Genomic DNA, 57,671 nt, shown 5'->3' on the forward strand with positions numbered 1-57,671 from the left:
TACTGGAATATTGATTAAAAAGTCTACCTGCAGTGGTTTCTTACAAACATGTAAATCAAGATCTCTCACTTTTTTGACGATAGAAGTATCCTCTTTCAAATCATAAAGAGGTACATTATACTTCTTGGCAATCTCTTCGTAACCGCACACTTTAAAAGCGCGTTTGGTATTATCTCCAACCCAAGATCCTTCCATAATACTAATATTCTTACACCCATGATTTTGCAAATACTGAATGACACCTTCGACGATGGAAGGAGAGGTTGTAGCTCCTTCTTTTGCTGGTTTAGCGACTACAAGATTTGGTTTTATGCCAATCTGCATATCCACATTCAGTTCTTTGATCAATTCAATTTTCTCGAGTATCTCATAAGTCATTTTACGGGAATCACTACCATAAATAACGTGTATTTCATTTTTATTCATTGTTATCCCCTTTTTTCTACTTTTAATATCCTTACATTTATTAGTGTTCCAGTGTTGCGGTGATCGTACCACTTGTGTTAAAAAAATAGGTTTGTATTTTTTAACAATAACCTATTTTCTTTGATTTATTCTTTTTGTAAAAAAGCACGCTCGATATTTTTAAGATGTGTAAGCATCTCATGAGTCGCCATTTTATGATCGCGACTCTTAATCGCATTAAAAATTGTCTCATGTTCTCTGTGATATTTTTCACCACGACCAATCACTTCTAAACTTCGTTCTTTCATGATGATCCATAACTGCTGACTCATTTGCTCGGTAATTTCAAGCATTGTCCGATATAAAATTTGATTATTGGCCCCGCGTGCAAATGCTAAATGTACATTTCGATCTAGATCAAATGCATGCCGTCCTTCTATTTCATTTTCTTTTAACGCTTCTAGAGCTTTTTCCATGTCTTGTATTTGTAGTTCTGTCGCTCTTTTGGCTGCAAGACTGACCAATTCAACTTCAATGACTCTTCGAGCTTCTAATAATTCAAAAGGATTAATTAAATCCTCATTATTTTTCGGAATGGTTGTTAAATGAGAAATGGCATCTTGTTTTACAAAAGTCCCTATACCATGCCTGACTTCTAACAGCCCAATGGCTTCTAAAACACTTAGTGCTTCCCGTAAGGATTGACGGCCTATATTGAGAGCTGAGGATAAACTTCGCTCTGAAGGAAGTCTCTCGCCTGGCTTTAATTCCCCTTGTTCAATGAGTTTACTAATCTGCTCTACAATCTCAGCATAGGTTTTGGTTTGCTTTACGGCTTGAAATTTCAGCACGATTCCCCCTTATTAAAAAAATCATACGGTAACACGGTCATCGTACCACTGATGTATATTTATTATTCGCAGTAAACTTCAAAATTCCTGCATGGGAACAATTTTTTTTCAGTATCGGAAAATATATTCTGCTCTTGGTCTTCATAAGAACGTTAACTCTTAGGGCAAGCCACGTTTTCATCATCCTTATCCTTCATTTCTTCAAATTCTCCCATGACAAAAAAAGTCCCTCGACTTGTCGCGAGCAAGTTATTTTCCCCATCTATAATTTTCCCCTCGGCAACCATTGTATTTTTCCCATTATGTATGACGTTACCAATTCCGATAATGGCAGCTTGAGGTGCTGCCGCTTTAATAAAATTGATATTCATTTCTAAGGTGACTACTTTTTTGCCAAGTGTCGCACATGCCACCCCCATAATTGTATCAGCTAATGAAGCTAATGCACCACCATGGGCAATCTGATACAAATTCGTATGTTTATTCTCAATGATTGGCATACTCAGTTCAGTATACCCTGCATCTAATTTTACAATGCTCATATCCAATAACTTTACATATGGATTTTGTTCATAAATAACTGATAAATGCTTCGTCAACCATTCTACCTTATTTTCCACTTATAAAATCCCCCTAATTGCAAATAACACTTCTACATCTTATTGACTTACAACTCGAACAAAATTTACTGCAAAACTTTCTTTGATGGCAGGCAAAAAACGACTCATAATAATCGACCGATACATTTCTTTTTTTGTAATCATCAATACTTGATCATTTACCTTTCGTACAGAAAGGAGGGAATTAATGTACTTTTCAAACTCATCCTTTCCTATCACGACCTGCAAGGTCACTAAGGCAGAAGACAGCTCAGGTGCTTCTTTCTCAATACGCTCCATTAGTGGAGTAAAAGGGACTGTATACCTTGTTGCTACCAATGACATGTGCCATCCTCCTTAGAGATTATCTGTATATAATGATTATACTTGAGGGATTGTCTTTAGGCAAAAATTAAAATAAGAGAAACAGGGCCGTACTGGTCCTGCTTCTCTTATTCTTATACAATACCAAGCCACTTCCAATAGGTAGCTCCAAGGAACAAAATCGCAAGATAACCGATAATTGTCAAGGGAATACCCGTTTTGATAAAATCTCGTACTTCAAAAGTCTCTGTCCCATACGCAATCATATTTTGTGGTGCATTCACTGGAAGAATAAAACCAAAACTGACCACATATTGAAGTACCATAGTCATTCCAATCACGTTAATTCCCTCAGTTTGTACCCCTTGAAGAATACTAATGAGAATAGGAATCATAGCGGCAGCCAATGCAGTTGCACTTGCAAATCCTAAGTGAATAACAATGAGGAAGGCCGACAAGATTGCAAGAATGGTCAGAGCTGGCAAAGTTTGGAGTCCGAATGTAGTAACAATAATTTTAGATAACCATACTGCTGCTTTAGTTGATAAAATAGCCGATCCTAAACTAATTCCAACACCAAATAAGATCAGAGTACCCCAAGGAATTTTCGCTTGTGCATCCTTCCAAGTCATAACTCCGATACCTGGTAGCAATAGTAAGGAAATTGCAGCAATGGTTGTGGAAGACGTATCAAATGGATGAACAATTTTTTCTGTAGCCCAAAAGAAAAGGAGCACAAGAGAAATCGACAATAATTTCTTTTCGTCAGAACGCATGGGACCAAGGTCGGCCATCGCTTTAGCAATCGCCTCTTTTCCTCCAGCTATTTCATCGACCTCAGGTGGCATTAATTTTAGCAACAAATAATATAAAACAATGGACATGATGACAGCATAAGGAGCCGCCGCAATAAACCAATCCATCCATGTAATCGTTTTACCTAACATCTTTTCAATAAAACCAAGGGCGATCATATTTTGTGCGGCAGCTGTTTTGATACCGACATTCCATATGCTATCAGCCTGGGCAGTCGCAATCATCATAATCGCTGCAAAACGACTTTTCTTTTGAACGCCGAAAGCAGCGATAATTCCCATTACGATCGGTACCATACAAGATACCCGCGCCGTAGTACTTGGAACAAAAAAGCTTAAGATAAAGCCCACCAAAATAACTCCTGCAAGAACCCGATTTGTACGGGCACCGACTTTAGATAATACAACAAGAGCAATTCGTTTATCAAGTCCAGTATGAGTCATAGCCGCTGCTAAAAATAAAGCTCCACCGACTAATGCTAATGCCGTATTACTAAATCCACCAAGAGCAATGGTTAAAGCTTTCGATGTTCCAAGAAGTTCTGTAGGCTTAGCTACATCTGGCGAAATCCCAAGGAGAAAAGCAATCAATGTCATAATTACAGCAGCACTCACAGGGTAGGAGATTGCTTCCGTCATCCAAACGATGACGGAAAACACCAGAATACCTAACATCCGATGACCAGCGATCGGTAGTCCTTCAGGGGTTGGAATCGCGATAATCGCCAAAAGAACAAGTAAAGCACCAATAAGTCCATAGCGTTTTACAAAAGGCTCTCTAGTGGTTAACGAAACAACCTTCTCCACGTGTCATCTCCCCTTTATTTTGTGATCAATGACATTCCAGCCTCAAGAGCACGTTTATTAACCTCTTCTGTTCCAGCTGGTACACGAGCAAGAACGGCTTTTGTAATCGCTTCAACACTAACAACTTTTGTTAAAGCAACAATTGCACCAAGGGCTACGATATTAGCAAACAATGCTTTTCCTAGCTCTTTTTGAGCAATTTCTGTAATTGGGAAATGATGTACATTCGTAAATTTTTCAGGTACATCCTTTACAAAAGTAGTATCGATGATCAGTATTTTATCCGTTGCCAAATCTCCTGAGTATTTAACCAACGCTTCCTGAGTCATGGCCAATACTAGGTTTGGCTTTGTGACTTTAGGAAAATGAATGACATTTTCGGAAATTAGGACTTCGGATTTACTGGAACCACCTCTAGCCTCTGGACCATAGGATTGAGACTGAATAGCCAATTTACCATCTAAAAGAGCTGCTTCAGCCAAGATAATACCACCTAAAATAAGTCCCTGTCCGCCAGATCCGGAAAGACGCATTTCAAACATATTATTTGCCTCCTTTCTGGGCTTTGGCAATGATTGTATCATATTGCTCTGTATACTCCGGTGCCTCTTCTTGATGAAGTACACCAATCAGGAATTTTCCAGCTTTTTGTTCAGGAGTTAAGCGTGCAGCAGCTTCTACTGTTACTGCATGATCTCTTTGAGATTTAAGCATATCTGATGCACGACCCATTTTATTTTGACGTCCATAGGAAGTCGGACATTGAGTCATGGCTTCAACGAGTGAAAAACCTTTATGTGCAATGCCTTTTGCAATGACATCTGTTAAGAGTTGAGTATGGAAAGCAGTGGAACGAGCGACGAAAGTTGCTCCAGCACCTTTTGCAAGTTCGGTGATATCAAAATTGCGTTCCATTGTACCAAAAGGCGCAGTAGATGCTTTATGGTCTACTGGTGTAAGAGGAGAATACTGACCGCCAGTCATTCCATAAATATTGTTATTATATAAAATCATTGTTAAATTGATATTTCGTCTAGCAGCATGGATAAAATGATTACCTCCGATAGCAGTTGCATCACCATCACCAGTAATAACAATGACGTTGAGCTCTGGATCAGCAAGCTTAATACCTGTAGCAACAGGCAGTGCACGGCCATGAGCAGAATGAACAGTATCAAAATTCAGGTAACCAGAAGCTCGTGAAGAGCAACCAATACCAGAAACAATAACAGTTTTATCATGATCAAGTTGTAATTTATCAATGGCTTTTACGATTGACATCGTAACAACACCATGACCACAACCTGGACACCAGATATGAGGTAATTTAGTCGAACGATAATATTTTTCAATTAGTTTTTGCATGGTTCTGTGACCTCCACATTGATAATAGCCTCTAGCATTTCATCTGGTGTGATGGCATCATTGTTATATTTAGCGAGAAGCTGTACGGGAACCTTGCCTTCTACCACTCTTTTCACTTCGCCTACTAATTGACCACAGTTCATCTCAGCAACAATGATGTGCTTGACTTTTGTAGCAAGTTTGGCAATTTGTTCATCAGCAAAAGGCCAAATAGTAATTGGACGGAACATACCAACCTTGATGCCTTGGGCGCGAGCCATATCAATCGCAGCATACGCTGTACGAGCAGTTCCGCCATAAGCGACTACTGCAATATCAGCATCTTCTAGGCGATATTCTTCATACATCATAATATCATCCAAATGATCTGTAATTTTAGCATTTAAACGATCCATTAATGTTTGTGTTGTATTTGAAGATCCATTAGGAAAACCAGTTTCATCATGAACAAGACCAGTTACATGCCAATGATATCCGGTACCAAAAGTAGCCATCGGCGGAACACCATCTTCATCTGCCTTATAAGGTTTATACTCTTCCTTAGGAACTGTAGGCAGCTTGCGCTGTGGCTGAACAATTTCATCATAAGAATCAGGTAATTCGATACGTTCACGCATATGCCCGATAATTTCATCCATCAACAAAATAACTGGCATACGATATTTTTCTGACAGCTCATAAGCTTTGATGGTGAGAGAGAAACATTCTGGAACACTCGCTGGCGTTAAGGCAATAATCGGATGGTCACCATGAGTTCCCCAACGAGCTTGCATGACATCACCTTGAGAAGGTGAAGTTGGTTGCCCAGTACTTGGACCTACACGTTGAACAGTTGCTAATACTAATGGAATTTCAGTAATCACAGCATAACCTAGTAGTTCTTGTTTCAAAGAAAAACCAGGACCACTTGTAGCTGTCATTACTTTTTTACCAGTTAGGGATGCACCAATAATCGCGCCAATCCCTGCAATTTCGTCTTCCATCTGAATGAATTTACCACCGATTTGTGGTAAGCGTTTTGCCATAAATTCAGCAATTTCTGTAGATGGGGTGATTGGATAACCACCAAAGAATTTCACGCCTGCCGCAATAGCACCTTCGGCGCAAGCTTGATTACCTTGCATGAGTAGAACTCTTGACACGTAAACTTCACTCCTTTATTTTTCCACAAATATAGCATAATCAGGACAACGCATTTCACACTGTCCACATTTTATACATGCAGATTCATTAACCACTGTTATTTTGCCAACTTCATCGAGAGCTAAGACTTTTTTTGGACAGAAGTCAACACAAACACTACAGCCCTTACACTGTTTTACTTTTATGATAAGACTCATACTTTCACCTCCGATAATCATAAGTTGTTGGTAATTTGTAATTATTAAATTTAATAATATGTACTATTATGATACTTTTACTCGAAAAAGGCTACTAAAATCATGAAAAATGTAAAAATAACCTTCTAAGAGTGTATGATTATACTAATAAATAAGGACTTACATGATCGAATTATGGTAAATCTCAATTATTATTTTAGTCTTTAACTAAAATTCCTGCAAAGATTTGACGCAATAAAACTGCCATTTCTTCTCGACTAATTGGTACAGGATTTCCTACAGTGGGTCCTTTTAAGGAATTGTCAACCAATTGTTCAAAATCCCTCTCAAATTGTTCTGCTGTAATCCCTGCTTCCTGTAGACTAACGGGTATATTTAATAATTTTTTCAACTCAACAATTGAAGAAATGAAATCGACTTTACCGACTTTACGAGCTAGATCATTCAGTCGCGTCAGCATTCTCTGATCATGTTCTACATCAAACTGCAATGCATAAGGTAACACAATCGCATTAAGTAATCCATGACCCATATTATATTTACCACCTAAGGCATGAGCAATACCATGCACCATACCAAGACCAGAATTAGCAAAGGCAATACCTGCTAAGCATTGATAAGAATGTACTTTCTCGCGGCTTTCCACTGTATTGTCCCTATAAGAGACAGGTAAATATTCAAAAATCCCTTCAATCGCTCCCACTGCTAACGCTGTAGTAAATTCATCTGCATTTTTATTAAGATAGCATTCCACAGCATGAGTCATAGCATCCATACCCGTTTCTGCTACAAATTTTGAGGGCATTGACATAGTAATTAGCGGATCAAGTATGGCAATATCAGGAATAAAATAATTTGTTTTTAAGCCAATTTTTAAATCTTGTTCTTTAAAGGTAACAACAGCCGATTTCGTGACCTCACTTCCTGTTCCAGAAGTAGAAGGAATTGCCACGAGCGTTACACCACGTCGTTTTGTTGGCAACTCAATATCCTGAATGGTATCAAATGTGATTTCTGGATATTCATATAGCAGTGTCATAATCTTCGTTGCATCAAGGGCTGAGCCACCACCTACAGCTACAACTAAATCTGGAGTAAACTCCCGCATTTTTGCTAAACCATCCAATACAGTCTCTACATCAGGATTGCTTGCAATTCCAGAATAAATAAAAATTTCGCTCTTGGTGGCAGCAAGATTTTCTTGAATTTTTTCAATTGTACCATTTCTGAACATAGATGAACCACCAGTAGCAATAAAAACTCGGGTAGCAGGAATTTCCTTTAAAACGTCTAGAGAATTGCTCCCTGTATGGATATACTGGGCACCCAAAATAAGCTGTTTCAAACGAATAGCCTCCTTCATTTTTCTCAATACCTTTATTATTATAACATTATCCTCTTCTTTATGTTTACTCAAAGCATTTTTTACTTAGGATTCACAAATCTTTTTTACGTAGAAGAAAGATGCCTTTTTTGATATAAAGGCATCTTCATTATACATACTTTTTCTTGCTATATTTTATAATTTTTACATTTTTAAAAATCTAACGTCATATACTTCACTTTAACGCTTTGAATAGCAACAAGATCCTGCTCAAGTTCTTGCAAAATACTCTTCTCACAACAAAGCTGCAACAAAATAAGACCACTGGGTGAGCAAGAATCGATAGCCGCATCATGTAATCCCAGTCTTACTCGAATATGACAGCCATACTTAGTGAGTACATTTTGCACCTGAATAGCGGTTTCAACTCGTTGTTCCTGTAAAATGGCCATAATGATGGAATCATTGTTCATTCACAATCACCTCATCCTTTATTTTTTAAAATATACTGCCTTATACTTTCCATATCATGACCATAAATCCTGCTTTTTATAATTATTAATGAATAAGACTATACAATATCTTCAATTATATGATCTTTACTCCTGGAGGCCAATGTATTGCATTGCCACTAACTGCAAGGGCCGCCTCAGCAATCCCCTCACTCATAGTCGGATGGGCATGGATGGTTGTAATGAGTTCATCAACAGTTGCCTCCAAATTCATTGCCAAGGCTACTTCTGCAATCAAATCAGTGGCTCTTGGTCCAAAGATATGTCCACCCAAAATTTCTCCACTTTTTTTGTCTGCAATCAGTTTTATCAAACCGGATTCACAACCTTCAATTAAAGACTTTCCATTTGCCATTAATGGAAATAGACCTATTTTATAGGCAATTCCTTGTGCCGAAGCTTCTTTTTCCGTAAGTCCCACACCAGCTGCTTCTGGAATGGTATAAATACAAGAAGGAATTATCTTGGGGTTGTAGAAGGGACGATGGCCTAATGCATATTCAACAGCTGCAATACCTTGGGCAGATGCTGCATGTGCCAGCATCATCTGAGCATTGCAGTCGCCGATTGCATAAATATGGGGTATATTCGTCGCAAAATATTCATTAACAACGATTTTTCCACGCTCTGTTTGGATTCCCACTTTTTCCAGACCCATATTATTAGTATTAGCTTTTCGCCCTGTAGCCATTAAAATATATTCCCCTGCCACTTCATGGCTTTTATGAGCAGTTTGTACGACTGCACTTAAGCCTTCAGAAGTCGGTAGAATTTCTTTTAGCCCTGCTTCCATCATAAAATCCACTTTGTACTCCGTTAACTTTTCCCGTATCCTTTTGGCAATTTGACTATCCATCATAGGTAATATTTGGGGTAGCATCTCTACGATTGTGACTTTCGTACCAAAAGAACTATATAACGAAGCAAATTCCATGCCAATGACACCCCCGCCAATAATGACCAAGGACTTTGGTACTTTGGGTAAACTTAAGGCTGCCGTGCTATCAATTACACCATTACAGGTTGCACCTGGTACAGGTATTTTGCTTGGAACAGAACCTGAAGCTAATATAATAATGTCAGCTTCAAGGGTCACACTCTTATCCCCTTCGACTTGAATCTTATGGGCATCTTGCAATATTGCCCGCCCATTATGAATTTGAACGCCATGGGCTTTCAACAATCCCTTTACGCCCTGAACCAAGCGTTTTACAATGGTAACCTTATTAGCCATAAGAGCTGGCCAATCCAAGGAAATATTATCTACATGCAATCCTTTGTGTGATTCTTCCTGCACAGCGTGATATAGCTTAGCAGTATGAAGAAGAGCTTTGGTGGGAATACAACCCACATTTAAGCATGTCCCCCCCAATGTTTCTTTTTCTATGATATGCACTTCAGCTCCAAGTTGCGCTGCACGAATAGCTGCCACATAGCCCCCAGGACCACCGCCAACAATAATTATTCTTTTTTTCATTTTTTCTCTCCGTTTGCATTTTTTTAAACTTACCATTAGTTAAAAAAATCGTCACCGCTTTTAAAATTAAGACCGGGATGAATATCAAAACGAACTACCCCTACACTTGCCTTGTGTTGGACAGCCTTACTTACTGCGGCCGTTCCTATACTACCAAAACCGCCGCACAATTCAAGAGATGTGATTCCTTGTTCCACCAGTTCTTTTGCCACCTTTTCAGCTTCATCATAGCTTTTGACTCCTACAACTGTTAAATGGACTGCAGGAGTTTCCACGATAGCACGATTTTGGGTAGGATCAGCCTCTGGGGCTATGAATAAAAATGCAGCTTGTAGAATCATAAAACTAACCTCCCAGTCTTATTTCTTTATGAACTGTGAAAAGTCTTAAAAAATAATTGCTCAGCATGATAGGAGCTACGAACCATTGGACCCGAAACAACTTGATTAAAACCAATCTCATATGCCTTATCTTCCCACATTTGAAACGTAGCCGGGTGGATATATTCCATGATAGGATGATGCCCGGCAGAAGGGCGAAGATACTGTCCAATGGTCAGGATCTGGCAACCTACTGCCTTAATATCAAGCATGGTTTGCAGTACTTCCTCATGCCGTTCTCCTAAGCCAAGCATGATACCAGCTTTGGCAATATTTTTATGATTGGTACTAACCCTTTGTAATAATTGCAAAGATCGGTCATAAATAGCTTCAGGTCGTACCGTTTTATATAAACGAGGAACTGTTTCTATATTATGACTAATCACATCTGGCTTTGCATCAATAATCAGTTGGATAGATTCTTGATGTCCCAAAAGATCAGGAATCAGAACCTCAATTCTAGCTTCCGGCAATACCTGGCGAATTTCCTGAATGGTGGTAACAAAATGTTCTGCACCACCATCGGGCAAATCATCACGAGTCACAGACGTTACGACTACATAGTTAAGGCCCAATTGTCTAGCTGTCAAAGCCACTGCCTTAGGCTCCTCTATATCCACGGGCAAGGGCAATTGCCCATGCTCCACGGCACAAAATCGACAATTACGAGTGCATAGATTCCCCAAAATCATAAAAGTGCACGTCTTTTGCGAAAAACATTCTCCTATATTCGGGCAATTTGCACTTTCACATACCGTATGTAAATTGCCCGCATTCAGCATAGACTGTATCTGGGCAAGATCATCTTGATTGGGTGCTGGTACAACTAACCACGCTGGTCTCTGCATAGCCACAGACCATCTCCTTTATTCTATCTACACTCACTAGCTCTGTTTCGATCTCAAATAATTCTTCAAATTCTTTGCGCAATTGACTGCGTACTGCTTTACTATCTACCGTGTCCAAGATCTGAGCCATAGAGGTTACTCCTAAAGAGGTAATACCGCAAGGTACGATAAAGGAAAAGTGCATAAGGTTGGGGCAAACATTTAATGAAACGCCATGCATGGTAACCCATTTCCGGATGGCAATCCCAAGCGCCCCAATCTTACGGTCCTCTACCCATACACCTGGATATTCCTGTTTTCGCACTGCCAGAATATCAAAATAAATTAGCGTCCTAATGAGTAGCTCTTCCATTTTCCTAGAAAAAGCATGAACATCTTTATTGGCTCCTGTTAAAGCAATGATAGGATAACAGATTATTTGTCCTGGGCCATGATAGGTAATATCGCCACCCCGATTGGACTCAAATATTTTAATATGATGTTCATCTAATACCTCTTGATCTACTAAAAGGTGATTTAAACTATCTTTATTTCTTCCTATGGTAAAGCAAGGTTGATGTTCAAGAAGAAGTAATATATCCGGAATGACTCCTTGTTGCCTCGCCCTATTTAGGGTCATTTGTAAATCAAAGATTTCATCATAATTACAAACTTGAAGTTCTACACAGTACCCTTTGCGTACCATCATCCTGCATCCTCCCTCAATTGGTTGAATGACTAAATCAAAGCTTGGTAGGGCTTTTTAATTAGCTTTAGCAATAAACCTAAAAATTCGGCAGCAGGTGCTCCATCAATGATACGGTGATCGAAGGATAAGGAAAGTCCAATCATTGGTCTAATCACAATTTCTCCATTTTCTACTACAGGTGTATCTACCGTTCTTCCCACTCCGAGAATTGCTGCTTCTGGCTGATTGATAATGGGCGTAAACCAATCTACCGATTGATACGTACCAATATTTGTAACCGTAAAGGTTCCGCCCCGCATTTCATTCATACTCAGCTTATTGTCTCTTGCCCTTAGGGATAATTCTTTAATTTCCCGACTAACTTGCGAGATGGTTTTTATATCTGCATTCTTCACGACTGGTACGACCAATCCTTGGTTAATGGCAACAGCCACGCCAATATGAACATCTTTATAAGTTCTAATATTTTTATCAACCAATGCACTATTAATATGAGGAGATCTTTTCAATGCCACGGCAACGATTTTTACCAGCATATCTGTTATGGTGATCTTGGCTTCTGCCTCTTCATTAATTGTTTTACGTAAAGCTAACAAGGCTGATAGATCCGCGCTAACATGATAGTTTACTTTCGGTGCAACGGACCAGCTGTGGGACATATTATCACCGACAGCTTTTCTCATGCCTGCATACGGAGTTAGAGTGAATGAATCTTGCTCCAGCATAGTATCAGGTTCAGGTACTTCAATCTTCTGCTCTAGCCTTACCTGTTTTGAAGCGCCACCGTCAGCAATGAATTTAATTAAATCATCCCTAATAATACGCCCAGATGGACCCGTACCCACGATCTGAGTAAAGTCTATATTGTTTTCTTTGGCTAACTTGCGTGCTAAAGGGGAAGCTTTTACTCTATTTCCGGTAACTTCATTTGTGGTACCTAAATTTCTTGCCTCAGTAATCGATATCTCTGGAGGAGATGTAGCTATTGTCCCAGCTTTTGCATTTGCTTGAACGGCCTCACCTTGCATACCAATGATACCAAGCAAAGCACCGATAGGAAGTTCTTCCTCCTCTTGAGCAACGATTTTCAATAATACACCATCAGCAGGAGCATCAATGGTATTGGTAAGCTTATCTGTCATTACCTCAAGCACGATGTCGCCCTTACTTACTGCATCACCTTCTTGCTTCAACCACTTCACAATCGTCCCTGTTACCATTGACAGGCCCATTTTAGGCATAGTAATTTCTACTGCCATGTGTTTGCACTCCTTTATCCTTAAAAGTTTCATTAAAAAATAATTTGGTATTCAGTCACTCACCAAAATTGATTACTTTTAAAATAAGCTCTTTACTGCGGCAATAATTTTTACTTCATTTGGCAAATAAACAGCCTCCAGTTTCGCATTAAAAGGAACAGGAATGTCCGGCGCCGTTACTCGCACAATAGGGGCATCTAGTAAATCAAAACCTTCTTCCGCTATAATAGCTGCAATTTCTCCTGCAAATCCACTGGTACGAACGGCTTCATTCACCACGACGAGCCTGTTTGTCTTAGTAATAGACTGTAAAATACATTCTTTATCCAAAGGAACCAACGTGCGTAAATCAATCACCTCTACACTAATTCCCTCTTTTTCCAACACTTTCGCCGCTGCTAATGCCTTGTGAACCATCCATGACCAAGCGACAATAGTCACATCGGTTCCTTCTCTTTTTATTTTCGCTTTGCCCAAGGGAATAACATATTCTCCTTCAGGCACATCACCGCTTATGGAATACAACTGCTTATGTTCAATAAACATGACTGGATTATCATCGCGAATAGCTGCTGCCATTAATCCTTTTGCTTCAGCTGGAGTAGAAGGCATAACGGTTTTAATCCCTGGTATATGGGTAAACCATGCTTCTATGCATTGGGAGTGCTGAGCAGAAGCAGTCATACCACCACCGCAAGGGGTGCGTACCACCATAGGAACTTTGGCTTTACCACCAAACATATAGCGCATTTTTGCAGCCTGATTAAATAATTCATCCATACATACACCCATAAAGTCTACAAACATAATCTCAACGATAGGGCGCAATCCAGCTGCCGCTGCACCAACAGCATGACCTACAATTGCCGTTTCACTAATCGGCGTATCCAGTACCCGGCCTGGAAATTCATCATATAATCCAGTGGTAACACCAAAACATCCGCCAAATTTCCCTACATCTTCACCAGCAATGTACACGTCCGGATTCTTTTGCATTTCCACTCTCATACCATCTCGAATGGCTTCCGCATATGTCATTTTTTTCATTATTTTCATCCTTCCTTTACGCTAAATATGGTATTACTTCTAAACACAGTATACGTTCAGGGAGCATACACATCTGCCATAACATCCTCTGGATCTGGTTCTGGACTTTGTTTGGCGAATTCAACCGCTGCATCAATTTGAGCCTGTATTTGAGTCTGTATTGCTTCTAAATCGCTTTCTTTGGCAAATTTTAATTCTTTTAATTTTTCCTCCAGTCTCACTATAGGATCTTTCCCCATCCACTCTTCTTGCTCCGCTACATCTTTATACAAACCAGCATCTCCTTGAAAATGTCCATAATGTCTCCATGTTTTACATTCCAATAAAGTAGGTCCTTCACCCCTTCTTGCACGATCGATTGCTTCTTTTGCCACTTCATAAACAGTAGCAACATCATTACCATCTATGGTGACCCCAGGGATGCCATAAGCAGTGGCCCGCTGAGAAACATCAACAATATTCATATGATCTTTCTGGTTCATGGAAATACCAAATTTATTATTTTCGCAGATAAAAATCACTGGCAATTTCCAAACAGATGCCAAATTTAAGGCTTCATGAAAAGTACCCCGATTGGAAGCTGCATCACCAAAGAAACATACGGCAACTGCATCCGTCTTTTTATACTTATTGGCAAATGCTGCACCAACAGCAATGGGCTGTCCTGCACCAACAATACCATTTGCTCCCAAAATACCTAAATCTACATCCGCAATATGCATAGATCCGCCTCTACCTTTACAATAGCCTGTCGTCTTAGCAAATAATTCAGCCATCATCTTATCCACTTCTCCCCCCTTGGCAATCAAATGCCCATGGCCTCGATGAGTACTGGTGATATAATCTTTATTTGTCAGGCTAGCGCAAACGCCTGTAGCTACAGCCTCTTCTCCACTATATAGGTGAACAAAGCCTGGAAGCTTGCCTGCCGCAAATAATTCTGCTGCCTTATCTTCAAACTTACGGATCGTCAACATTGTTTTATAAAAAGCCAGTAATTTTTCTTTCGTAACCTCGCTCATATCATAACCCTCCCAAATTTTTTCGACTTTTCCTATTGTTCAGACATTTCTTATGAAATCTCTACTATAAAAACCGATAAAGTAATGAAAATATCTCCTCTCCTTCCTGCAAAGCAATTGAGTACTATAGCTTACTTTAATAATTTTGCAATTTTCATGCCAATTCTTTATAGACAAAAAAACCACCTAATTATGGTGGTTTTCTTATATTTCATATAAAATTGATTGTAGCGTGAACGTTGTAACAGTGTATTATGCCGCTACACTTCGCTACACTATGAAACTTCTTCAGCTAAAGCTACATTTGCCCTTTGCAAAAAATAGTTAACTATTACGCTTATCCTCTCAATTTCTCTTAGAGTCATTTATTTTAATATTGTATCGCATACAATTGCATTTTTCGATAAACCGTAGTACGAGCTACACCCATTCGCTTGGCTATATGACTAATATTCCCGTTACATTCGCGAAGCAATGTTATGAGTTCTTCTCGTTCCGTTTTTTCATTCTGCTGCTTTCGCTGTTCCTTAAATGATTCTCTTCTTATCGGTACCTCTTCATAATTTGTGTGAAAATGGTACAGTTCAGCAGGTAAATGGGTTAGAGATACTGTATTTCCTTCGACTAGATGAATAATTCTTTCCGCTACATTATGGAGTTCACGTACATTGCCCGGCCAGCTATATTTTTTTAAGCAAAGTACTACTTCAGGTTCTAAGTAAAATTCCCAATCTCTGTTTTTGCTTAGACTCTGCAAAAAAGAAGTGATTAATAAAATAATATCTTCGCCCCGCTCACGAAGAGGAGGACTTGTAAGGGAGATAACATTGAGACGATAATAAAGGTCTTGCCGAAAGGTGCCTTGTTTCACTTCTTTTAGCAAATTCTTATTAGTAGCACAGATAATCCGTACATCCGTGGCAATTACTTTATCGCTGCCAATACGATTTATCTTTTTTTCTTGTAGCACTCGCAGCAAGGTAACCTGTTGTTCCAAGGGCATATCACCAATTTCATCCAGGAATAAGGTACCACCTGCCGCTAACTCAAACTTTCCTGGACGTCCCCCTCGCTTGGCACCCGTAAAAGCCCCTTCCACATATCCAAAGAGTTCGCTACCGATTAATTCTCGAGGTATTGCACCACAATTTACAGCAATAAAGGGCCCATTATTTCTAGCACTTTGGTTATGGATGGCTTGAGCAAATAATTCTTTCCCAGTTCCGCTCTCACCTTGTAAAAGTACATTTGAACTACTGCCTGCCGCTAACATCGCACTTCTCACAGTTTCTCTCATAACAGGACTTTTACCAATAATATCACTAAATTTAAAATTTGCCTGATGTCCACCGCAACTAGTTACCGACTCTTTTACTTGTTGTATTGGACGCAAAATCACTACACCACCATTCACACCTCCGTATTCATCAGAGACAAATTCGCCTGAGGCCATACAATGGCTTATTCCATTTTGTGTAGGTACCAACAATTTAATATCCGAATATAATTGAGGATTATCTAACATTGTCCTGATGCTAGGCGATACTTCCTTAAAAACAGTGTCAATAGAATGACCAATAATATCTTGGCTATTTTTATTAAGCAACCGTTGCGTAATGGCATTCACTTCTCTTATTATACCTAACTTATCAATAAATAGAACACCTTCAGACATCGTATTAAAGACACTTTCTAGATGCCTCTTCATTAACATTATCTCACTATGCTTTTGCTGCATTTTCAATTGCATAGAAATGGCTTCTGCTGCCGCGATTACCATACCCAAAGTATGAGAATTCTTATCTTGCACAGGTCCCGAGACATCTAATACAGCTACTATTTCTCCTCTTTTATCAAAAATAGGCGCCGCCGAGCAAGTCCAACAATGATGCGGCTGAGAAAAATGCTCGCACCCCGAGACTTGTGCCGGTTTTCCTGTGGCTAGCGTGAATCCTATCGCATTCGTACCGACTCTGGTTTCTGACCAATTTGCTCCAAATACAAAATTAAGATATTCTGCGCTTTTTAAACGTTCTTTGTCACCAAAAGATTCTAATATATACCCTTGAATATCTGCAAGTACAACAATAAATCCAGTATTAGAAAAGCTTTTATATAGATTTTTCATAAAGGGATTCGCAATACGAATGATTATCTCATTTTTGTCTACCAGTTCTTTAAGTTCATTACATCCTAACTCAATGTGCCCTCGGCCTTCTGTGGGATTCATGTCCCTATTAGCACATTTTATCCATGATTCAGCAACCAAAGGTGAAACAATTCCTGATAGGATTTTCCCAGAATGAATAAAACTATTCCAAGCCAAACCCATATTGTGACTAAAAGATTTACCAAGAGCATTCATATCCACGAGCTTCTCCCTCCAAATAGTACGTAAGGATTCTTTCAATTATTTCGAGCTTTAATCTTAATAATCAGCAATATAATATAGTGATTAAACGAGTAAATAATACCATATATAAAATTATATGTAATATTGTATCAATTCATTACTTTTCACCTATATTCCTGCAATTCTCAATTTTTCTCTCCATCAATCGTTAAGACAACTGAGCAATCTACATGATTAACTAGTAGCTTGATTTTGTAGCCTTACCTTGCATAATACTGACACCTGAGCTTGCTCCAATGCGACTCGCACCTGCTGCTACCATCATCTCTAAATCTTCCTTATCTTTTATTCCGCCAGAAGCTTTAACCCCCATTTGATCACCGACGGTCTTTCTCATCAGAGAAATATCTTCTTTTGTAGCACCTCCTGTAGAAAAGCCTGTGGAAGTTTTAACAAAATCCGCTCCTGCTCTAAGAGCCAACATGCACGCTCTAATTTTTTCTTCATCAGTGAGTAGACAAGTCTCTATGATGACTTTCACTAATGCTTTACCGTAGGCAACATCAACAACTTTGCGAATGTCGTCTTCTACAGCCGCATCTTCACCGGCTTTTAACCGACCGATGGCAATCACCATATCAACTTCTGTTGCACCATTTTTAATGGCATCTTGGGTTTCAAAAACCTTAACGGCTGTTGTTGTAGCTCCTAGAGGAAATCCAATAACAGTACAAACCTTTATATCCGTTTCTGCAAGTTCTTGCGCTGCAAAAGATACCCAAGTTGGCTGTATACATACTGAGGCAAAACCATATTCCTTAGCTTCAATAATCAAACGACTAATTTGTTCTCTCGTTGCATCAGGTTTTAAAAGAGTATGATCGATCAATTTAGCTATATTCATTGCCTTATCTCCTTATTGTTTATGTAATTTTTTTATATTGTCCATTTTTCTTCGGCTAATCATCTATGCTTGCTCTAGAAGTCTAAACTTAATCGAAAATTTTGTTCCCCTAGAACTTGTTTCCATATCTAACTGTGCTTTATGCCGCTCTGCAATTTTATAACAAATTGGTATGCCGATTCCCGTGCCGTGATCTTTTGTCGTAACAAAAGGCGTTCCAAGTTTATCAATCACTTCTTGGGGAATACCTTCTCCGTTATCTTGAATGTCTAAGACAACACGTTGGCCATCCATATAAGTCTTTATCGATACGATACCCTTATATTTTATAGCTTCTAGTGCATTCCTAACTAGGTTAAGAATATATTGCTTAATTTCATTTTCATCAATTAATATATTAGGAATTTCACCAAGTTCGAGTGTAATATTTTTTCCTGCACCAACTGCATCCGCTTGTATCAAAGGATATATCTGGGAAATAATGATATTAAGATTGTTCAGTTTTAAATCTACTTTCTTATTTTTAGCTAATGATAAAAACTCTGTAATAATTAAATTACTCCGATCTAATTCCTGTATCATGACTATAAAACTTTCCTTATAGTCTGAGAATTCCTTTTTAAGAGTAAAATATTGTAAATATCCTCGTACTGTCGTTAAAGGATTTCTAATTTCATGTCCAATACTTGCAGCCATCTCACCAATAAGATTAAGTCTCTCTAGCTTATTGATCGCATTTTCTATTTTTTGTTTTTCTATTTGTGCAAGATAGTCCCTTGATCGATCATATTCCTTTGTATAATAATTTATTATGATCATAATAAATGTTGCATTCGCAAGCATCGTGCATAATAATCCAAAAGAAACATCAATGTATCGATCGACATCGTTGGTATAGTAAGTAATCCATGATGGATTTTTGTATTCAACGATCACAAGAATTAACGTTATAATTACCAAACAACCAAGTAATACTAATCTTTTGAAACCACGCAGTAAAGCAGCAATCATCGAAGCAAAAATCAAAATGTATAAGGAGGCACCGCCTAATATTCCTCCATTAAAAATCCAGATCGATGGAGTGAGAATAAATACACACATGAAGATCAAAATAAGAACTGGTATTGAATATTGTTTCTTTATAATTGATATATAATAGAGAATTCCTAAAACTATGCCATTGAGCAAAATAATCATTGTAATTACAGTGCTCAAATTCATAAAATAATTCATAAGACCACTGGAAATAGACAATAAGATGCCAATCAATAATACGATATTAAAAATTCTATGTTCTGCCGAAAATAGAGACTCATCTCCAATTAATTTATATAATAGCATTTGCATCTTTGCACCTACTTATATTAATTGCTCCATCTCTCTACTAAAATAATAATCAATTACTTAATTAATTACATATAAAATATAAAAGTCCTTTATCTTTTATAATATTCTATCATTTCGACTTATTACTATTCTTTTTACAATAAAAATCATTCTTTATTGTCGAATTTTACTATTTTTATAAAAAAGAATTGATTTGTGCCAAATCTTCAGATGCAGGCAGAAGTCTTAGTCGTTCTTACGTGAAACCCTAGAAAGTGCTATACTTTCTGATTACGTAAATAAAAGAGATGGGCTGCCGCACTAAGAAATTAGTGTGACGACCCATCTCTTTTATTTTTTATTTACTAATGACATCAACACCCATATATGAGCGTAATACTTCAGGTACAATGACTGAGCCATCAGGCTGCTGATAGTTTTCTAAAATAGCTGCGACGGTGCGTCCAATAGCAAGTCCTGAGCCATTTAATGTATGTACAAATTCAGGTTTCGCCTTTGGTTCCCGACGGAACTTAATGTCAGCGCGACGAGCTTGAAAATCTTCAAAGTTAGAGCATGAAGAAATCTCTCTATACGTATTAAAACTTGGTAACCATACTTCAAGATCATAAGTCTTAGCTGATGAGAAACCTACATCACCGCTACAGAGTGCCATACGGCGATAAGGCAATCCTAGTAACTCAAGGATACGTTCCGCATTTTTAGTTAACTTTTCTAATTCATTATAGGATTCTTCAGGTAAGGAAAATTTAACCATTTCAACTTTGTTGAACTGATGTTGACGGATAAGTCCGCGAGTATCACGACCAGCTGATCCTGCTTCAGCTCGGAAACAAGCACTATACGCTGTATAATACAAGGGCAAATCCTTAGCATCAAGAATTTCACCACGATGAAAATTGGTAATCGGCACTTCAGCCGTTGGAATGAGATAATAATCTAAGCCTTCTAACTTAAACATATCTTCTGCGAATTTCGGAAGTTGTCCTGTCCCCATCATACTATCTTTATTAGCAATGAATGGTGGAAAAAATTCCGTATAACCATGTTCACGTGTATGCATATCAAGCATGAAGTTAATTAAAGAACGTTCTAACCGAGCGCCAAGGCCTCGATAAAAAGTAAAACGTGCTCCAGTTACTTTGCTGCCTCGTTCAAAATCAAGTATATTTAATTTTTCGCCAATTTCCCAGTGAGCGAGAGGTTGAGTTTCAAAGACAGGCAATGTCCCCCAAGTGTGCATTTCTACATTACTATTTTCATCCTGGCCAACAGGTACAGACTCATGAAGCATATTAGGAATATTTATGATAATCGTTTGTAGTGCTGATTCTACTTCTTTGACCTTAGCATCGATCTCAGTAATTTGATCACCAACGAGGCGCATCTCAGCTACCAACTCATCAGCATTTTCCTTCGCTCTTTTTAACCGGCTGATTTCTTGGGACACAGTATTACGATTATTTTTAAGTGTCTCAACCTGGCTGAGTAACACCCGGCGCTCTTTCTCTAGTGCTAAAAATTCATCTAAGCTAAGATTATTTCCGCGATTCATTAATGCCTGTTGAACAACTTCCATATTATCGCGAACAAATTTAATGTCAAGCATGTTTCCGACCCCCTATTAATATAAAAAACGTACCTTCCTTCTTGAACCGTGAAGGCTCTATGAATCCTAAGGGTACGCAAGATCTCATTTAAAAATAACCCTTTACTTCCTCTATGTATATCGTCTACGATTATCATAGAATTCCTACACTGACAAAATCTACATTGTATTACAATATAAAACTCCCGCCTGCAATCCAGAAGCGAGAGTTTTTGCCCGCATAGGACAGGCCATATAGAGCATTACAGAGCAAGTGAAAGCTATTTTAATAGTATTCACTATTATATTCTACAGTATTCACCATTTGTTGTAAAGGACTTCCACAAACCTGACGAAAGATCCCCTGAGGACTAGATATAAAGAGACTATCGGTTATGATAAAAATATTGTATAATCAAATTATCTAACAAATTGTGTGGCATCAACCTCATATTTTGAAGGAGACTTATACATATCTAAAATCTGCAAGCAAGGGCAAAGCCTACGCACAGGATGGCGAAATCACCAGGATTTTTTTAAGCCTTCTTTTGCTATGTGCAAAGGGAGGCTTATGTTATTCACTAGGGGGAGGGATCGTATGCTTAAACGTATTGGCGTGGTAGGAATTGTTATTAATGAACCAAAAACCATTGTTGATAAAGTAAACTTGATCATTAGTAACTATAGTCATCTGATCATTGGTCGAATGGGAATTCCAAAACATGAAGAGCAAATCGGCGTGATCGCTCTCATCGTTGAAGGCAATACAGATGACATCGGTGCATTGACTGGTAAACTAGGCAACCTCCCTGGTGTAATTGTCAAATCTGCCCTTACTGCGAAAACAACAAACAAGGGGGATATTTCTAATGATTAATAATGAACAACGTACATCCGATGCTTTTATTGATGATGCTCTCATCAATACCTTACTCACTGAGGCAAAGACAAAATCCAAGGATCAAGAACTTGTTCGGAGTATTATTAGTAAAGCTGGTAAATATCAAGGACTATCAGCAGGTGAGGTTGCCATCTTATTAGAGGTAACCGATTCGCAGCTTTTACAAGAAATATTCACCACCGCTTGTGAAGTAAAAAAAGCCATCTACGGTACTCGCATTGTATTATTTGCCCCGCTTTATATTTCCAGCCACTGCGTAAATAACTGTTTATATTGCGGTTATCGATATGACAATAAAGAGCAATTACGCCGTCGCCTCTCCATGGATGAAATAAAAGAAGAAGTTGAAATATTAGAATCCCTCGGTCACAAACGTCTTGCAATAGAGGCGGGCGAAGACCCTATTAATTGCGATATTGATTATGTAGTGGATGCAATTAAGGCAGTTTACAGCGTTAAAGATGGTAATGGCAGTATTCGTCGTGCAAATGTCAATATTGCAGCTACCACAATTGAAGAATATAAGAAATTAAAAGATGTCGGCATTGGAACTTATATTTTATTCCAAGAAACCTATCATCGCCCAACCTATGCTGCACTTCATCCAAACTCGATTAAGAATGATTATAACTGGCATACGACTGCTATGGATAGAGCCATGAAAGCAGACATTGACGATGTCGGCATTGGTGTACTTTATGGTTTGTATGATTATAAATATGAAACTGTCGCTATGTTTCTACATGCTGAACATCTTGATAAGGACTGTGGTGTAGGACCACATACGATCTCGGTACCACGCCTGCGCCCTGCCTCTGGCATGTCACTGGAGAATTTTCCTCATTTAGTCAGCGACGATGACTTTGATAAAATTGTTGCCATTATTCGCCTCGCTGTACCTTACACAGGTATGTTATTATCCACCCGCGAAAGCGCCGAACATAGAGACAAGCTTATTACCTATGGTATTTCACAAATTAGTGCGGGCTCCTGTACTGGTGTCGGTGGTTATCATGAAATTTATAAAGAACATAATTCTGCTAATGGCATGCAATTCGAAACTGGGGATAATCGTTCTCCTAATGAAGTCGTTCGTATGTTATGTGATACTGGCTATATTCCAAGTTTTTGTACCGCCTGCTATCGTCAGGGACGCACTGGTGACAGATTTATGACCTTAGCTAAAAGCGGCGAAATCCAAAATGTTTGTCAGCCGAATGCCCTATTAACCTTTAAAGAATATCTCATGGATTATGCTGACGCACAAAGTAAGGAAAAAGGTAAAGACACAATTGAACGAAATTTAGCTGCCATTAAAAATGAAGAGTTACGCCGTGAAACGGCTAAACGCCTTATGCAAATTGAAGAAGGCGTTCGCGATTTATTTTTTTAAGCAAAGTATAAAGAACAGGTCACGTAATGGAGAAAAACCCATTACATGACCTGTTTTTTTACAGAATGAAAAAGCATTTCCATCAAGACTTCTGCTTAAGTCTAAAGACTTGGTATAAGCCAAGTCTTTTCTTATAAATCCTTCATATTATTAGATCCTCTTACATAAAAAGAAAGTAACTGAGTTTTTAATACTAAGGAGGAATGCCATGAACACTCGTACAATATCAAATATCATCAAAATCTCTGCAACATACGCAGGTACGATTATGGGTGCCGGCTTTGCCTCAGGCCAGGAATTAACTCAATTTTTTGTTGTGTATGGTAGTATGGGTCTGGCAGGCCTACTGATAACCTGTTGCCTATTCTCTTGGCTTGGTATCCAAATTTTAGAAATCAGTTATAAAATCAAAGCGACCAGTTATCATGAATTATTATATTATGTATGCGGAAAAAAAATCGGACTTTGTTTAGATATGATGATTACAGCATTTCTCTTTGGAGTATTAACAGTGATGCTCGCAGGAGCTGGGACACTCTTTCAAGATACCTTCAATTTATCTTATTCATTAGGTCTAGGTATCATGTCCTTTGGACTGATCACCACCCTCCTCTGTGGGCTAAAAGGCATTACCACTGCAAACATCATCATAACGCCTCTACTAACCGTCACGATCATTATCATCGCTCTCTATTCCTTATACCATCACCAGATCAATCTAGGGATGCTAACCCTCCCAGCACAGACTACAGCCTTACCAGCTCCCCACTGGCTATTGGCTAGCTTTCTTTATCTTTCTTACAATCTGATTATGAGTGCCGCCGTACTTGTTCCACTAGGTGCACGCATTACACAACGAAAATCTCGTATCTGGGGTAGTATCGCAGGTGCTCTATTATTAATGATTCTCGCAGGGTTAATCACAATTGTCGTTCTAATCCATTATCCTGAATCCGTGGAGCAGGAAATCCCCATGCTCTTCATTGCACATTCTCAGCATACCTTACACCATGCCAGCTACATTTTCATCTTTCTGGCTTCCATTTATACGACAGGGCTCGCCAGTCTCTATGGCTGCGCTACTAAACTCACTGCAGTAACCCATCTCTCCACTATAAATAGTCTGTTCATTTTAGTTGCTCTTAGCCTCATCCTTAGCTACATAGGATTCGCCAATCTAATTGCCATTCTCTTTCCCCTCTTTGGTTACAGTACATTATGGTTTACGTGTAAATTACTTTATTTATCTTTTTTTCCGAGATAATTAATGGCACTTAATACGGCAGTGAGTCCCTCACCAGTGGCTTTAGCAATTTGCCAAGGTCTACCTGTACAATCACCAGCTGCAAAAACTCCGGGGATATTCGTTGACATATCTCGATTCACTTTGATCACTTCGCCCTCAAGTTCAAGACCTGGCAACACATTCTCTACAGGATCAGACTGCCTAATAATAAATACACCATGAACATTCAAACTTTCCTTTGTCATCACTAAATTTTCTACCACCACATCGCCCGTAATGGCTTTAGGTTTATCATGAATCAACTTAATATCAGAACGTATGCTAGGAATGTCTTTATATTGAGGCAAATAATAGACTGTACGACATAATTCTTGCAAATAATCAGCTTCATGTTCCCCTTCTTCCGAATAAGAAATGACCGCTACATCTTTACCACGATACATCATACCATCACAAGTCGCACAATAGCTGACTCCCCGCCCTAGGAAATCTTTTTCACCACTAAATAAAGTAGTGGCTACAACACCCGTTGCAATAATCACAGTCCGCGCTTCATAAGTATTACCAGGTGTAAGCAAAGTAAAAATATGATCTCCAGGAAAAATATTAACAACTTTTTCTTTGATTACAGTGGGGTTATGAGCCATACAATGAGATATAAATTGCTGCATCATACCATTCCCGGTAACTTGCGGCATTCCTAAATAATTATCAACAATGTGAGCTTTTTGTAATTTTTTGCTGTGATCCATATGTTCAAAGATAGCAACGCTTTTATTCCGAATACGCCCAGTAAGAGCTGCCGATAGACCTGCTGGCCCCCCGCCAATAATGGCAACATCAAAGATTTCCTTAGACATTTTTAGTTCCTCCTTTAAATTAGGATCGAGGTGATTTCATGTATAATCATACCGTTACACGTCTGGCTTATCGACCGATCTGTTTCATTATGTTTGTTAGTGGTATCTGCATCGGTACACTACTTGGTTTACTCTTCATCCTTATGGACCAAACCGCTGTAGGCATTTTAGCCGGCACATTTATCGCCTTGATAACAGGACTGTATTCTGCTTTCTTCGGTCTTATTTATACGGTAATATTTAATTTATTAGCACCTGCGATGGGCGGAATCCCTCTTGAAATTTCTCCATTACCATCCATAGCCAAAAAGGATGAAATCGCACAAGTACAAGATTCGACCTTATAGTACTTATTGCTATATTTTACCCAAATCTCTAATAATCCTGCATGCAAATACAAAAGAAATAATTAAAGCGGAAGACAGGTTCTCTGTGCTTCCGCTCTAATTATATAGACTATTAAATTATCCGTTTTTCCGTTGGAATTCGATCATGAAATCCTTTAATCCTTGGCAACCAGCTACAGGCATCGCATTATAGATAGAAGCCCTGAGTCCGCCTACAGAACGGTGTCCCTTGAGTCCAACAAGTCCAGCTTGTTCAGCCTCTTTCGCAAATGTTTTTTCTAGATCTTCATTCGGCAGGCGGAAGGTAACGTTCATAAGAGAACGACTACCTAGGTCAGCATGACCACGATAGAAACCGCCACTTTGATCAATGGTATCATATACAAGACCAGCTTTTAGAGTATTACGTTGTCCAATACCCACTAATCCACCTTGTCCTTTGAGCCATCGTAGTACCAAATTCAACATATAAACTGAAAATGCTGGTGGTGTGTTATAAAGTGAGTCATTCTTTGAGTGGGTTTCATAACGCATCATCGCAGGAATCGTTTTAGGGTTATTTTCTAGCAAGTCTTTACGAATGATTACAACCGTTACCCCTGAAGGACCCAAGTTTTTTTGAGCTCCAGCATAAATCAATGCAAAATTTTCAGCATTAAAAGGTTTATTCAAAATATCTGAAGACATATCAGCAATGAGTGGGACCTGGCCAAAGCTAGGTAATTCATTCCATTGTGTACCAAAGATAGTATTATTAGAAGTAATATGAACATAAGCAGGATTATCACTTAACTGAATTTCATCCATATTCGGAATACGCTTATAATTACCTTCAGCAGTAGTTGCCGCTACATGAGTTGTACCAAATAATTTGGCTTCTTTCAGAGCTTTTTCTGACCAAGCACCTGTCAATATATAATCTGCAGTGCGACCTGGAGATAAGAAGTTCATTGGTATCATAGCAAATTGAGTACTAGCACCACCTTGCACAAATAGTACACGGTAATTATCCCCAATACCTAGAAGTTCTTTCATATTGGCCTCAGCTTCAGCGTTGATCGCTTCATAAGCTTTAGAACGATGGCTAGTCTCTAAAATAGACATCCCTGTTTGCTGATAATTTAAGAATTCAGCTTGCGCCTCAACCAATACTTCAAGAGGAAGTACTGCTGGGCCTGCGCTAAAATTAAAAACACGATTATTCATCCTAATTCCCTCCATTTATCATGTGCACAACCATAGCATCTCTAAGTTTAGGCTCAAACCAAGTCGATTTAGGTGGCATAATTTCTCCAATATCAGCGATCGCCATTAACTCTTTGATAGAAGTAGGGAACATGGAGAAAGCGACAGCATACTCGCCATTATCAACTAAACGTTCTAATTCTTTAATACCTCGAATCCCACCAACAAAATTGATGCGATTATCAGTACGAAGATTAATAATTCCTAAAACAGGCTTCAGTAAATTTTCCTGCAATATGCTTACATCTAGCTTTCCGACAGGGCTAGTTTCATCATATGTTCCAGGTTTAGCTACCAATTTATACCATGCTTTATTCAGATACATGCCAAAATAATGAGGATATTCAGCTTTGCATGATAAACGAGTGCATGGTTCAATATTAAATTTTTCTTGTACTTTCGCTAAAAATTCAGCTTCAGAAAGACCATTTAGATCTTGTACAACGCGATTATAATCTAAGATTTTAGTCATGTTATGTGGCACTAAAACCGTTAGAAATCTGGTATAAGCTTCATCACCAATATGCTCTGGATTTTTTTTGTTTATATTATAGACATGGCTAGCTGCAGCTAAGCGATGATGACCATCTGCAATATACAACGTTTCAATCCGCTCAAATGCTTGTTCAATTCCTCTGATTCTAGCAGCTTCATCCACAATATATAAAGAATGACGATTTTCATCACTCGTTACAAAATCATATACTGGTGGTTTATTCATACATTGGGCGATAAGAGCATTAATATGGTCATTTCCCCGATATGTCAAAAATATTGCACCCGTTTGGGCCTCTGTCCCTATAATATTTTTAATACGATCTTGTTCTTTATCTGGTCTAGTTAGCTCATGTTTCTTAATGATATTCTGTTGATACTCTTCGACGGATGCCGTAGCCACTAAACCCACTTGGATATGTGTACCCATTTGTTGTTTGTATACATAAAAACATGGTTTTTGATCTTGAACTAAAATACCCTTCTCGATAAACTCGCGAAGATTTTCCCCTGCTTTTTCATAGACTTTATCTGAATAGATATCCACATCTGGTTCTAGATCCACTTCAGCTTTAGTCACTCGTAAAAAGCTATATGGATTATTGGCAGTGATTTGTCTAGCTTCATCCGAATTCATTACATCATAAGGTAATGAAACAACCTGTTGTGCCAACTCCGGCACAGGTCTCAGTCCGCAAAAAGGTCTTATCGTAGCCATACTTTTTCCTCCTAAATTGCACTAAAGTTAACTAATTTAGCGCCTAATATTCCATCAACTGCGTTAAATTTGAGCATAACGGATGCAGGGATATCAGAATCTACGCCCATAACCATGATATTGGTACCAGCAACTTCTGTACGTCCAACTTGCATGCTATCAATATTGATTCCAGCATTGCCAAGAACTGTACCAACCGTACCGATAATACCTGGTCGATTGATATGTGGGCCAACAATCAGCCATCCCCGCGGATCAACATCTACACGGTAAGCATCAATCATAACAATACGACCTTCTTCATGACCAAACAAAGTTCCTGCTACAGTATGGCTTTTTTTGTCGGTATGCACACATACTGTAATTAGATTAGAGAAATTAGCCGCCTCTTTGCTTTTTACTTCACGTATTTTTATACCACGAGATTTAGCAACCCCGGGAGCATTCACGTAATTAATATGTTCAGTCAAAATAGAATTTAATAATCCTTTAATAACTGCAGTCGTTAACATTTTGGTATCGACTTCACTAATTTCACCATTATACTCAATATCAACGGCACTAATACGACCTTCAGCTAAATTAATAGCTAGGCAACCCATTTTTTCCGCTAAATTAAAGTACGGACGAATAACATCTAATGTATGAGACTGAATTGGTGCCATATTAACAGCCGTAGAGATCGGTTCTCCTTTAAGTACTGCCATAATACCAATTGCGACATCCACTGCAACACCAACTTGAGCTTCTGCTGTTGATGCTCCTAAATGTGGAGTTACAATGACTTTATCGAGTTTCAGTAATGGATGATTTGGATCAACTGGTTCTTGTTCAAAAACATCAATTGCAGCCCCAGCGACAATTCCTTGCTCAACAGCTTCTGCCAAATCCAGTTCATTGACAACACCGCCGCGAGCACAGTTAACGATACGTACACCTGGCTTCATTTTAGCAAAAGTCTCTTTATTTAAAAGATTTTTAGTTTCATTGGTTTTTGGTAAGTGAAGTGTAATAAAATCAGCAACAGGGAAAATATCTGCCAGTTCAACAAGTTTAATCCCCAGAGCTTCAGCTTGTTCATGACTAATGAAAGGATCATAGGCAACAATATTCATTTCCATAGCAAGTGCCCGTTTAGCAACACCGCTACCAATACGACCCAAGCCTAGAATTCCTAATGTTTTTCCGCGCATCTCAACACCCATCATTTTACTGCGCAACCATTTTCCATCTTTCAAGCTTGCATGAGCTTGAGGAATATTACGAGCTAAAGAAAGCATCATTGCCATAGTATGCTCAGTAGCTGCGATTGTATTTCCTTCTGGAGCATTTAATACAACAATTCCTTTTTGTGTTGCCGCAGGCACATCAATATTATCAACGCCAACCCCTGCACGACCAATTACTTTCAAATTAGCTGCTGCTTCAATTACAGCTTTGGTTACCTTGGTTTCACTACGTACTACTAATGCATCATACTCAGGGATAATACGGATTAATTCTTCAATTGGTAGTTGTGTTTTCACATCTACCTCATATTCTTTTTGTAACAACTCCACACCTTGTTGGGAAACTGGATCACTCACTAAAATTCTCATAATACCCTCCATATCTTTTATTCATTAGAAATATACAATTGTTAAATACAAAATTACAACATAATACCGATCTACGGGTAAATAAAAAAAGCCCTCATCCCACACAGGGACGAGAACTACTCCCGCGTTGCCACCCAAATTGCCTATACGGCCAACTCTATCCACTATATCGGGCGGAACCCGTCTTAATTCATCATTAGCCATTCGAGGGCGGAACTAACTGTGAAAATGACCGACTTACACCAACTGTCGGCTCTCTGTACACTCAGCACACTCAGCTTCCCTTTCATTATGTTTAACTATTTAGCTTAGTTCATTATATTTTATCCCAGCTTTAAAGTCAAGTGTATTTTTGGAGAAAACAATTTTTCTTTTTCATGCATTTTATTGAGTTTTTGAGACGAGAACTGTTAAGGACTGCGTCTTATTAATTGTAAAAATAGAGATTCCATCTTTTAAACAGGAATAATAGATTTCAGCAAGAATAGTAATAGAAGATATGAATCAATATAAATTATACATAGGAGGCAATCAAATGAGCAAAGATGTAGCATATAATGACTATGCAAAAGAGACCATTGAAATATTAAGTAAAGGTGCCTTTCTAACCACTGAAGTTGATGGTATCATCAACACAATGACAATTGCTTGGGGTAACGTTGGTTTTATGTGGGGCAAACCAATATTCACGGCAATGGTTAGACCCTCCCGTTTTACCTATCAATGTCTTGAGAAAAGTGGTCAGTTTACAGTAAGCATCCCTTTCAAAGATATGAGTAAAGCTCTTGGTGTTTGTGGTTCACAATCTGGGCGAGACGGCAACAAGTTAATCACTGCCAACTTAACAACGCACCCAGGCAAGAAAATTTCCACTCCAGTCATCGCTGATTGCGGACTCCATTATGAATGCAAAGTTGTCTATAAACAAGAAATGTTACCCGAACAACTTGCCACAGATTTACAGGAAAAATGGTATGCCACCGGTAATTATCATACCTTATTTTTTGGAGAAATTGTAGCTACCTATATTGATGAATAAGAATACGATCGATACAAATTCTCTAATGTATTGATCTATAGAATCGTGTAAGGAAAGACTTGGATTTTAATGACCAAGTCTTTTTTTTATCTATTTTTCATCTTCTGATTGATCTGGTGTTGTTTTTTCAATAGCCCTAATTTCTTGCCAAAGATCACGAGCTAAATCTGCAATTCGTTTTTCTATTTTTGCAAGGGGACTTGATACAATTCTGCTAAGATATAACTTAGCTTTATCTCCATCTCCTGTACGCCATAATAGATCAGCAACCAGATACATGACTGTTAGTTCTGAAAGATTGCCAATCGGCATCCGTTCTTTTGACAATGCCAAGTCATAGGACGCACATGCCTTAGCTAGTACTTTCTTTTCTTCATCAACTTGACCACTTTCACGGTATAACCAAGCTAATCTTAATTGTAGCGCCGCTATTTTACTGGCAGGGAAGCCCAACATTTCAGTGTAAAAAATAGCAAGCTGATAACTCACAATGGCCTGTTCGCGTGTTCTTATTCCGCATAAATTAACCTTTACATCCCGACCATATAAAAAGGCTTTCATGCGCGTTGCCATGACCGGCGCAAGATTTGTAAATTCATTCTCTTGAGCCGCATATCCACAATGTGGACAAACCCACACTGTATAATAATAAGGATTTATATCTTTATAATAAGCACAAAAATCAGTATCTTGTTTAATCAGAGATAAACGTGAACGCACGAATGTCACTTCGAATTTTTCTTCACATACAGCACATTGCTTCTCGACAAAATATAATGCATCAGCCACTTACTTACCCCCATATACATTGCTTAAAAATTCAATTTTTAAGCTTTACTTTATAATCAAGTTATCCTCGGATTTCGCTCTTGTATAACTAGAAATTAAAATAACCAAATCTCAGCTAAACACGACTAAGATTCAGATGGAGTTAACACTTCATCTGAATCAAATCGTCTCTATAAAATATTATAACACATCATGTTGTAAATGCCATAACTGATAAAATAATTGTTGCTTAGCCAATAGTCCTGACTGCTGGCCTTGCTCTACAATACGACCAGATTCCAAAACTATAATCTCATCCATCATCTCAAGTCCCGTTAAACGATGTGTAATTATAATTGTGGTACGCCCTACCATGAGTTTCTTAATTGTTTCCATAATGAGTTGCTCGGTCAAAGCATCGAGTCCAACGGTTGGTTCATCTAAAATAAGTATGGGTGCATTTTTTAGAAGAGCTCTCGCAATGGCAATCCTTTGTCTCTCTCCTCCTGATAAAGCATAACCGTTTTGCCCAACCATTGTGTCATAACCTTGAGGTAAACCTGCAAGAAAAGCATCCATTTCCGCATGTTCAATTGCCTGATTAAGCTGTTCTTCGCTCGCATCAGGTTTAGCCAACCGTATATTGTCACGAATGCTAGCGTTAAATAAATGAGTTTGTTGTGATACTACGCCAAATATTGTACGTAACTGCTGAGCATTGTATTCCTTCAGTTCATGGTCACCTAACCGAATCGATCCTTGCTGATAATCCCAAAATCGCAAAAACAGATGAAGCAACGTACTTTTTCCTGCCCCACTTGGACCAACGATCGCTAAACGTTGCCCAACATCAATTGAAAAAGAAATATTATCAAGCACCAGTCGACTTTGCGAACTATAGCTAAAACTTAAATTTTTAACATCAATTTTTCCATGGGAGATATCTTCACGGCCAGTAACTTCGGATACTGCAGGTTCAGTATCAACAATCCTAAAAAGTCGTCGCGCAGCCGCTATACTTTCAGCTAAATAATGAATGGCCAGTGGCAACGGAAGTACTGCTTCAAAACTACTTTGCGCCGCTAGAACAATAACGGCTAAATAGACACCATTCATTTGTCCATCTTGTACCAAAGGAATGGTCAGATATAAAATCATCCAAACTGTGCTGTTTACAATCAACAAACCTAAGGCTTCTGTTAATCCTGATAACTTTGATACATAATTTTGCAGAGTAAAAAATCGTTGATTGATCCGATTCAGTATTTGAGCCTGTTGCTCAGTTTTTCCAAAAGCAGCTAGTTCTACAATACCAGTCATACTATCAACAAATTGAGCTCTAAGTTCACTGCGAGTCGCAACCAATTCATGAGCTCTATTTTTTTGCAGAAATTGTATTAAGATGGGTAATAAGAGACCAAGGATAAAAAAAGCTCCTATTAATAGATAAACCAAGTTCATACTATAGTGAGCTAAAAACAAACAGGTTCCAATTAATATAAGAATTGCAATCAGAGGTGGTGCGAGCACTCTAAGATAGAATTCTTTTAAAGTTTCTACATCACCGACGATTGTGCTCAAGAGTTCTCCACTCTGCCACTGCATTAAACGTGCTGGAGCTAATTTTTCAAGTTTTGTATAAAACCATACTCGGACGGTTCCTAATAGACGAAAAGTAGCATCATGAGATATATAACGTTCTAAATATCGAAAAACCGCCCGAGAAATACCAAAAAACCGCACCCCAACAATAGCAACGGATAGTTCCGTAATAGAAGGATGTAAGGCTGCACTCGAAATAAGGTAAGCTGAAGTAGCCAGTAAACCAATATTACTACCAATTGTCAGACAGCCAAAAATAAGGGCAACCAGCATGGCTGACCAAGCTGACCCTATGATGTTAAGTAAACGAATCAGAATATTCATACCCCACCTCTAAAAGCAGTGACTAAGTCATAATAACGACCACACTGATTCATCAATTCTTCATGGGATCCCATTTCTGCAATCTGGCCTTGATGAAAGACTACAATTGAATTTGTATGATAGACAGTACTCAAACGATGAGCAATAATTAAGACTGTACGCCCAATCTTAAGTCGTTGCAGAGCTTCATCAATGATGGCTTCATTGCGAGGATCAAGTCCTGCGGTAGCTTCATCTAATACTAAAAAGGGTGCATCTTGCAAAAATGCCCGCGCAATTGCAAGCCGTTTCCCTTGTCCACCACTGAGTCCCTGTCCACCTTCTCCTATCACCGTATCATACCCTTCAGGCAAATCCATAATAAATTCATGAGCACCCGCATGACGAGCAGCTTCCATTACTTCAGCTAAAGAGGCTTCCTCTCGCCCTAAGCGGATATTGTCAGCGACAGAACGATAAAATAAATGGGGCGACTGAGGTACGAAAGCCACATGCGCTAACCAATCTGCCTGATTGATCTTCGATAAAGAAATTCCATTTATATAAATTTCCCCTTGATCAGGAGTTATAAAATTCAGCAATAAACTGGCAAGTGTACTTTTGCCTGAACCGCTAGCTCCCACTAAAGCCACTTGTTGACCAGATTTAATTTCCAGGGAAATACCCCGTAGTGCAGGGCGTGTCCCACCATCATAAGCAAAGTGGATATTTTCAATCACAATATCTAGTTTTTCTTGTTTGGAAAATGGTATTACATCATTCATCTCAGTCTGATTTTTAGACAATGCTAATATACCAAAAATACGATCAGCGGCCGCAACCCCAGCCATACCCGCATGAAATTGTGTTCCTAACTGACGCAATGGTGAATAGAACTCTGGAGCCAATAATAACAGAAAAAAAGCCTGGGCAAATTCGATTTTAAAGTATAATAATTTAAGTCCAATGGTCACCGCCACTAATGCCGTACTAATCGTTGCGACTAATTCTAACACTAATGCTGATAGAAATGCGATTCTCAGTACACTCAATGTCGTATCACGAAACTCACTACTCATACGATGAATGACTTGTATCTGTTCAATGCTACGGCCAAAAATTTTTAAGATTGTTAAACCTTGTAGTACATCTAAAAAATGGGCACTGAGACGTGATAAAGTCTCCCACTGTTTTTTATTCATCGCTTCAGCCATACGGCCAATTAAGATCATAAAAATCGGAATTAAAGGTGCCGTTACGAGTAAAATAAATCCTGTACTCATATCTAGAGGAAAAACCCATGTCAAAATAACCATCGGTACTAATACCGCAGCAAATAACTGAGGGAGAAATTTTGCAAAATAAGGTTCGAGGTTTTCAATTCCTTCAAGAAATACATTAACCATTTCGCCCGTTTCTTGGCGCCTAGCATATATTGGTCCTAACTCTAATATACACTGGAGTAAACTCTGGCGAATATCGACTTTAATATAAGAAGCCAAACGATGGGCTACGCTTTCAATAAACCACACGACGACACTACGCAGGACCATGATTAAAAATAAAAGACTCATCCAGCCCCTTACGTCTGTGAAACTCAATTCATTTAGAAATACGCCATTTATAATTTTAGCCATATAGTCAGCTTGTAATACAACTAATACTCCTCCGCCCACTCCTAGCCCAACCAGCAAAGAAAATTGTCGTTTATGTTTATTCAACTGTTGCATAAGACGTTTATCAACCATATTCATACTCCTTTGTTCTAGGGGAACTGATAGGAACAAAAACATTATACCCTTTGATTTAGTAAAAGAAAAGACTCTGTTATCCAAATAAAGTCCCCTCTGCACCCTTGGGCAGAGGGGACTTTACCACATTATTTTTTAGCAGATGTACAACGATCGACTAAATAAACAATGGATTGATAGCTGATTCCGCTACGATGAGAAAGCCCCATCTCACAAGTACGACTGTTGGAATAGCCTGCACTACAATCAGCTGGTAAACAATCTTTGAGTTCTGATAAGGCAGATTCATTGAGTTCAGGGACTTCAAAGCCTTTATCTCCAGCAAAACCACAACATCTAACTTTTGCTGGCATAACAACTGTCGTCGCGCAAGCCTCTGCCACTTTTTTGAATTTTTCTTTAAGACCTAGTTTGGTTGAGCTACAAGTTACATGAACAGCAATCGTTTCAGGCTGTTTTTTAAACTCAAGCAGATCCATTAAATAATCATGAATAAACTCTAAAGGTTCAAACATTTTAAGCTTTTTGCTCATGACTTTTCTCATGCGATAGATACAAGGACTCGTATCACAAACAATTGGATATTCACCCTTATTGCTACATTCCAATAAAGCTTTTTCCAGTTCACCGCTCATATTATCAGCGGTTTCAAATAAACCTTTACTTTCAAAAGGCATACCGCAACATAATTTATCCATATCTGCCGGAAATATCACTTCATAACCGGCTTTTTCCATAAGATGAATCATAGCAGCACTTAGTTGGCGTTGATCTTTATCACCAGGAGCTGCACCGCCCATCGTCCGACTCACGCAACTTGGGAAGTATACGACCTTACGTCCTGCTACCCCAGGTTTGGACTTAGAAGGATCTGGTGTATTACCAGCACCAGCGATATAAGGAGTCCACTCTGGCATATGATTACCACTTAAAGAGCGTAGACCTTTTGTAATACTGCCCATCAGTGATGTACCAAGTATGGAATGAGCTAGGCTAGCAGTCGATAGGCCCAAACGAGCCATCGTTGTAACCCCTGAGAAATTCTTAGAAATCAATCGACCAATGGATTTTCCATTATCGCCCATAGCACGCGCTCGTTGATTTTTTGTGTAATCACCCGTATTAATGCCTACAGGACAGCTAGTCTGACACAAACCATCTGTCGCACATGTTTCATCACCAAAATAAACATAATCTTCTTCGAGACGTCTCAAGCGTTCATTATCTTCACCTGTGGTTTTAAGCCTTGAAATCTCACGTTGCACCACAATCCGTTGACGTGGCGTCAAGGTCAAATTTTTCGAAGGGCAGTTGATCTCGCAAAAACCGCATTCAATACATTTATCAATAATATCATCAGCCATTGGCATTGGTTTAAAATTTTGAAGATAAATTAACTGATTTTCAGTAATAATAACATCTGGATTTAGAATATTATCAGCATCAAATAAAGTCTTTAATTTCCGCATTAGAGTATAAGCCGCTTTGCCCCATTCAAACTCTACAAAAGGAGCCATGTTACGTCCTGTACCATGTTCAGCTTTCAGCGAGCCATGATATTTATCGACAACCATGTCACAAACATCATTAATGAGTCCTTTATACTTATCTACGGCTTCTGGAGTATCAAACTTCTCGGTCACTACGAAATGCACATTACCATCAAGAGCATGTCCATAGATAATTCCATCCGTATAATTATACTTATCCATAATATCTCTAAGTTCGAGGATCGCTTCAGCCAATCTTTCTTTAGGGAAAGCAACATCTTCAATAATAACTGTCGTTCCTGGTTTACGCATGCCACCAACAGCTGGGAAAATACCTTTGCGAATATACCATAATTTTTCATATTCGTATTTTACATCGGTAAAGGCAATGGGTAATACTGTAGGTATCGAAGCTAAACGTTCTTTTACACCCTCAATGAGACTTGTCAAAGCATCTTTTGTTTCTGTCCGTACTTCAACGAGCAAGGCCGCCGCTTTATCATCTAATGTTTTTAAATAGCTAGGCATAGTCGGTTCATCTTCAACAGATCTGAGTGAAGCGCGATCCATGAGTTCTGCAGCTGCTACTAACTCCCGATCAAGTTTCATTACTGCTAAACAAGCAGAATTCATATCAGGGAAAATGATCAAGGCTGAAGCTTTATGAGCATGCTCTACAACAGTTTTGTAGGTAATTTCAGTAATAAAGCCCAGTGTTCCTTCAGAACCAATCATCAAATGTTTAATGATATCAAAAGGATCAACAAAATCCACAAAGGAATTGATACCATACCCAGTCGTACATTTTATTTTAAATTTAAGCTGAATTAATTTTTTCAATTCTGGATTTGCATTAATCTCATCACGCAACTGTTCAATACCTTGAATGAGAGGTTGATGAGTTGCAACAAATTTACTCCGTGAAACTGGATCACCAGTATCTAAGACACTACCATCAGCAAAAATGATTTTCATATCTGCTAAAGTCTTATAACTATTGTCTGCAGTACCGCAGCACATACCACTTGCATTATTGGCGGCAATCCCACCAATCATGGCATTGTTAATCGTTGCTGGATCAGGTCCGATTTTGCGAGCGTATGGTCTCAAATAATCATTGGCTTCAGATCCGATAACACCTGGCTCTAATGATATGAGTCCCCCGTCATCACTAATCGAATACTTACTCCATCCGTGAGTTGCAACCAACAACACTGAATCAGTGATTGACTGACCAGATAAACTTGTTCCTGCCGCACGAAAGGTCACAGGTATTTTTGACTGATTGGCAACTTCTAAAATCATCGCCATTTCTTGTGGAGTATCGACTTTAATGACTAGCTTAGGCAGCATACGATAAAAGCTGGCATCAACACCATAAGCTAAGGTGCGAATTGGATCTGCAAAAACTCTAGCTTCAGGTATGAACTTTACAATAGCATGATAAAATCCCTTATATTTCTCAGGTAAACTCAAAATATCACTCGGCACAGTTTTTATACCCATGTCTATAGCCCCCTATTATATAAAATAGTTTTATGATTATTCCCTCTCTAAATATACCATAGCTCGCTATAATACACAAAAAAATCTACAAAATTCAACTTTTTTCGACTTTTCTTATATATTTTTTATCTTTTAGTATTCTAAATCCTTAGCATTAACACGTTTTCTAAACACCCAATAAGTCCAACCTTGATAAGCCAAGACAATTGGTACTAAGACCACTGCTGCAACAGTCATTATTTTCAAAGTATAGGGACTTGATGATGCATTATAAATGGTCAAATTCCATGCAGGGTTAAGGCTAGAGACCATGATGCGTGGAAATAATCCGCTAAAAAACGCTACCGTCGTAAAAACAATGGCAAATCCACTCATAGCAAAAGCCAATCCAAATTTTTTCACCCATAAGAGCCCATATGACAGGACAAAAACGACTACAGCTCCCCATAAAGCGATACTTGCGAGAGAACTTTTAAACAAATCCGTATTGGTATAAGTCAAACCTACCAAAAGTAAGAAGACAGCTGCCGCAGCAATTCCAATAACAGTAGCCGCTCTGCGCGCGCGTTCAATCAATTCACCCTCGACCTTTAATGTCAAAAACAAAGCTCCGTGGAACAAAAAGACTAGTAAAAATGCAACACCGCCAACCAGTGTGTAAGGGCTTAGCAAGTCAAAAAAGGTACCTACATACTGCATCTTGGCATTGATCGGCACACCTTTGATGAGATTCGTGACAGCAACACCCCATAACAGAGCCGGTACCGCACTACCAAAGAAGATCATCCAATCCCAAGTGCTACGCCATAAAGGGCTTTCATCTTTACTACGAAATTCAAACGCTACAGCTCTCACAATCAAAGCCGCTAGCATGAGAAATAAAGCTAAGTAAAAACCACTAAACATGGTGGCATACACATGAGGAAAAGCTGCAAATAATGCTCCCCCTGCCGTGATCATCCATACCTCGTTACCATCCCACACTGGACCAATGGAATTAATAATCACTCGTCTTTCCACATCATTTCTTCCTAAAAAGGGCAGTAGCATACCTACACCATAATCAAAGCCTTCAAGAAAGAAGAAGCCCGTAAATAACACACCGACTAACACAAACCATATCAACGTTAGTTCCATAATGTCGCCCCCTTCTTAGTGACCGTACTTAGAGAAGGTTTATGTTCTACAGGTCCCGCCACGACAAACTTTCGCACTAAATAGACTGTTGCTACCGCTAAGACTCCATATAATAAGGTAAAACCGATCAGCGAAATCCAAAGATCTGTTGTTGTCAAATTCGTCGATACAGCCTCACTTACTTTTTGTAATCCCACTACAATCCACGGTTGACGACCGCCTTCAGTCAAAATCCATCCTGTTGAATTCGCAAGATAAGGGACGGGTAAACTCCACAAGAGCAAATTCAGTATGGTTTTATTGCTTTCTAATTGTTTTCGATAGAGTAAAAGAGTACTCAGTGCTGCCAATGCAGCCATCCATAGGCCCGAAATGACCATAATACGAAAACTCCAGAAAGATTGAGTGACACGTGGAATGTAATTTCCTGGTCCATATTTTTTTTCAGCTTCTAACTGTAATTCTTTTATCCCTTTTACCTCACCCTTCATTTCATCATAGATGAGTAAGGATAATACGCCAGGAACACCAATCTCTGTCGTATTTCGCTGATTGCTTTCATCAGGTACTGCAATAATAGCAAAAGAAGCTGGATTTTCCGTTTCCCATAGAGCCTCCATCGCTGCCATTTTCATTGGTTGTTTTTTACCAATAAATTGAGCTTGTAAATGACCTGTACCCATCACTAGCACCGTACTCACCAGCATACAAACCAGACCAATTTTGATTGAAGGATTAAAAATAGATAAATGTCTTTGTTTTAATAAGTAGTACGCACTAATCGCAGAGACAAACACACCTGCTGTTACAAGACCGCCAAGCACAGTATGAGGAAATTGCCCCCATACATAAGGATTCATAATAAGAGCTGGAAAATCGACCATCTCAGCCCGCCCATTCTGCAAAGAATATCCAACTGGCGACTGCATAAAAGAATTCGCAGTCAAAATCCAAAAAGCCGATAAGTTACTGCTGAATGCTACAATCCAAATGCAGAGTAGATGTACTTTCTTTGATAACTTATCCCAGCCAAAAATCCATAGACCAAGAAAAGTCGACTCTAGGAAAAAAGCTGTCAAGGCTTCCATCGCTAGAGGAGCCCCAAAAATATCCCCCATAAATCGGGAATATTCGGCCCAGTTCATACCAAACTGAAATTCTTGAACAATTCCTGTAGCCACACCCATTGAAAAGTTGACTAAAAATAACTTCCCCCAGAACTGAGTCATTTTTTTGTACATCTCATTCCCTGTTCGGACATACATTGTTTCCATCATGGCGATCAAAATTGTCAATCCTAATGTGAGCGGTACAAATAAGAAATGGTACACTGTCGTAATGCCAAATTGCCATCGTCCCAATAAAATCTCTTCCATATTTTCCCCCTACCTCTCCTCATTTTACTTGTTAATCATTTCTGCAAAATTGACCTTAGCAAGTGACTGGATAAAATTACTTTGTATAACAGCGAGTGCAGCATGGACAGGACATTGATTCGCACACTGCCGATTGCAAGCATCATGATCTTTTAAGCAACGTTGTAAATCAATCGGCCCTTCCATGACAGTAATGATATCCAGTAAACTGATTTCGACTGCTGACTTTGCCAAAGCAAATCCCCCATCAGTTCCCCGATAAGATTTTATCACCTCTCCTTTCGTCAAAGCTCTCATTACTTTTTGTAAAAACCCAGCCGGTATGTTTTGCTCTTCAGCAATCGTCTGGCTATTTGCAATCACTCCTTCGGGTAAGCCCGCTAAATGCATAATGACCCGAAAAGCATAATCAGTTCCTTGATTAAACTGCATGGAATCACCACCTTTATTAATCTATACCGTACCAGTATAGTATTAATTATATTTTACTCCTGCAGTTAGGATCCGTCAATGTTTTTTTAACAATTCTGACATTAATTTCTTATTTAAAAATGAATTGATAACGTATGAGTCCTCTACTGCTATCGCTTATATTTTTCCACCAACTCTAGCAACTTATGACTCAATTCAGAGGTTAATGATTCTTTGCGGCATCGCCAATCCCAATTGGAACCAACTGTACCAGGCATGTTCATTCTTCCCTGGCTTCCCAGACAAAGTATGTCCTGCATGGGTATAATCAAAGTGTTTGCATGACTTTGATAGGTAAATTCAACCAACTTCCAAGACATTTCTGCAGATTGAATCTCTCTGTCATTAATCCCTAACTGCTGCTGTACAAACTGCTTTATACAGCTAGCAAACTCAGGCTCATCCTTAAGTATCTTTTCATACCATCCCTGTGTTGTATCATTATCATGGGTCCCAGTGTATAACACACTATTCTTTTCACAAGTAAAATCAATACGTTGTCGATGCTCATCATAATCAAGGGCAAATTGTAATACTTTAATGCCAGGAAAATTAAATTCATGTTTTAGATCATCGACCTCTGATGTAATGACTCCTAGATCCTCTACAATAAACGGTAATTTGTTAAAATATTTTTCCAGTACGCTAAAGAATTGAGAACCTGGTCCTTTAACCCAAAGACCATCGACTGCGGTCTCAGCTTTTGCAGGAATTTCCCAAAAAGCTTCGAAACCACGAAAATGATCGACCCTAATATAATCGACAAACTTCAAAAGCGCCTCTATACGTTGACGCCACCACTGATAATCATCCTTGGCCATTTCTTGCCATTTGTAATGAGGATTCCCCCATAACTGGCCTGTTTCGCTAAAATAATCTGGAGGTACACCTGCTACTGTCTGAGGGCTGCCTTCTTTATCTAAATCAAACAACTGTTGATTTGCCCATACATCACAGCTATCATGGGCGACAAAGATTGGTATATCCCCGATAATTTCAACATTATGCTGTGCCGCATATTTTTTTATTTTTTTCCATTGTTTTAAAAATATAAACTGTAGAAACTTATGATATTCAATTTCATTTGTTAGTAATAAGCGATACTTTTCCATTGCTTTTTGTTGGCGCTGTGCGATTTCTTGTGGCCAACGATGCCATGCTTCTTCCTTAAAATTTGTTTTTAGAGCCATAAATAAGGAATAATCAAGCAACCAAAAATTATGATCCATCACAAATTTTTTATATTCAGAGGAAGTGTTATATTTCTTGAAATTCATAAAAGCAATACGCAGGAATTTTCCTTTATATTCTTTGACCTTGTCAAACTCCACTCGATCCTGATCAAATGAAGGATGATCTTGTATCATCTCTTCTGCTAAAAGTCCTTCTTTAACTAACTCACTTAGAGAAATTAGCCAATGATTACCTGCAAAAGCTGATAAACACTGATAGGGAGAATGACCATACCCTACTGGATTTAAAGGTAATATTTGCCATAGATTTTGTTTGCTTTGATAAAGAAAATCAATAAATTCATAAACTTCCGTTCCTAAGTCGCCTATACCATAAGCAGAAGGCAGAGAGGTGGGATGCATGAGTACTCCCGCCTTGCGTGGAAAGGATTCAGTCTCAACTTGTAGTAAAACCTTACCTTCAAGAGGCTCTAAATAAACACTTATGACTCCATTCACAACCTTAATTTTCTGATTGTCATTAAGTAAATCAAGCATCATACCATAACACCATGGTCTTACAGATAGCTGTACTGTAATTGGAGAACAACTCTGATTTAAGAGTACAAGAGCTGTATTATCTTTTTTATTTTTTCCAAAAGCATCCTGACCATTTCTAATCGTACGAATATAAGCATAGACTTGCTGATGTCCTGGTATTGAAATCCATTTTCCGGTTTTAAAGACATCATATTGATTCCTAAGGGCAATCATTTTCTTATGCCAAGTTAATAATTCACTATTTTCTTGTCCCCACGGATATGTCCCGCGATTAAAAGGATCTTTATATCCTTCCAAACCAGCTTCATCACCATAATATACAGAAGGTATTCCTGGAAATGTCATTTGCCATAATACCATCATTTTTAGTCGTGCAATTCCTAGTTTTCTTTTTTCCTTTGGCAAGCGATACCGAGCAAGCTCAGCAACAGTCATGGTTTCATAGGGTGGTGCCTCGCCAAGCAAGGTCAAAATCCTTGGTACATCATGACTGCCAATTAAATTCATCATGGCATAAAAGTTTTGAATTGGATAATTCTCTGCTAAGCTCATAAACGAACGATGAACTGAATAGGCATCAATTGCACCAAGCATAAAGTCTAAAGTAATTTTTCGAAATGGATAATTCATCACTGAATCCATTTCTTCTCCTTGAAGATACTGCCTCAATTCTCCATAACTTTTTTTATTGGATGCATCTTCCCAAACTTCACCAATGAGTACACTATCCTGATCCGTCTCTTTCATTGTTTTGTAGATTTTTTGAATAAATGAATCAGGTAGTTCATCTGCCACATCAAGACGCCAGCCTTTCGCGCCCAGCAGTAACCAATGCCGAATCACACTCTCTTTACTCTCAATAATAAAATCAATATAAGATGGCTCATTTTCTTCCACATTTGGTAATGTATCAACACCCCACCAAGACTCATATTTATTAGGGTAATCGTCAAATCGATACCATGAATAGTATGGAGACTCTTTTGATTGATAGGCACCTACTTCAGGATAATTCCCATCCCGATTAAAATAAATGCTGTCACTGCCTGTATGGCTAAATACGCCATCCAAAATAACTGCAATCCCGTGCTCTTTCCCTTTGGCACATAACTCTGCAAAAATCTCATTATTTCCAAGCATGCTATCCACAGTTTTATAGTCACCAGTGTCATAGCGATGATTACTCGGAGAAGAAAAAATAGGATTAAAATAAATAACACTAATTCCAAGTTCTTTTAAATAAGGTAACTTTGTAATAACACCCTGTAAATTTCCACCGAAAAAATCGTAATATACAATCCTTCCTGTATCTACATCACGAATATAATAAGGGTTATTGTTCCATGAACCATGAATAACACTATTGGCCTTGGGACTTAGTACCTGATCTAGACCATTATAAAATCGATCAGGAAAAATTTGATACATAACCCCTTCTTTAAACCAATCTGGAGTCACTGCACCTTTTTTATATACTGTAATTTGATAGGCTGGTGGTATTGTCTCGTAAAGACGTCCAATGCCTCCCAGTTGATCTGGATCATTACCATAGTAATAGACTTTATCTTGTATCGTAATGATGAAGTAATACCATACAATACTCGGTCTACTCGGAGCATTAAATTTTATTTGGTACAGTTGCTCCTCACCTTGTTCTTCGATTCGTTGCATTTGTATCTTTTCTTCACCGCTACCATCTTGCCATAACCTTAATACGACAGCACTCGATTCATCTAGGTCTTGAATCTTCAAACGAAGCAAGAGTTGTTCATGACAACAAACAGCCCCAAAAGGACTCCGAAAAAATTCCATTTGCGAATCATGAGTTATAAATTTTTCATTCATAAGATCCCCCTCACTTTGGATAATAAAAAATCTATATACAAAAGAGATACAAAGAAATTCCTTATCAAAATCCCCTTGTATCTCCCTTTGATGTTACTCTGCTATCCAATCATCTTCTTATAAATTTCCTGATAATCCTTTGCTGAATGTTCCCAACTATAATCACTATTCATTGCATTAATGACTATTTTATTCCACTCTTCCTTGTTATGGTACATGAGCAACGCCCTCATGATCGTATCAGACATTTCATGGGCATTATAGTGTGGAAAAGTAAATCCATTACCAATACCAGTCTCTTGATTATAGGCTTGTACAGTATCTTGTAAGCCACCGATCTGTCTTACAATCGGCACACAACCATAGCGCATAGCAATCAACTGTCCAATCCCGCAAGGTTCATAAAGAGAAGGCATTAGAAACATATCCGCACTCGCATAAATCTGCCGGGCTAAGGTATCATCAAATAAAATATTCGCTGACACTCTGCCTGGATATTGCCAAGCCACGTATCTAAAGAAATTCTCATACCGAGCTTCACCTGTTCCTAAGATGACGATCTGAGCATTCTGATTGTCATTGGACATGTGTTTAAGCATATCAACAAATATACGCTCTAACAATTCCATACCTTTAGGACCAACTAAACGAGAAACAATGGCAATCATCGGTACATCAGCATTCACAGTTAAACCTAATTGTTTCTGCAACGCCACTTTATTTTGCGCTTTTGCAGCAGTGGAATGAACATCATAATGAGTACAAATTTTATTATCCTTAGCAGGATCATAGATATCGTAATCAATCCCATTGACGATACCAACTAGATCATTTTTACGTTTACGTAAAAATCCATCTAATTGTTCACCAAAATAAGGATCTTGAATTTCTTGGGCATAGGTACGACTCACTGTCGAAATCATGTCAGAATAGGCTAATCCACCCTTCATAAAGTTGACAGCGTTATTAAATTCCACTCCATCATGCTGAAAATATTTCCAGTCCAAACTCAAGATATCGTGCAAGATTTCTTTAGGGAAAATACCTTGATAGCGTAAGTTATGAATGGTAAAGAGGGTTTTGATTTCTTCGTACTCAGGAAGATGCCGATAATGAGCATCATACAAAACACTAACCATACCTGCATGCCAATCATGGCAATGAATGACATTTGGTATAAAATCAATTTTATTCAAGGACTCTAAAACCGCCCGGCAGAAAAAGCCAAATCGTTCAGCATCATCATCATAACCATAAAAACCATGTCTTTTAAAGTAATGTTCATTATCAATAAAATAAAAGGTTATCCCATCATAGACAAATTCTAGAATACCGCAATATTTTTGGCGCCAACCTACTTGCACTGAAAATTTAGTTTTAAAGACCATTTGCTGTTTATATTTTTCAGGTATGTCTTTGTAATTGGGTAAAATGACGCGTGCATCGACCCCTTGTTTCTTTAATTCTTTGGGTAATGAACCAATGACATCACCTAGACCCCCTGTTTTGGCAAAAGGTGCCGCTTCTGCAGCTACAAATAATACTTTTAACATTCTAGATCACCTGTCCTTTCTTAATTATAATCGGATAATTACACTCTCCCTTAAACTGCTTGTCAGCCGTAATCTTTACGTCTTTATCACAGATTATATTCTCTAATACCGCACCTGAACAGATTTCACCATTTTGCATGACAATACTATTTTTAATATATGCCCCTTTATGCACTTTCACGCCACGAAATAAAATACAATTTTCAACTTTTCCCTCAATATAACATCCAGTAGAAACGAGAGAATTACTTACATCAGCATCCGCCATATACTTAGCGGGGGGTTCATCTTTAACCTTAGTGTAAATAAGACCAGATTTAAAAAATATTTCCTTCCAAATATGAGGGCTTAGAAGCTCCATGCTATGCTGAAAATAACCTCTAAGTGAACTAATCCGTGCTACATAACCTTGATGATGGTAACCACGCACGTTGAGTTTAGTAATATTTTTAATGATACAGTGTTTTATGAAATCAGAATCGCCACGGGCAATACACTCATTAACCAGCTCTATCAATATTTTTCTTTCCATGATAAATGTCTTCATCGATATATTTTGGCATTGTCCACATTCTTTATACTCTGTCATATCAAGTACCTTTCCATCTTGCCCTATTTCTAAGACAGTGGATCGTATACAATCATGGGTGACGCAATTGGCTTTCGTATACAAAACAGTAATGTCTGCTCCTGTCGTCTTGTGAAATTCCAAAGCATGGCGATAATCTAAATTGCTTACCATCTCAGGACCTGCGATCACAACATACTTTTGTCTCGATTTACAAAGGTAATCTAAATTACTATAAAAGTTTTCTACGTCACCTCGATGTATTTGCATAGGATTTTTGGTATACGCAGGTGGCAAGATAAATAATCCATCTCTCTTACGTGCCAAATCCCACTCTTTACCCGAACGCAAATGATCCATCAATGATCGATATTTGTGTTGAATAAAGATTCCTACATTTGACACACCCGAATTCACCATATTCGAAAGTACAAAATCAATTAATCGGTAACGTCCACCAAAAGGAACGGCTGCTAAAGGCCGAGTACGACTGAGTTCGCCCAGATATTCTTCAGCTTCACTAAGATTGATAATTCCCATTAATTCATTATTCATGACTACCTGTCCTCCTCTTCACAACCATCTTCATTGACCGGACAGGAAATACTCTCACGAATTGTACTATGGGGAGGAATAATCATATCTGCTGCAACAACTATAATTTTTTCTTCTCCAGTCTCTTGCTGCTCAGGCGATACTGTAGCTCCTTGCTTAAGTACTACTTTGCGCCCGATAATGGCATGATCAATTACGACATGATTCTCAATATGGGCTCCAGCCATTACAACAGAATTTTTAACAATTGCCCCTTTTCCAATATAAACATCAGGAAAAATCACTGAGTTTTGGACTTCACCAAAAACCAAACATCCTTCACTCACAATTGAACGATTTACCTTAGCTGTTCCAGCAAGATAATGGGGAGGTCTTGGTGGATTCGCTGAATAAATTCTCCATTTCGAATCATACATCGTAAGCTGAGATTTTTCATCTAACAGATCCATGTTAGCCTGCCAAAGGCTTTCGATTGTCCCAACATCTTTCCAATAGCCTTCAAAAGGATAAGCAACAAGTTTATGTTTAAGTGCTAGCATTTTAGGTATAATATCATGACCAAAGTCATGAGTTGAATTCTGTTCTTGTTCATCTTCGAGTAACTGTTTTCGAAGAATTGACCAATTAAAGATATAAATCCCCATGGAGGCGTGGTTACTCTTTGGTTCTTTTGGTTTCTCATCAAACTGGGTAATACGATTATTTTCATCACTGCTCATAATACCAAAACGACTGGCTTCATCCCACGGTACTTCGATCACACCAATCGTGACATCAGCCTTCTTTTCCTGATGAAATTCTAGCATCAGAGAGTAGTCCATCTTATAGATATGATCACCTGATAGGATCAACACATACTCAGGGTTAAACCGATCAATGAAATTAATATTTTGACAAATCGCATCCGCCGTACCTTTGTACCATTGTCCACCCTGTTCTTTTACAAAAGGCGGCAGGACATAAACGCCGCCATTAATTCGGTCTAAATCCCAGGCACTGCCAATTCCAATATAACTATTTAAAGCTAAGGGTTTGTATTGTGTAAGTACGCCAACCGTATCAATTCCTGAATTAAAACAATTACTTAGAGGAAAGTCTATGATTCGATATTTACCACCAAAAGGTACTGCTGGTTTTGCTACTTTTCGCGTTAAAACTCCTAGTCGGCTCCCTTGACCACCAGCTAATAACATGGCAACACATTGTTTTTTGTGCATAAGGACCTCCCCTGTTCATAAATTCTTTACCAATTACGCCTTGTCGATTTTCATACTATCTTCCAATTTGCAATGAATCTTCTCGTTGACATGGTAGACATTTCAAATATATAGTCGCTAGGGGTGGAATTTTTACAACAAGAGAGTAGGGTTTATTCTGCCAATTGGTCTCTTCTGCAACTAATTGTCCTAAATTTTCTTGACCAGATCCCCCAAATCTCTCCCAGTCACTATTAAAAACTTCTTGATAAGTCCCTATTTCAGGTACACCAATTCGGTAGGCTCCATGTACTTCAGGAGTAAAATTACACACTACAATCAACATTTCATCATTCTTAGTCGATTTACGCATAAAGCAAATAATACTCTGTGTATAATCACTGCAATCAATCCATTCAAACCCATGCCAATTACCATCAATTGACCATAACGCTGGATGTCGTTGATAAAATTGATTCAGTTCACGGGAGTATACTTGTAGCTGAGCATGTTTTTCATGCTCAAGAATATGCCAATCTAAACTTTCATGTTCTTGCCACTCAATAAATTGACCAAATTCACCTCCCATAAACAATAATTTTTTTCCTGGATGAGCCATCCAATATCCATAAAATGCACGTAGGTTAGCAAATTTTTGCCAATAATCACCAGGCATTTTATTAAGCATGGATTTCTTACCATGAACAACCTCATCATGAGATAAAGCTAATACAAAATTTTCTGTAAAAGCATACATAAAGGAAAAGGTCAATAAATGATGGTGCCACTTACGATGAATGCTATCAGTTGCCATATATCGAAGCATATCGTTCATCCATCCCATATTCCACTTGAAATTAAAACCTAAACCACCCATATAAGTTGGCCAGGATACCATCGGCCAGGATGTAGACTCCTCAGCCATCATGAGCACATTCGGATGATGCTGAAATACCACTTGATTTAATTTCCGTAAGAAATCGGCGCCTTCTAAGTTACCATTACCACCGTATTTATTTGGAGTAAACTCCTGATCTTCCTTACCATAATTCAAATATAAAATATTTGAAACGGCATCGGTACGAATACCATCAATGTGATATGTCTCTAGCCAAAACAAGGCATTGGATATCAGAAAACTCAAGACTTCAGTACGTCCTAAGTCAAAATTCGCAGTACCCCAACCTAGATTTTCTCCTCGTTCAAAACTAGCATATTCATAAAGCGGTGTACCATCAAAACGTCGCAGTCCATGATCATCCTTGCAAAAATGTCCTGGAACCCAATCCATAATGATACCAATACCATGTTGGTGGCATTGATCAACCAAATACATAAAATCTTCAGGGGTTCCATAACGACTGGTCACTGCATAATAACCTGTGGCTTGGTAGCCCCATGATCCATCAAAAGGATGTTCAGCAACAGGCATGATTTCAATATGAGTATATCCCATATCAAGGGCATATGCTGGTAACAGCTCTGCTAATTCGCGATAAGTCAGCAATTGATTATTAGGTCCTCTCCGCCATGAACCTAAATGCACTTCATAGATCACGACTGGACTTTGATAAGCAGGTTTTGCCTTTTTATTTTGCCATTCTTCATCATGCCATTGATAATTTTTTAAATCATAAACAATCGAAGCTGTATCAGGTCTGAGTTGAGCATATACAGCATAAGGATCAGCCTTCAATAGATGTTCGCCATTTTGCGTTACGATTTCATATTTATAAATTTCACCAGCTTTAAGGCCTGGAATGAACAGCAGCCAGACACCTGACTTTTGTACTCGTTTCATGACATGTCCTTGACCTTGCCAACTGTTGAAATTGCCAACAACTCTTACTTCTCGAGCATTAGGTGCCCACACCGTAAAGCGTACGCCTAAGCTATCGTTTCCATGGATGACATGAGCCCCCATGAGCTCATAGCTGCGGAAATTACTGCCTTCGTGAAATAGATATAGATCTTCATCACTTAATTGTGAAATATTCTTCACTCCAGTACCCCCTCAGTGTTTTGAACATGATAATCCTTTACATATATCTACAGATCTTGTATGCCAGATTTCTTTTGAATATTGACAAATCGTCCGGTCGCTAGAAAAAATTCCAGAGTGGGCAATATTTTGGATGCTCATTTTTATCCATTTTTCTTTATCTTTATATCTTTGATCGAGCTCGACATGAGCTTTGGCATAGGAGTCAAAATCCTGTAATACAAAAAACTCATCATTATTCGAAAGTAATGATTGATAAATGGCTCTAAATTCTTCTCTTTCATATGGGAAAAAGCCATTAACTAACTGTTCTAAGATGGTTTTTAATCGGATATCATTATTATATAAGTGCCAGACATTATAGCCACCATAGAGGTAGTAATCAAAGACCTCTTTACTCGTTAAACCAAAAATAAAAATATTATCATCACCCACAGCATTATGGATCTCCACATTAGCCCCATCTAAAGTACCAATTGTAATAGCTCCATTCATCATAAACTTCATATTACCTGTCCCTGACGCTTCTTTACTTGCTGTGGAAATTTGTTCACTCACATCAGCTGCTGGAAATAACATTTCGCCCAATGAAACACTATAATTTTCTAGAAATACAACTTTTAATTTATTTTTGATATCTTTATCTTTATTAACTACGGATGCAAGAACATTAATTAATTTAATGGTTTGTTTTGCAATATAATAGCCAGGTGCTGCCTTTCCAGCAAAAATATAAGTACGAGGGGTAATATCAAGGTCTGGATTCTGTTTTAATCGATTATACAAATCCATAATATGAAAAATATTAAGCATTTGACGTTTATAAGAATGAATGCGTTTAATATGTACATCAAATATTGAATGAATATTTACACTCACGCCAGTATGTTCTTTTATATATTTTGCTAAAATTTTCTTGTTAGAAAGTTTTATTTTACGTAATCGATCTTGAACTTTCTTATCGTCAGCAAAATCTGCAAATTGCTCTAACTCTTCAGGTCTTTTTATCCAACCTGCCCCAATACAATCTGTAATTAATTCAGCCAACTGGGGATTTGATTTTAAAAGCCAACGGCGATGAGTAATACCATTGGTCTTATTATTAAATTTTCCTGGATATACTTCGTGAAAATCTCGCATAATATGTTCTTTTAAAATATCCGTATGGATTTGAGCTACCCCATTGACACTATGACTCCCTACGACTGCTAACCTTGCCATATGTACCATTCCATCAACAATGATCGCCATACCTTTTATTTTATCCCAATTACCAGGATTTCTGTCCCACAACATGCGGCAGAAACGTTCATTAATTTCATTGGTAATCATATATATTCGCGGGAGCAGCGCTTTGTACATGTCAATTGTCCATGTTTCTAAGGCTTCAGGCATAATCGTATGATTGGTATATGAAATAGTCTTTGTCGTAATGGCCCACGCATCATCCCAGGACAGCCCTTCTTCATCCATAAGTATCCTCATGAGCTCAGGAACGGCTACAGCAGGATGAGTATCATTAATATGTACAGCTACTTTTTCTGGAAATTTTTTCATACTAGGATTAGTAAGTTTATAGCGCCTAATAATACTTTGTAAACCAGCCGAAACAAAGAAATATTGCTGTTTTAAACGCAGAACGCGTCCTTCATAAAAATCATCTTGAGGATATAAAATTTTTGAAATCTGTCCTACAGAATTCTGATATCCCATAGCCTGCAAATACTCACCACGATTAAAAGAAGCAAAATCGAAAGCATCATTTACAGCTTCAGCACTCCACAATCGTAAGGTATTGACCGTATTATTTCGATAACCAACAAGAGGAACATCATAGGGAACTGCAAGTACAGCTTCATAATCTTGGTGAACAAAACGTGTACGCCCCTTATCCCACTCTTCTCGAATAGAGCCACCAAATCGTACTTGTACTGCTTTATCAGGTTTACGGAATTCCCAAGCATAACCATCTTTAAGCCAATTATCGGGTAATTCTACCTGATAATTATCTACAATTTTTTGTTCAAATAAACCGTATTTATAACGAATTCCACATCCATGACCAGGTAATTCAACTGCTGCCATAGATTCCATAAAACAGGCTGCAAGTCTGCCTAGACCACCATTCCCCAGTCCTGGATCAGATTCTTGTTTTTCTAATTCATCCAAATCAATCCCTAGCTCAGCTAGGGCAACTTGACAGGTATCTTTTATCCCACCATTCACCAAATACATGTCCAGTAATCGCCCAAGTAAAAATTCCATGGAAAAATAATAAACCTGTTTTTCTCCTGTTTTAGTGTAACGTTTATTACTTTCTAACCAATTTTTACTAATAATGTCACGAATAACACGACTTAACGCCATATATTTATTATTAGTCGATGCTTCCTCAAGTCCTTTACCAAACATTGTCTGTACGTTATTCACAAACATTTTTTTCAATTCTTCCTTGTTTATTAACATGTGTCAGCCCTCCTATTTAATAATTTATTCGAAACATTCGTAATTTTATTACACATTTTATTTGTTATTATTTCCCGTTTTGTTCCTAAACTCCTCTATTTTTTATTATATCTTTGTAAATTTCTGTCGAAAAATTTTCTTATTTTGCAATTTATTTATTTAATGACAATTGGGGATATACAAAATCGTATATCCCCATAAAATATCTATCCGATTATAGGGGTTGATCTGATTCCCCATATACCAACTGCATACTCTGCGATGGCTCGATCACTGGAAAAATAACCTGAATAAGCAATGTTTCTGACACACATGGACAACCATTGTTGTCGATCTCTAAATTTACCTTCAAGTAATAATTGAGCCTGACAATACAAGGAAAAATCTTTAAGAACAAAGAACTCATCATTATTTTGTAATAAATAATTGTAAAGAGGTCTAAATTCTTCTTTCGCACTTGGTAGAAAGCCATTCACTAATTGTTCCAAGATCTTCTTTATGCGTATGTCTTGATTATAGACATCCCAGGCATTGTAGCCACCATAATTATAATAATTAAAAACCTCTTCAGCTGTAAGACCAAAAATAATGATATTATCCTCATTAACGGCATCTCTGATTTCAATGTTGGCACCATCAAGTGTCCCAATCGTAACAGCACCATTCATCATAAACTTCATATTACCTGTACCCGAGGCTTCCTTACCTGCTGTAGAAATTTGCTCACTGACATCAGCTGCTGGAAAAAGTATTTCTCCTAAAGATACACTATAGTTTTCTAAAAAAACAACTTTTAATTTATCATGAATGGTTTTGTCATTGTTAATCACTGTCGCCAATAAATTAATTAATTTAACTGTTTGTTTCGCAATATGATAACTAGGTGCCGCTTTACCAGCAAAAATGAATGTCCGCGGTATGATATCAAAGCTAGGATTTTCTTTCAGTAGATTATATAAATGCATAATGTGTAATACATTTAAAATTTGACGTTTGTAAGCATGAATTCGCTTAATCTGTACATCAAAAATAGAATGTACATTAATTGCTATTCTATTTTTTTCATGAATGTAATTGGCTAATCGTTGTTTATTCTGCAATTTAATTTCAGCAAGTTGCCCTTTGAAAACTGTATTGGTCTCAACTTGGCATAATCCCAAAAGTTCAATGGGATATTTAATCCACTGGTCGCCAATCGTCTTTGTAATCAATGCAGCTAATCGAGGATTGGCTTTCAATAGCCATCGTCGATGAGTAATACCATTCGTCTTATTATTAAATTTATAAGGATAATATTGATCAAAGTCATACATAATATGATTTCGTAAAATATCACTATGCAGTGCTGCAACACCGTTTACACTATGGCTTCCAACGACTGCTAAACGAGCCATATGAACTACGCCATCAGCAATCACTGCCATACGCCCAATATGGTCCCATTCCCCTGGGTATTTTGCCCACAATTCTCGGCAAAATCGCTCATTGATTTCGTCAATAATCATATAGATGCGTGGTAATAATTTTTTCACCATTTCCACAGGCCACATTTCAAGAGCTTCGGGCATTATCGTATGATTGGTATAAGATATTGTTCTCGTAGTAATCTGCCATGCATCATCCCAGTTCAATTCCTCTACATCTAATAGTAATCGCATCAATTCAGGAATAGCTAAAGCTGGATGGGTATCATTAATGTGCACGGCAATTTTATCAGGGAATTCTTTCATGTTATAATTTTTATTTTTATTTTTAAACCCCCGTATGATGCTTTGTAATCCTGCTGACACAAAAAAATATTCTTGTTTTAATCTTAATAAACGCCCTTCAATAAAACTATCATCGGGATAAAGAATCTTAGAAATTCTCTCGACTGAATGTTTATATTCCACAGCCTTTAAATAATCACTGCGATTCAAAGACGCAAAATTTAAATCACTTTCGGCGAGTTCAGCACTCCATAACCTTAATGTATTGACTGTATTATTTTGGTATCCAACTATGGGAATATCATAAGGTATTGCCAATACGATTTCATAATCCTCATGGATGTACTGAACGCCCTTTGAATCTTCTACGTTTTTTCTTATGTTTCCACCAAACTTTACCTCAACCGCTTTATCATTTTTGCGATATTCCCATATATATCCATCTTTTAACCAATTGTCTGGTACTTCGACCTGGTTATGATTGACGATCTTTTGCTCAAATAATCCATATTTATAACGTATACCACAACCATGTCCCGGTAAATTAAGTGAGGCCATAGAGTCTAAAAAACAAGCTGCTAATCGCCCCAGCCCTCCATTACCAAGACCGGCATCAGGTTCTTCTTGAATTATATCTTTAATATCAATACCCAATTCAGCCAAGGCTTGTGTACAGACTTCTGTCATCCCCATATTTAACAAATTCATTTCCAAAAGTTTTCCTAGTAAAAACTCTATAGAAAAATAGTAAAGCTGTTTTTCCCTTTTATCACTATACTGTTCATTGCTTTTTGTCCAATTGGGATTGATATAATCACGAATTAAACTGCCTAGAGCTGCATATCGTTCATTTCGATTTGTCTCTGCAGGACCTTTATCATACATTTTCTGTACTTTATGCAGATAAGCTTCTTTAAAACTGTCTTTATCAATCAACAATATAAACCTCCCCATATAAATGTGGATAGTGCCGTGACGATTCCTAACAGCACTCTTAAATGACAGTACCTTTCTCAATGACAAGTGGATAATTTGTTTCCCCTTTTAGCCATTTCCCTTGGGTAATGCTTACATTTTTATCGCAGATGATATTTTCAAGGATCGCATTTTCACCAATCTCACATTTTTGCATAATGATGCTATCCTTTATATATGCACCTTTATGTACCGTCACGCCACGAAATAGAATACTATTTTCCACACACCCTGCAATGATCGAACCATTACCAAGGATTGTATTTGAAACTTTGGCATTTTCCTTATATTTTACTGGAGCTTCATCCTTTACTTTTGTATAGACTAGCCCTGATTTTAAGAATAATTCTTCCCATTTTTCTGGTTTTAGCAATTCCATATTATGACGGTAATAGCTTTTCACACAATCAACGCGAGCAACATATCCTTTATAGGAATAACCATACATTCTTAACTTATCAATATTGCGAATCAGGATATCTTTGACAAAATCCAAGCCCCCCCGTGCTTGGCATTCTTTAATTAACCGTACCAACAAACCTTTTTCAATGAGATACATTTCCATCGAAACCTTACGTGATAAAGTTTCAGATGGATTGATCACTAGATTATCAAGACGCCCATCATTTTGACACTCTAAGATTGCATGTTTCATAAAGTCTTCAGTCCCATGATATTCTTTGTACATCACTGTAATATCGGCACACATTTCTTGATGAAATTTAAAAAGTTTACGATAATTCAAATTGCAGATAATATGGCTCCCTGCAATCAATACGTATTTTTGCCGACTGCTTTCAATATAATCGAGATTATTGTAGAAATTATCAATATTTCCTCGATAAAAACCGGCTAAGTACTGAGGTTGACCAGGTGGTAAAATAAATAAACCATCACGTTTGCGCGCCAAATCCCATTCTTTACCAGATCTTAAATGATCCATAAGTGCCCGATATTTTTCTTGTACCAAAATCCCAACATTTTGAATACCCGAGTTAACCATGTTCGATAAAATAAAATCAATCATCCGATATCGGCCACCAAAAGGTACAGCAGCTAGTGGTCGTCCTTTTGTTAATTCAGCTAAAAACTCTTGATCTTCATTAAGATTAATAATTCCCATTACATTTTGCATGTCATCCCACCTGCTTTTGTATTCCTATGATACTCTGTGCCAAGACATCACTATCACTAGGAATCACTATATTTTCTTCTATTACCGTTATGCCTTTATACGTAAGATTACCAAGAATTGCGCCTGCTCCAAGGATACTTTTACGGCCAATAATTGTCCGCTGTACTTTAGAGTGAGCACCAATATTGACATAAGGCATGATAATTGAATCTTTTATTTGGGCACCTTCTCCAATATGTACCCCTGGAAAGACCACTGAATGTTCGACTTCTCCCAAAATAGAACAACCTTCACTAACCAGAGACCGTGTTATTTTTGCTGAACTCCCGACATAATGTGGGGGCCGTGCTGCATTGACAGAATAAACTCGCCAATTTGGATTATATAGATCAAGCTCAGGTTCTTCATTCAATAAATCCATATTAGCTTCCCA

47 protein-coding genes (2 of these 47 only partly in view) are annotated in these 57,671 nt (G+C 38.1%); 5 read left to right on the plus strand and 42 right to left on the minus strand.

The genetic code is table 11. The annotated features are described in order from the left end of the window. The 22 genes from ACAN52_RS02270 to serS all read right to left on the minus strand — a co-directional run. Positions 1-426, minus strand: partial view of a DUF362 domain-containing protein gene (locus ACAN52_RS02270; protein ID WP_378951573.1) — the 5' portion only. It extends 663 nt beyond the left edge of the window; only the first 426 of its 1,089 coding nucleotides appear in the window; the start codon lies at positions 424-426; its stop codon lies off the left edge, out of view. A gap of 125 nt (positions 427-551) precedes the next feature. Next, positions 552-1,256 (minus strand): FadR/GntR family transcriptional regulator, encoded by a 705-nt coding sequence (locus ACAN52_RS02275; RefSeq protein ID WP_378951576.1) that lies wholly within the window; start codon positions 1,254-1,256, stop codon positions 552-554. A 152-nt stretch (positions 1,257-1,408) separates the two neighbouring features. After that, positions 1,409-1,876 carry a PaaI family thioesterase gene (locus tag ACAN52_RS02280; protein ID WP_378951579.1) on the minus strand — a complete coding sequence of 156 codons (468 nt, stop codon included), beginning with the start codon at positions 1,874-1,876 and terminating at the stop codon, positions 1,409-1,411. A gap of 39 nt (positions 1,877-1,915) precedes the next feature. Then, the gene (locus tag ACAN52_RS02285; protein ID WP_378951582.1) at positions 1,916-2,200 is read right to left on the minus strand and encodes a hypothetical protein; all 285 of its coding nucleotides are present in this window, start codon (positions 2,198-2,200) and stop codon (positions 1,916-1,918) included. A 113-nt stretch (positions 2,201-2,313) separates the two neighbouring features. Then, positions 2,314-3,801, minus strand: coding sequence for a DASS family sodium-coupled anion symporter (locus tag ACAN52_RS02290; RefSeq protein ID WP_378951585.1), 1,488 nt, complete (start codon positions 3,799-3,801; stop codon positions 2,314-2,316). A 14-nt stretch (positions 3,802-3,815) separates the two neighbouring features. After that, complete coding sequence (locus ACAN52_RS02295; RefSeq protein WP_378951588.1) at positions 3,816-4,343, minus strand: 2-oxoacid:acceptor oxidoreductase family protein; 528 nt, start codon at positions 4,341-4,343, stop codon at positions 3,816-3,818. A gap of 1 nt (position 4,344) precedes the next feature. Continuing rightward, positions 4,345-5,166 (minus strand): 2-oxoacid:ferredoxin oxidoreductase subunit beta, encoded by an 822-nt coding sequence (locus ACAN52_RS02300; protein ID WP_378951591.1) that lies wholly within the window; start codon positions 5,164-5,166, stop codon positions 4,345-4,347. Further along, positions 5,154-6,308 carry a 2-oxoacid:acceptor oxidoreductase subunit alpha gene (locus tag ACAN52_RS02305; RefSeq protein ID WP_378951594.1) on the minus strand — a complete coding sequence of 385 codons (1,155 nt, stop codon included), beginning with the start codon at positions 6,306-6,308 and terminating at the stop codon, positions 5,154-5,156. The genes ACAN52_RS02300 and ACAN52_RS02305 overlap by 13 nt, the downstream gene beginning before the upstream one ends. A 15-nt stretch (positions 6,309-6,323) precedes the next feature. Continuing rightward, the gene (locus ACAN52_RS02310; RefSeq protein WP_378951597.1) at positions 6,324-6,506 is read right to left on the minus strand and encodes a 4Fe-4S binding protein; all 183 of its coding nucleotides are present in this window, start codon (positions 6,504-6,506) and stop codon (positions 6,324-6,326) included. Positions 6,507-6,702: 196 nt separating this feature from the next. Then, positions 6,703-7,851, minus strand: a complete 1,149-nt coding sequence (locus tag ACAN52_RS02315) for an iron-containing alcohol dehydrogenase (protein WP_378951600.1) — start codon at positions 7,849-7,851, stop codon at positions 6,703-6,705. Between the two features lie 191 nt (positions 7,852-8,042). Next, positions 8,043-8,303: a hypothetical protein gene (locus ACAN52_RS02320; protein WP_378951603.1), complete on the minus strand. Its 261-nt coding sequence runs from the start codon at positions 8,301-8,303 to the stop codon at positions 8,043-8,045. Between the two features lie 115 nt (positions 8,304-8,418). Then, a complete protein-coding gene (gene lpdA / locus ACAN52_RS02325) occupies positions 8,419-9,819 on the minus strand; it encodes a dihydrolipoyl dehydrogenase (RefSeq protein ID WP_378951606.1) in 1,401 nt (466 codons plus the stop codon). Between the two features lie 35 nt (positions 9,820-9,854). Further along, positions 9,855-10,160: a DUF6506 family protein gene (locus tag ACAN52_RS02330; RefSeq protein WP_378951609.1), complete on the minus strand. Its 306-nt coding sequence runs from the start codon at positions 10,158-10,160 to the stop codon at positions 9,855-9,857. 26 nt (positions 10,161-10,186) lie between these two features. Beyond that, the gene (lipA, locus tag ACAN52_RS02335) at positions 10,187-11,047 is read right to left on the minus strand and encodes a lipoyl synthase (RefSeq protein WP_378951824.1); all 861 of its coding nucleotides are present in this window, start codon (positions 11,045-11,047) and stop codon (positions 10,187-10,189) included. Then, entirely contained in the window at positions 11,001-11,735 is a 735-nt protein-coding gene (lipB, locus tag ACAN52_RS02340) for a lipoyl(octanoyl) transferase LipB (protein WP_378951612.1), read from the minus strand. Before lipB ends, lipA begins: the two co-directional genes overlap by 47 nt. A 29-nt stretch (positions 11,736-11,764) precedes the next feature. After that, a complete protein-coding gene (locus ACAN52_RS02345; RefSeq protein WP_378951615.1) occupies positions 11,765-12,994 on the minus strand; it encodes a dihydrolipoamide acetyltransferase family protein in 1,230 nt (409 codons plus the stop codon). 78 nt (positions 12,995-13,072) lie between these two features. Continuing rightward, positions 13,073-14,041, minus strand: a complete 969-nt coding sequence (locus tag ACAN52_RS02350) for an alpha-ketoacid dehydrogenase subunit beta (RefSeq protein WP_378951618.1) — start codon at positions 14,039-14,041, stop codon at positions 13,073-13,075. 56 nt (positions 14,042-14,097) lie between these two features. Then, entirely contained in the window at positions 14,098-15,063 is a 966-nt protein-coding gene (locus tag ACAN52_RS02355; protein ID WP_378951621.1) for a thiamine pyrophosphate-dependent dehydrogenase E1 component subunit alpha, read from the minus strand. 370 nt (positions 15,064-15,433) lie between these two features. Further along, positions 15,434-17,434 (minus strand): sigma-54-dependent Fis family transcriptional regulator, encoded by a 2,001-nt coding sequence (locus ACAN52_RS02360; RefSeq protein WP_378951624.1) that lies wholly within the window; start codon positions 17,432-17,434, stop codon positions 15,434-15,436. 220 nt (positions 17,435-17,654) lie between these two features. Next, entirely contained in the window at positions 17,655-18,320 is a 666-nt protein-coding gene (deoC, locus tag ACAN52_RS02365; RefSeq protein ID WP_378951627.1) for a deoxyribose-phosphate aldolase, read from the minus strand. Positions 18,321-18,383: 63 nt separating this feature from the next. Then, complete coding sequence (locus tag ACAN52_RS02370; protein WP_378951630.1) at positions 18,384-19,667, minus strand: ATP-binding protein; 1,284 nt, start codon at positions 19,665-19,667, stop codon at positions 18,384-18,386. A 337-nt stretch (positions 19,668-20,004) separates the two neighbouring features. Next, complete coding sequence (gene serS, locus ACAN52_RS02375) at positions 20,005-21,276, minus strand: serine--tRNA ligase (protein WP_378951633.1); 1,272 nt, start codon at positions 21,274-21,276, stop codon at positions 20,005-20,007. Positions 21,277-21,853: 577 nt separating this feature from the next. Here serS and ACAN52_RS02380 point away from each other — a divergent pair. The 3 genes from ACAN52_RS02380 (at position 21,854) to ACAN52_RS02390 (ending at position 24,813) form a co-directional block, all read left to right on the plus strand. After that, positions 21,854-22,132 (plus strand): TM1266 family iron-only hydrogenase system putative regulator, encoded by a 279-nt coding sequence (locus tag ACAN52_RS02380; RefSeq protein ID WP_378951636.1) that lies wholly within the window; start codon positions 21,854-21,856, stop codon positions 22,130-22,132. Further along, the gene (hydG, locus tag ACAN52_RS02385) at positions 22,125-23,549 is read left to right on the plus strand and encodes a [FeFe] hydrogenase H-cluster radical SAM maturase HydG (RefSeq protein WP_378951639.1); all 1,425 of its coding nucleotides are present in this window, start codon (positions 22,125-22,127) and stop codon (positions 23,547-23,549) included. The genes ACAN52_RS02380 and hydG overlap by 8 nt, the downstream gene beginning before the upstream one ends. Before the next feature lie 208 nt (positions 23,550-23,757). Next, a complete protein-coding gene (locus ACAN52_RS02390; protein ID WP_378951641.1) occupies positions 23,758-24,813 on the plus strand; it encodes a hypothetical protein in 1,056 nt (351 codons plus the stop codon). Here the strand turns inward: ACAN52_RS02390 and ACAN52_RS02395 are convergent. Continuing rightward, positions 24,789-25,655, minus strand: coding sequence for an NAD(P)/FAD-dependent oxidoreductase (locus tag ACAN52_RS02395; RefSeq protein WP_378951644.1), 867 nt, complete (start codon positions 25,653-25,655; stop codon positions 24,789-24,791). The genes ACAN52_RS02390 and ACAN52_RS02395 overlap by 25 nt on opposite strands. A gap of 38 nt (positions 25,656-25,693) precedes the next feature. Between ACAN52_RS02395 and ACAN52_RS02400 the strand changes: the two genes are divergently transcribed. Continuing rightward, positions 25,694-26,002, plus strand: a complete 309-nt coding sequence (locus ACAN52_RS02400) for a hypothetical protein (protein ID WP_378951647.1) — start codon at positions 25,694-25,696, stop codon at positions 26,000-26,002. 117 nt (positions 26,003-26,119) lie between these two features. On the opposite strand, the gene serC is transcribed toward ACAN52_RS02400, so the two are convergent. Genes serC through serA form a run of 3 tightly spaced genes read right to left on the minus strand, consistent with a single transcriptional unit; the run spans position 26,120 to position 30,058 of the window. Further along, positions 26,120-27,208 carry a 3-phosphoserine/phosphohydroxythreonine transaminase gene (gene serC / locus ACAN52_RS02405; RefSeq protein ID WP_378951650.1) on the minus strand — a complete coding sequence of 363 codons (1,089 nt, stop codon included), beginning with the start codon at positions 27,206-27,208 and terminating at the stop codon, positions 26,120-26,122. 1 nt (position 27,209) lies between these two features. Further along, positions 27,210-28,460 carry a DUF1015 domain-containing protein gene (locus ACAN52_RS02410; protein WP_378951653.1) on the minus strand — a complete coding sequence of 417 codons (1,251 nt, stop codon included), beginning with the start codon at positions 28,458-28,460 and terminating at the stop codon, positions 27,210-27,212. An 11-nt stretch (positions 28,461-28,471) separates the two neighbouring features. Further along, complete coding sequence (gene serA, locus ACAN52_RS02415) at positions 28,472-30,058, minus strand: phosphoglycerate dehydrogenase (RefSeq protein ID WP_378951656.1); 1,587 nt, start codon at positions 30,056-30,058, stop codon at positions 28,472-28,474. Positions 30,059-30,593: 535 nt separating this feature from the next. Here serA and ACAN52_RS02420 point away from each other — a divergent pair. After that, entirely contained in the window at positions 30,594-31,097 is a 504-nt protein-coding gene (locus ACAN52_RS02420) for a flavin reductase family protein (RefSeq protein ID WP_378951659.1), read from the plus strand. Between the two features lie 90 nt (positions 31,098-31,187). Here the strand turns inward: ACAN52_RS02420 and ACAN52_RS02425 are convergent, their stop codons facing one another. The 16 genes from ACAN52_RS02425 to ACAN52_RS02500 all read right to left on the minus strand — a co-directional run. Then, on the minus strand, positions 31,188-31,886 hold the full coding sequence (locus ACAN52_RS02425) for a DUF2225 domain-containing protein (RefSeq protein WP_378951661.1): 699 nt from the start codon (positions 31,884-31,886) through the stop codon (positions 31,188-31,190). A 180-nt stretch (positions 31,887-32,066) separates the two neighbouring features. Then, positions 32,067-33,791 (minus strand): thiol reductant ABC exporter subunit CydC, encoded by a 1,725-nt coding sequence (gene cydC, locus ACAN52_RS02430; RefSeq protein WP_378951664.1) that lies wholly within the window; start codon positions 33,789-33,791, stop codon positions 32,067-32,069. Then, positions 33,788-35,518: a thiol reductant ABC exporter subunit CydD gene (gene cydD, locus ACAN52_RS02435; RefSeq protein WP_378951667.1), complete on the minus strand. Its 1,731-nt coding sequence runs from the start codon at positions 35,516-35,518 to the stop codon at positions 33,788-33,790. Before cydD ends, cydC begins: the two co-directional genes overlap by 4 nt. 131 nt (positions 35,519-35,649) lie before the next feature. Next, the gene (locus ACAN52_RS02440; RefSeq protein ID WP_378951670.1) at positions 35,650-38,517 is read right to left on the minus strand and encodes an FAD-binding and (Fe-S)-binding domain-containing protein; all 2,868 of its coding nucleotides are present in this window, start codon (positions 38,515-38,517) and stop codon (positions 35,650-35,652) included. Positions 38,518-38,649: 132 nt separating this feature from the next. Further along, positions 38,650-39,654: a cytochrome d ubiquinol oxidase subunit II gene (cydB, locus tag ACAN52_RS02445; RefSeq protein ID WP_378951673.1), complete on the minus strand. Its 1,005-nt coding sequence runs from the start codon at positions 39,652-39,654 to the stop codon at positions 38,650-38,652. After that, positions 39,645-41,030 carry a cytochrome ubiquinol oxidase subunit I gene (locus tag ACAN52_RS02450; protein WP_378951676.1) on the minus strand — a complete coding sequence of 462 codons (1,386 nt, stop codon included), beginning with the start codon at positions 41,028-41,030 and terminating at the stop codon, positions 39,645-39,647. The genes cydB and ACAN52_RS02450 overlap by 10 nt, the downstream gene beginning before the upstream one ends. Before the next feature lie 24 nt (positions 41,031-41,054). Then, positions 41,055-41,462, minus strand: a complete 408-nt coding sequence (locus ACAN52_RS02455; RefSeq protein WP_378951679.1) for an RrF2 family transcriptional regulator — start codon at positions 41,460-41,462, stop codon at positions 41,055-41,057. 149 nt (positions 41,463-41,611) lie between these two features. Continuing rightward, entirely contained in the window at positions 41,612-45,079 is a 3,468-nt protein-coding gene (locus ACAN52_RS02460) for a bifunctional glycogen debranching protein GlgX/4-alpha-glucanotransferase (RefSeq protein WP_378951682.1), read from the minus strand. A gap of 101 nt (positions 45,080-45,180) precedes the next feature. Further along, complete coding sequence (gene glgA / locus ACAN52_RS02465; protein WP_378951685.1) at positions 45,181-46,632, minus strand: glycogen synthase GlgA; 1,452 nt, start codon at positions 46,630-46,632, stop codon at positions 45,181-45,183. A 1-nt stretch (position 46,633) separates the two neighbouring features. Next, positions 46,634-47,755: a glucose-1-phosphate adenylyltransferase subunit GlgD gene (gene glgD, locus ACAN52_RS02470; protein ID WP_378951688.1), complete on the minus strand. Its 1,122-nt coding sequence runs from the start codon at positions 47,753-47,755 to the stop codon at positions 46,634-46,636. Positions 47,756-47,757: 2 nt separating this feature from the next. Continuing rightward, positions 47,758-48,972 carry a glucose-1-phosphate adenylyltransferase gene (locus ACAN52_RS02475; protein WP_378951691.1) on the minus strand — a complete coding sequence of 405 codons (1,215 nt, stop codon included), beginning with the start codon at positions 48,970-48,972 and terminating at the stop codon, positions 47,758-47,760. A gap of 55 nt (positions 48,973-49,027) precedes the next feature. Beyond that, positions 49,028-50,953 carry a 1,4-alpha-glucan branching protein GlgB gene (gene glgB / locus ACAN52_RS02480; protein WP_378951694.1) on the minus strand — a complete coding sequence of 642 codons (1,926 nt, stop codon included), beginning with the start codon at positions 50,951-50,953 and terminating at the stop codon, positions 49,028-49,030. 12 nt (positions 50,954-50,965) lie between these two features. Further along, a complete protein-coding gene (locus tag ACAN52_RS02485; RefSeq protein WP_378951697.1) occupies positions 50,966-53,419 on the minus strand; it encodes a glycogen/starch/alpha-glucan phosphorylase in 2,454 nt (817 codons plus the stop codon). Between the two features lie 206 nt (positions 53,420-53,625). Beyond that, positions 53,626-56,067 carry a glycogen/starch/alpha-glucan phosphorylase gene (locus ACAN52_RS02490; protein WP_378951700.1) on the minus strand — a complete coding sequence of 814 codons (2,442 nt, stop codon included), beginning with the start codon at positions 56,065-56,067 and terminating at the stop codon, positions 53,626-53,628. Between the two features lie 55 nt (positions 56,068-56,122). Further along, complete coding sequence (glgD, locus tag ACAN52_RS02495) at positions 56,123-57,238, minus strand: glucose-1-phosphate adenylyltransferase subunit GlgD (protein WP_378951703.1); 1,116 nt, start codon at positions 57,236-57,238, stop codon at positions 56,123-56,125. 1 nt (position 57,239) lies between these two features. Next, positions 57,240-57,671, minus strand: partial view of a glucose-1-phosphate adenylyltransferase gene (locus tag ACAN52_RS02500; protein WP_378951705.1) — the final stretch only. The gene runs 756 nt beyond the window's last position; the window shows 432 of its 1,188 coding nt (coding positions 757-1,188); its start codon lies off the right edge, out of view; its stop codon occupies positions 57,240-57,242.

The organism is Pelosinus sp. sgz500959 (assembly GCF_042610375.1).
Lineage (GTDB): Bacteria > Bacillota > Negativicutes > DSM-13327 > DSM-13327 > CTSoil-075.

Excerpts from the sequence above, each read along its gene's own strand:
- ACAN52_RS02300 (WP_378951591.1), bottom strand. The coding sequence starts at position 5,166 with ATGCAAAAACTAATTGAAAAATATTATCGTTCGACTAAATTACCTCAT.
- ACAN52_RS02400 (WP_378951647.1), top strand. The coding sequence starts at position 25,694 with ATGTATAATCATACCGTTACACGTCTGGCTTATCGACCGATCTGTTTC.
- ACAN52_RS02355 (WP_378951621.1), bottom strand. The coding sequence starts at position 15,063 with ATGAGCGAGGTTACGAAAGAAAAATTACTGGCTTTTTATAAAACAATG.
- glgD (WP_378951703.1), bottom strand. The coding sequence starts at position 57,238 with ATGCAAAATGTAATGGGAATTATTAATCTTAATGAAGATCAAGAGTTT.
- ACAN52_RS02390 (WP_378951641.1), top strand. The coding sequence starts at position 23,758 with ATGAACACTCGTACAATATCAAATATCATCAAAATCTCTGCAACATAC.
- glgD (WP_378951688.1), bottom strand. The coding sequence starts at position 47,755 with ATGAATAATGAATTAATGGGAATTATCAATCTTAGTGAAGCTGAAGAA.
- ACAN52_RS02285 (WP_378951582.1), bottom strand. The coding sequence starts at position 2,200 with ATGTCATTGGTAGCAACAAGGTATACAGTCCCTTTTACTCCACTAATG.
- lipB (WP_378951612.1), bottom strand. The coding sequence starts at position 11,735 with ATGATGGTACGCAAAGGGTACTGTGTAGAACTTCAAGTTTGTAATTAT.
- serS (WP_378951633.1), bottom strand. The coding sequence starts at position 21,276 with ATGCTTGACATTAAATTTGTTCGCGATAATATGGAAGTTGTTCAACAG.
- ACAN52_RS02485 (WP_378951697.1), bottom strand. The coding sequence starts at position 53,419 with ATGTTAATAAACAAGGAAGAATTGAAAAAAATGTTTGTGAATAACGTA.
- ACAN52_RS02320 (WP_378951603.1), bottom strand. The coding sequence starts at position 8,303 with ATGAACAATGATTCCATCATTATGGCCATTTTACAGGAACAACGAGTT.
- lipA (WP_378951824.1), bottom strand. The coding sequence starts at position 11,047 with ATGCAGAGACCAGCGTGGTTAGTTGTACCAGCACCCAATCAAGATGAT.
- lpdA (WP_378951606.1), bottom strand. The coding sequence starts at position 9,819 with ATGAAAAAAAGAATAATTATTGTTGGCGGTGGTCCTGGGGGCTATGTG.
- ACAN52_RS02345 (WP_378951615.1), bottom strand. The coding sequence starts at position 12,994 with ATGGCAGTAGAAATTACTATGCCTAAAATGGGCCTGTCAATGGTAACA.
- ACAN52_RS02330 (WP_378951609.1), bottom strand. The coding sequence starts at position 10,160 with ATGATTCTACAAGCTGCATTTTTATTCATAGCCCCAGAGGCTGATCCT.
- serA (WP_378951656.1), bottom strand. The coding sequence starts at position 30,058 with ATGAGAATTTTAGTGAGTGATCCAGTTTCCCAACAAGGTGTGGAGTTG.
- glgA (WP_378951685.1), bottom strand. The coding sequence starts at position 46,632 with ATGTTAAAAGTATTATTTGTAGCTGCAGAAGCGGCACCTTTTGCCAAA.
- hydG (WP_378951639.1), top strand. The coding sequence starts at position 22,125 with ATGATTAATAATGAACAACGTACATCCGATGCTTTTATTGATGATGCT.
- ACAN52_RS02460 (WP_378951682.1), bottom strand. The coding sequence starts at position 45,079 with ATGAATGAAAAATTTATAACTCATGATTCGCAAATGGAATTTTTTCGG.
- cydC (WP_378951664.1), bottom strand. The coding sequence starts at position 33,791 with ATGAATATTCTGATTCGTTTACTTAACATCATAGGGTCAGCTTGGTCA.
- ACAN52_RS02295 (WP_378951588.1), bottom strand. The coding sequence starts at position 4,343 with ATGTTTGAAATGCGTCTTTCCGGATCTGGCGGACAGGGACTTATTTTA.
- ACAN52_RS02410 (WP_378951653.1), bottom strand. The coding sequence starts at position 28,460 with ATGGCTACGATAAGACCTTTTTGCGGACTGAGACCTGTGCCGGAGTTG.
- ACAN52_RS02475 (WP_378951691.1), bottom strand. The coding sequence starts at position 48,972 with ATGCACAAAAAACAATGTGTTGCCATGTTATTAGCTGGTGGTCAAGGG.
- ACAN52_RS02380 (WP_378951636.1), top strand. The coding sequence starts at position 21,854 with ATGCTTAAACGTATTGGCGTGGTAGGAATTGTTATTAATGAACCAAAA.
- ACAN52_RS02440 (WP_378951670.1), bottom strand. The coding sequence starts at position 38,517 with ATGGGTATAAAAACTGTGCCGAGTGATATTTTGAGTTTACCTGAGAAA.
- ACAN52_RS02450 (WP_378951676.1), bottom strand. The coding sequence starts at position 41,030 with ATGGAAGAGATTTTATTGGGACGATGGCAATTTGGCATTACGACAGTG.
- cydB (WP_378951673.1), bottom strand. The coding sequence starts at position 39,654 with ATGGAACTAACGTTGATATGGTTTGTGTTAGTCGGTGTGTTATTTACG.
- ACAN52_RS02370 (WP_378951630.1), bottom strand. The coding sequence starts at position 19,667 with ATGCAAATGCTATTATATAAATTAATTGGAGATGAGTCTCTATTTTCG.
- ACAN52_RS02350 (WP_378951618.1), bottom strand. The coding sequence starts at position 14,041 with ATGAAAAAAATGACATATGCGGAAGCCATTCGAGATGGTATGAGAGTG.
- deoC (WP_378951627.1), bottom strand. The coding sequence starts at position 18,320 with ATGAATATAGCTAAATTGATCGATCATACTCTTTTAAAACCTGATGCA.
- ACAN52_RS02420 (WP_378951659.1), top strand. The coding sequence starts at position 30,594 with ATGAGCAAAGATGTAGCATATAATGACTATGCAAAAGAGACCATTGAA.
- ACAN52_RS02395 (WP_378951644.1), bottom strand. The coding sequence starts at position 25,655 with ATGTCTAAGGAAATCTTTGATGTTGCCATTATTGGCGGGGGGCCAGCA.
- ACAN52_RS02310 (WP_378951597.1), bottom strand. The coding sequence starts at position 6,506 with ATGAGTCTTATCATAAAAGTAAAACAGTGTAAGGGCTGTAGTGTTTGT.
- serC (WP_378951650.1), bottom strand. The coding sequence starts at position 27,208 with ATGAATAATCGTGTTTTTAATTTTAGCGCAGGCCCAGCAGTACTTCCT.
- ACAN52_RS02455 (WP_378951679.1), bottom strand. The coding sequence starts at position 41,462 with ATGCAGTTTAATCAAGGAACTGATTATGCTTTTCGGGTCATTATGCAT.
- cydD (WP_378951667.1), bottom strand. The coding sequence starts at position 35,518 with ATGGTTGATAAACGTCTTATGCAACAGTTGAATAAACATAAACGACAA.